The sequence below is a fragment of the Bradyrhizobium uaiense genome, from assembly GCF_010811875.1.
Classification (GTDB): domain Bacteria; phylum Pseudomonadota; class Alphaproteobacteria; order Rhizobiales; family Xanthobacteraceae; genus Bradyrhizobium; species Bradyrhizobium uaiense.
In genome coordinates this window covers 1-52892 of record NZ_VKHP01000009.1, presented here as the reverse complement: position 1 = coordinate 52892, position 52892 = coordinate 1, and the positions used below count along the sequence as shown (strand labels likewise).

Genomic DNA, 52892 nt, shown 5'->3' with positions numbered 1-52892 from the left:
AACCCTGTCGTCAGCCTGCTTGGTCGATCGCACATCGTGGCTGCGTTCCGGGATCAACGCATGATGGCGCAGGAAATATTGCACCGTCAGATGGGGCACCGTGTCGGTCCACACCGGGACAGGGCCGACCAGGATGATACGGGCGTCGCCGGCCTGTCTGAGGGCGGCAATCGTTGGGCGGAGATCGTCGGCGGTGGGTTCTCTGCTCCACAACATGTGCAGGAGCACGACATCGGGGTGCGAGCGGGCAACCGCAGCAACGATGTGGCGGTTGGTCTGAACACAAAACGGAATGGTCTCGGCCTGCGTGGTGAAGAGCGGCGGGCAGGAATTGACGGTGAACTGGGCCAACCCGAATTGATCGCCCTGGACTTGCCGCAGCCCGGCGGCGAGCATGCCGGCGGTCGAATCGCCCCATACGAAAACAAGCGGACGCTTGCTGGCGTCGACGCAACTCGGTTCAAACGCGGGATCGGCGGAAGCGGAGATATGGCATTCGCCGTATCTCAGGAAGTCCCTGGATACGGTCATGGCGCCGGCTTCGCGAACGATCGCCGGAAGCCGAAAGGCAAAGCCGTCGACGATCGCCAAAGCTCCCACCGATGCAACGGCCATCAACGATGCCGCAAGGACCGGCGCCACCCGCCACTGCCCGAACCTGATTGGGCGCTCGACGTAGCGAAAGGTTGCCCAGGCCAGAATGAAGCTGGCCCCAACGGCCAGCCCGTTCTCGGCCAAAGTCAGGGGACGACCTTTGAAGCTCGCCGCAAAAACCAGGATCGGCCAATGCCAGAGGTAGAGCGGATAGCTGATCAGCCCGATCGCGACCGCGGTACGGGTCGAGAGAAATCGATTGCGACCTGACATGATGAGGGCCGCGGCTGCGGCGACCGGCGCCACCGCTGCGATCCCGGGGTAGGTCATGGAGGGCGAATAGAATGCGGTTACCGCCGCGATCACTGCGAGCGCGGACCATCCGAGAAGGTCGCGCGCGGCGGAGAATCCGTTGGGCAGGCAGACGGCCACCAATGCTCCGGCCGCGAGCTCCCACGCCCGCGTGAACGGCTGGTAGAATGCGGCTTCAGGGTTGGTTCGAACGACCAGGATATTTGCGACAAGCGATGCGATGAAGATCAGGGCAAGGGGGGCGGCGGCGGCGATCCGCCATCGCATCAGCGCCCACAGCAGCAAAGGCCAGACAAGATAGAACTGTTCCTCGATGCCGAGCGACCAGAGATGGAGCAGCGGCTTCGTTTGCGCGGCCGCGTCGAAATAGCCACCCTCCGAATAGAATAGCAGGTTTGCCGAGAAACCCGCGCCTGCCGCAATCTCCTTTCCAAGGGCCACCAACTCGCTCGGCATCAGAAGTTGCCATCCGGCGATGAAGGCGGCGATCAAGACGACGATCAGGGCGGGAAAAATCCTGCGAATGCGACGCGCATAGAACGTCACAAGGCTGAAGCTCCCGTTCTGAATGTCACCATAGATGATCCCGGTGATCAGGTAGCCGGAAATGACGAAGAAGATGTCGACCCCGACGAAACCCCCGGGAACATATTGCGGGAACGCGTGGCCGAGCACGACCAACGAGACGGCAACGGCCCGTAGGCCATCGATATCCGGCCGATAATTCTTGTAGTTGTGCCCCATCGTCCTCTCGCGCCTAGTCTGTGTCCCTCCCTGAACCCGCCGAGGTTATTTTGCAAGGGGATCGGAGCCGGACGGGGCGCTAGCTTTGACCGGGCGCGGACGGAAAGCCCTCGGCGGCGGTCCGCATCCGGTTGCGGCCGAGGAAGTAAACGGCGGTGGTCGCGATCAGGAGCGCAAGTCCGATCAGGATCGAGGTGAAGCCGATCGGAACCAGGATGAAGGACGCATTGCGCTCGGGATTGACGTACCAGTGATGCAGCGAGGTCAACAGGAAGGAGACACCGGCAAAACCAGTCCCGCCGCCGATCAGCAGCAGCGCCCACATCCGCCGCAACTGGCTGAGCCGCTCGCGGGCAACGTCGGTGCGCGGCGCATGATGTTTGCCGAGGCGGCGCACCAGTCGGACTGCAAAACCGATCGAGGAGAAGCCGATCAGCACGCTCGCCGAGCCGAGCAGCAGGTGCGTGTTCGAGCTGAGATTGGGGATACGCTGCAGCGCGAGCAGCGGAAAGTCGAACGCCGCGTGCAGCAGGACCGGCGCCACCAGCACCAGCGACCAGTTCGTGATGCGGGCCCAGTCGCGGTGGCCCCGGTAGGCGCCGAGCGCGCCGCCGGAGCGCGCGATCGCAAGGTAGGCGCCGGCGATGATACCGAGCGCGCCGTGAAACGGCACGGTCAGCACGCTGCGCAACGCCGCGAGCGCGCGCCACATGTCCTTGTGCTGGACGAGATAGGCGAGGTTCTCGTAAGCCGCAAATCCGAGCCCGGCAGCCGCGCCATAGACCACCGTATCCATCGGATCGGCGAAGGCACGGCGGCGCGTCGAGATGACGACGATGACGAGAACCTTGACGATCTCCTCCGGCGCCGCGACGCCGAACAGAGCGCGCATCGCCTGCGTCGCCCAGGGATTGTCGGGGATGGCGAGTAGCGCATTGAACGGAAGTCGCGCCAGCCCTAGCAGCGAGATGCTGGCTGCGCCGAGCACGAAGGCCAGCCACACCTGCACCGGCGGTCCGGGGCGCTCGTCAGCGGCGATGACGAGCCACAATACCAGCAACGCGGGAGCAATGGCGGCGGCGCCGATTACCGTTGGAAGCGACTCAAGCAACAACATGAGCCGGACGGGCCCCTTTGATGGCACCAAAGCGATGCGTGCCAGAGAAATGGCAGCAAGTTCAGCGGATTGCAAATCGGGCGGTGAGGGGAATCGGGTCGGCTGACACGGTTCTCGTGTCCAATATACCACGGTGCCTGCGAAAGCGCGCCGGAAACCCGTCATTTCGGGTCTCAATCAACTCGAAGCCGTGGCGAGGTTCCTGTCGGCGGAATGCCACAGGCGGCATGCCAGGCGAAGGAGCTTCAGTGCCCGAATTTGTGATGAGGTGGTGGCCTGTCGGGTCAACCGGTTTGTCTTGATGTCGCGAGCCGCGCCGACAAGTTAGACCTCGCCATCACGACAACACCGATCCGAAGATCGCGGCGAACGTCACGGCGCAGCGCCATAGCGCTGCGTGGTGGCGATGTGCCGTGACGGCGAGGGCGGTGCCTTGCGACGGCCCACGGCCGCAAGTTTCGACACCGCGTTCCCTTCCATGGGCTATAATATCGCGGGCAAAGCGACTGATCCGGTAAAAGCCAAAGATGACGTCAATTGATTCTGCTGTGATCGTTCTTGCCGTGATCGCTCTGTTTGCGGCCTTTGTGAACGGTGCGCTGGGTTACGGGTTTTCCTCGCTCACCGTGCCGGTCGCGCTTGTCTTCTACACCAACCGAGTCCTCAACCCTGCCGTCGTCATCGTCGAAGTCGTCGTCAATCTGTATGTTCTGTGCATCAACCTGAGCGGCGTTCCGGCGGTGTGGAGGCGTGTGCTGCCTATTCTGATCGGCCTGGTGCCGGGCATCGCGGTCGGAGCCTTTACGCTGACGTCGTTGCAGCCGAGCTGGACCAAATTCGCCACATACTCGATCATCCTGCCGCTGATCCTGCTGCAGGCAGCCGGTTGGCGGAGGCCGATCCAATCGAAATGGCTGGTCGGTTTGCCTTTTGGAACGACGCTCGGAGTCCTGTACTCGGTCACGACCATCTCGGGACCGCCGCTGGCGATCCTTTTCAACAATCAGGGTCTCGTCAAAGATGAGTTCCGGGCCGGTCTCGCACTGGTTCGGGTGACCGAGTCCAGCCTGACTGCGATCGCGTACTACAAGCTCGGCCTGTTCATCGAAGAGAGCCGGAGCATCCTGTTCGTGCTCGTTCCCTGTGTTGTCGTCGGCATCCCGCTCGGAGCCTGGTTGATCCGGCGGCTGGATGCCGAGACGTTTCGCCGGATCTGCATGAGCTTCGATGCGTGGGTCGTGGGCTTCGGCCTGTCGCGCGTGCTGATGGAAGTGAAGCTGATCGAAAGCCCATGGGCCTACAGCGTCATGGCCGCCACGATGCTGATCGACGTCTGCTTGCTGTACGTCTTCTTCACCGCGCGGAGAGGCGGCGTGCAGAGCTCGCACGCGATGGCTTCGCTGAAATCGGGCAACCGGAGCGGTCCGAACTGACGGCGGACCATGCCGCGCGGTCGCGTCCGCAACCTGGCTAGCCTGCCAGCAGGCGCCGGCAGGTTTCGACAAACACCTCGGCTCCCGTGACGATGTCGGCGTCGGCGGTATTCTCGCTCCAGTGATGGCTGATGCCGCCGATCGACGGCACGAACAGCATCGCCGCCGGCATGATGGTGGCGAGGACCTGGGCGTCGTGGCCGGCGCCGCTCGGCATCCGGATTGATTTGCCGCCGGCGCAGGCCGCGCTCGCGGCCTCGATCGTATCCTGGAACGCGGGCGTCATTATCGCGGGCACGCCGGTGCGGATGCGCTCAACCTTCACGCTGCAGCGGCCTTGCGCGGTGACGTCGGCCGCCATCCGGTGCAAGTGCTCCTCGAGGCGGGCAATCACCTCGGGATTGTCGTCACGGATCTGGAACAGCATCTCGGCGCTGCCCGGGATCACGCTCGGCGCCCCCGGATCCAGCGTGATACGGCCGGTGGTCCATACCGTGCGTGGTCCGCACAGGGCAGGGAAGCTGTCGTCGATCGCGACGCAGAACCGCGCCAATGCCAGGCCCGCATCCTTGCGCACCGCCATCCGCGTGGTGCCGGCATGGTTCTGCTCGCCGGTGAACGTGATGCGGTACTGCCAGATGCCGACGATCGACGTGACGATACCGATGTTGAGCCCGCTGCCCTCCAGCGTGTCGCCTTGCTCGATATGGGCTTCGAGATATCCGATATGGCGACGAGGTTCGGCGTTGAGGCGCGGCCGGCCGGCGAAGCCCGCATCGTGCAACGCCTGTCGCATGGTGCGATCGCTGGAGCGGTCGCGCGCGGCATCGATGTCGGCTTCGGTGACGGTCCCGGCGAAGGAACGGCTGCCGAGGAAGCTGCCGAAATGTCCTTCCTCGTCGCACCACGCGGCGACCTCGACCGCGCCGCGAATGTCCGGATCGGGATTGATGACGCGCGCGGCCTCGAGCGCATAGATCACGCCGAGCGGTCCATCGAGCCAGCCCGCATGGTTCTGGCTTTCCAGATGCGAGCCGGCGAGCAGTTTCGGTCCGGCCTTCGCGCTAAAGCCGAGCACGTTGCCGATGCCGTCGATCGTTGCAGTGAGACCTGCGTCGGGCAGATGTCCGGCGAGCCAATCGAGCGAGCGCAAATGCGGTTCCGAGAATGTCGGCTTGTGCACGCCGGTCTTGTAGGCGCCGATCGCACGCAGCGCGTTGAGATCGGCGAGCACGCGCTTGCCGTCGAAGCGACCGTTGATGCCTGGCATAAGTGGACTCCGGATTAGCGTTTTGATTGGCGTGTTCGCGCCTCAATCCCGTCTTGATGCCGTCGCGGTTGGGTGCGACGGAATAAATCAGGGCAAACGAATTGTTAGCGGTTCTGCTCTTAGGTCGCAGTACTGATGTCGCGGTACGAATAGCGTGTGAGTGTGATCATGTCTGCATTCCGGAACTGGGCTCGCAAGGCCGCTGTGCTGTTTCTTCCGATCGCGCTCGGCGCCTGTGCGCAATATTCGCAACAATACAGCATGACGACCCCGCCGTCGGGAACAGGTCCGCTGGCCTGGGACGGTGCCGGACAGGATCCCAATCAGCCGCAGCCGCGCCGCCATGCGCGCAATGCGTCGCCGGCGGCAGCAGAGACGCAACTCTCGGAAGAGGACGCGGACGATCGGTTGGCGCGCAAGCTCGTGATCTGCAGCACCTGCATCAAGAAGGCACCGGCGGTGGCAGCGGCGCAGCCGACGAATCGTCAGGACGTCGCCAGCAATCACTAGCGGCCGGCGCGGAACATGCCGCCGTTCGGCGCGCAGGCCTTAGTTAGGCCACGTTGTCGTTCGATGCGCAGCCCCATGTCGTTCCGAAGAGCCTTTGTTCCCGCCATCGTCGTCGCACTCGCGGCCGCCATCCTGATTCACGTGGGTGGTTCGCGGGCGCACGCCCATGTGCCGCCGCATTGCGGCTTCTGGACCTCGATCGAGGCCGGGTTGTCCTGCAAGTGATCTGCGGCAGGTGACGCGGGAAAAGCGTTCTGAACGCTTGCCCGCCCGGCCAATCGCCACTATACGTTCGCCCGTCGCGGCCGTTGACGGCTGTGGCCAGTCCGGCGCATCTCACGTCTAACGTATTGATTTGCCGGGGGTTTTGCTCCCTTCGTCTATCGGTTAGGACGCCACCCTTTCACGGTGGAGAGAGCGGTTCGATTCCGCTAGGGAGCGCCATCGCGTACGGGCGCCGAAAAAACACCTGATATTCCAAATGGTTGAGCTCCGGCTCTCACGCGTGTTGGACGTTTTGTTGGACGTGGGTAATGTTTCTTGCGTTCTCATTTTGTTCCTCCATTCCGAGGTTGGGAAACTGTGGGTGAAGGGCTAAATGAGCCCTTCAACTTACAACCTCAGGTACTGTGGCCTCGGTGGCTGAACCGATTCAGCCTGAGGACGAAGCTATGACCGCGGTTAACCTGGACGCGCTGATCCCGCGCGAAGACTTTGAGGTGCGAACGGAGTTCGGGAGAGCTTTTCCGAAGTCGCAAACTCTAAAGATCAACGATCTTGAGCCCAACGCCTTCCTCTATGACGCGTTGAGAAAGCCGGATTTTCAGCGCGAGACTGCAAATTGGGACTCTACCAAGATCGTCGAGTTCGTTCGCACTTTCTTGGACGGTGATCTGATCCCGGCGGTCATCCTCTGGCAATCCGGCCGATACACCTTCGTTATCGACGGAGCCCATCGATTGAGCGCACTTGCTGCGTGGGTGCACGACGACTATGGCGACAAGGAAATATCCCGAAAATTCTTTCAGAATGAGATCCCAGTCGAACAGCAACGGGCTGCGGATCGCACGAGGAAAGAAATTGACGCGACGATCGGAAGCTATATCGAGCATAAGAAGGCGATCGAATTCCCTCAGAACTCGAAACCGGAAATAGTCGAGCGCGCCCGACGCCTAGGCTCTTTGGCTCTCCAGTTGCAGTGGGTGCCTGACAGCGACGCTAAGAAGGCCGAAGATTCATTCTTTAAGATCAACCAAGAAGCTGTGGGGATCGATCGAACAGAACTACGAATATTGAAGGCGCGCACTTCGCCCAATGCAATTGCCGCGCGGGTGATCGTGAGAAACGCGACCGGGCATAAATACTGGTCTGGATTTTCCAACGATCTGGGCGCAGCCATGGAAACGATCGGCAGGGAGATATTCTCTATTTTGTTTTATCCTCCCTTAGAGACGCCGGTTAAAACCCTTAACCTACCCGTCGCGGGAAAGAGCGGGCAGGCGCTTCCGCTGATATTTGATCTCGTGAACCTCGCCAACGGCGTCCCTGTAGTGGACGTGAAAAAGGGTTCCCATCAACCAGGGTTCACGCCAGACCTAACTGGTGAAGAAACGTATCGATATTTGAAGAATACGCGCGATCTAGCGCAACGGCTCTCCGGTACACAGCCATCGTCGCTCGGCTTCGATCCTGCAGTATACGTTTATAGCGCGTCGGGAAAGCATCAGCCTACCTCCTTTTTGGCTATCGTGAGCCTCACGCGAAAGCTCGTGGAGCAGGACAAGCTAAAAAAGTTCACGCTTATTCGAAGAGAGTTCGAAGAATTCCTCATAACAAACAAGGAATTCATAAATCAGGTTGTCACCAAGCGGGGAAGCGGCGCAAAGGGATACGACTGGGTAGAGGATCTTTTCGAAAAAATCCTAGGCGGTCTTGGCAGCGGCATGGATTCGGCTGCAATTTTGGAGGGGCTGAAGAGGGATCAGAAGTTTAGCTTTCTGACGAAGTATCAGCCCGCTGATGAGGAGGATGCTCCCAAAGGAAAGAAGTTCAGTAGGAACGTGAAATCTGCGGCGTACATCAGGGAAGCGTTGCAAACGTCGATGCGTTGTAAGCTTTGCGGATGCAGGATGCAGTCCAAGTCCATTTCCGTAGACCATGCAGTCGATAGAAAATACGGCGGAACTGCTCACATAGATAACGCGCAACTGACGCATCCATATTGCAACAGTATAAAAGATTGGCTGATGGCGAATGGCAAACAAGCAGCAGAATGACCGATGCAGACAGGGCTGATTTGACCGCCGTCTGTATCCGACTCGTTGTGAGTCTGAGAACAGCGCGAGCCGAAAGCTATTAAGGGCGGGATGCTGCTAAGGCATTGCGGGGCCCGATGACTCGTCGCCCCGATCCGTGCTGTGCAAGATGGCGCTGAGCGCGGCTAACGGGGCTCTCGTAGCGCTTGATCGCCTCGAGCTCTTGCTCCAGACGATCAAGCAGTGGTGCATATTTCTCCCCATGCAAGATAATCACCTCGGAAACGAGCGCAATTGCGTCTTGCAAGCGTTTCTCGGTGATCTGTGCGGTCATGCACGAGTCTCTGGCTTCGCTAGCTGTAGTTTGTCGCCCACGATTTTCGCGCGACCGCCGGCGATCAGGCGGTCGGCCATCTCCCTCGTGATCTTCCTGGCACCAAACCGCCAGCCGCCGCGCGGATGCCGCTCGAAAGGGCTGTATTCGAGCAGCGCCAGAGCAATGTAGTGGTTACGTTGCATGCGCTTCACCGGGGAAGGGCTATCCCTCACAAGCTTGGCCCGGCGAGCTGCTGCGCCAAAGCTCGAGCATCCGCTGCGTGAGCCTTGATCTGCGAGCGGGTGAAGCCGAGCCGCTCGAGATCGTCTTCGGTAATTCCGCCTTCGCGGTACGAGGCGGCGCGCATGTCGTCGGCCATGCGCTTGACCGTCTCGCTCGGCGAGAGCGGTGCGCGCGGCTTTACGAGCGCGGTATCGATGTAGTCAGGGACGGTTGCTGGCGCGGCGAGTGTGCGGTTGGCGGCCGGAAGGCGATTGCAGTATGTACGTCGCATGGGAGTTCCCCGTTTGTTTCACGGAAAACATTTTCCAACACCATTATGGTGTGGCGTCAACACCAAATTGGTGTAGGTAGCGAGTTGCCTCTATTTTTTGCCGTCGATCTGCGCTTTTCCCGCAGTCAGGTCATCCGCGCAGAGAAGACGTTCACAAGAAGCGCCGCGCCTAGCCCTACCGAGGCACCTATAATCGCATAGAGGGGCGGCAGGACCATTGACTGGAAAAATCCGCCCGCTGTTATCCAGCCAGTGACGGCCCCTGCGATTGAGCAGGCGCTCATCCCAACGATCAGATTGCGATCGTTGTGAGCTTCTCGACGGAATGCGCGTTTCTCGCGACGGCTCATTTGGTAGGGCCCAGCTGGTTCTTCCGAACCGCAGTGCGGGCAGGATTGAGCGCTGAACGAGACTTGGCCACTGCAGTCGTGGCAAATAATTAATTCCATCGCCAGACTAGCTCAGTTCATGAATTACCCTTCCCACGCGCCCGACGACGACAGTTTCCCCACTCATGTGGATCGTTTCGTGATCTGGATTTGTGGAATAGGGCTGCAATCTCGGCGGATTGCCTCCGCGATAGCGTTTGAATGTAGCTTCGCCCTCAGGGGTGCCGAAGACATAAAATTTGTCGTTGATGACGCGTTGGTCGGAGAGGTTGACGCAGATGTAGGCGCCGTCAGGAGCAATCCGGTCCATCGAATCTCCCTGGACCTCGAGAACAATCCAATCGCCTTTCGGTAGATCGGCAAGATAGACGTATTTGCGGACATCCGAACGTTTTACGCCCTCCTGGTGAGCCAGGCGGCCGGCGCTGACCCATGAGAGGAGCGGTGCCCGGAAGGTCTTAAGACCCGGAAAAACCAGCTTTTCGGGAGATGTCCGCAAGAAGGGCGCGAGCTTTTCCGCCCAGAGCGCTGTCATCTCGCGCTCGCCATGCACGAGTTTGCTGATCTGTTGCTGGGTGGTGCCGATAGCCTTGGCGAGCGCGCCTTGGCTGATCGCGCGGCGCTCCATCGCTTCGAATAGTCCGTTCGGAAATTTCCCTTTCATGAACGCAGGGGGCACCAAATTGGTGTGACCCGCAAACACCATTTTGGTGTATGCGACTTGCGAATCAACACCAAATTGGTGTGGGATGCTCCTCATGCACTTCTCGGAATGGATGAGCAGGAACGGTGAGACCAACCCTGGCTTCGGTAAGAAGGCGGGTTGGTCGGGTGAGACGGTTCGGAGGTACCGAGCCGGCGAGCGTGAGCCTGATCACGCGGCGATGGCGACCATCTACGCGCTGACGTCCGGCTGCGTGACGCCGAACGATTGGGTCGGGGTCGGCCCGCGCAACGTCGATCAGAAAGCAGAGCAGCTGAGCACATGACCCGCATCGTAAGATCTGCGCGGGGACAGTCAAACTCTGCTCCCGCACCAAAGTGCAGTCGAATCCGTACCAAAGTGCAGTCGATTCATCCGGCCATCGCTGCCTTTAAGCGGATTTTCCCACAGTCGACTGCGGCGCGCCTTCACCTACAGACCGGAGCCAGTTTGAGCTTTTGCGACAAGGTGTTGTCGGGTGCCAAGCAGCCCGGCGCGCCCATGCTCGAGGCGCTACTGCGCTCCGACGTCGGAAAGGATGTCCTGATCGCGGTGATGGGCGCGGCGAAGCCCGCCTGGTGGGTGGGCTACCGGCGGCATCTTGAACTCTCCGAACTAGTCAAGGCCGAAAGCCACTTGCGCAAGCAGATCGAGGCCATGCAGCGCGACATCGCGGATTAGCTGGGGCATCCATGGGGCACGAAACTCTCGCCGGCGTCGACGTCAACGATCTCAGCTTTCTCGTCATGATGGGCTGCGTCCTGCTGGTCGCCGCGTTCGCCGCGATCGGCGCCGCGTTGCAGCCCTTCCTCGATCGCCGCCGCGATGCCGGCGCCGGTTTCCGCTGGGTGCGCCGATGACCAGGAAGCCGGCCACGGAAACCCGCGCGACGACGATCGCCAGGGACCAGCTGAAATCGATCATCGAGCGCGTCGAGCGGCTGACCGAGGAGAAAAAGACGATCGCCGACGACATCCGCGACGTGTTCGCCGAGGCCAAGGGTAACGGTTTCGACGTCAAGGCGCTGCGCGCGATCATCAGGATTCGCCAGCAGGACCCGATTGATCGCGAGGCCGAGGAGGCGATCCTCGAGACCTACATGCAGGCGCTGGGGATGCTGTGATGCACGGCTCTTTCGCCAGTGTCCGGCCGAGCGAGGTCGCCTCGATCGAGCGACTGCTCGACTCCGGGCTGACGCCCTGGCGCCGCATCATTCTCTCGGCGCGCGATAACGTCTGGTCGCTGGTCGACGCCTGCGATTACGAATGGCTGTCGAAAAATACCTGGAACGTGTCTTGGGGCTCGCGCACGCCCTGGCAGCTCTACGCTAAACGCAACGTCGGGCCGGAGCGTGCGACGTTGCGGCAACATCGCGAGATCAAGATCGTCCGCGATCCGCGCTCCGAGCGGTTCATGCGGACGCATCACGTCGACCACGGCAACGGTCAGACGCTCGACAACCGCGACGACAATCTCGCGTGGTGTACCCACAAACAGAACATGAAAAACCGCCGGCCGCGCGCGGCGATCCCTTCGCTCGAGCAGATCGTCCTCGAGCTGATGCGCGTTCACGACATCCCGTTTCCGCAGGAGGTTCCGTTTTGACCGACGTTCCCGCATCCGATGGCATGGGGCTGACGGCCCGCATGGTCGACGCCTTGAAAGCGATTACCGAGTTTGTCGGCCGTCACGGTGCGATGCCGTCGCGCAGCGCGCTGGCCGGCGTGATGGGCTGCAGTAAGAACAACGCAAACCGGCTGATGGATAGCCTGGTCGAGCGGGGCGAGCTGACGGCCGTGAAGCGGCGCGGTTGGGTCGCGGTCGCCGGCTTTGGCGGCGATGGCGTCATGATCTCGGTCCGGTCGCATACCGCAGCGCGGCTCGCCGCATATTGCGCGGCGAACAGCGAGAAGCTGACGGCCGTCGCTGATGACGCGATCGCGCTGCACCTCGACCAGCTCGAGGGCGACGTCGCTACTGTCATTCCATGCGGCGACGGCGTCGCCATTCTCGTCGATGACGAGGAGGGCGCCGCGTCGTGACCGAGCTCGTCCGATACGAGGCAGCCTGCCGCGCGCTGGCCGAAGCTGTTGCGGCCGATGAGGTCATGACGATACGCGACCAGGCCGAGGCGATGCGGCTCGCGAGCAGGGTCGCGAAAAACGTCGATCTCGAGGTCCAGGCTTCAAAGATCCGGTTTCGCGCCGAGCGGCGCCTCGGCGAGCTCGTCAAGCTGCAAAAGGAAACGGTCGGTCTCAACCGCGGCCGGGCCGGCGCCGGTCGACCGCGTTTAGGCAGTTCTGAGCCGGAACAGCCTAAATCCGACGATCGGCCGACGCTGGCCGAGGCTGGAATCGATCGCAAACTCTCGTCCAAGGCGCAGCGCCTGGCCGCTATGGATGCAGCCGAATTCGAGGCGGCGCTCGGTCGGCATGAGCAGGAGATGCGCGCCGGTGCCGGCCGCGTCGCGATGGACCTGACCAAGGTCGCCGCCGAGGAAAAGGGCAGGGAGCATCGCCGCGGCCTGGCGCAGGCGCTCTCTGACGCCTCGGCGCTGCAGCCGACCGGCCGCAAGTATCCGATCGTATATGCAGATCCGCCCTGGCATCGAAACCAGGGCGTGACCAGCCGGTCTTACGAAAATCACTATCCGACCATGGCCTGGTCCGAGATCTGCGATCTGCCGGTTAAGGATATGGTCCTGCCGGACGCCTGGCTGTTTCTCTGGATTCCGCGCGCGCATCTGCTCGCCTGGCATGAGGCCGAGATCGAGGCGACGGATCTGCGGACCGGCGAGGTCATTAAGGTCCGCTGCCAGATGCCGCTCGCCTCGGCTGTCGCGCTGGCGTGGGGCTTTAAGTCCTACTCAACGGCCTTCGTCTGGACGAAAAACGACGACGAGCATCCGGACGAGGCCGGCGGCGCCGTCCTGGTGCGCGACCAGGACGAGCTGCTGCTGCTGTTCAAGCGCGGCAAGGGGCTGCCGAAGCCGGCGAGCGGCGAAAAGTTCGGCTCCAACCATCGCGAGCGGTCGCGGCCGCTCGGTCACTCGCGAAAGCCGGAGCATTACCGGCGCATGATTGCGGCGATGGCCGGCGGCGTGCCGGCGCTCGAGCTGTTCGCCCGCGTCGACGCCGAGCATCCATTGCCGACCGGCTGGGATGCGTGGGGCAACCAGGCCGCGGCGCCGGCAGACGAGCCGAGCGGTTCGCGCTGGATGACGCGCGATGAGGTCATCGCGGCTGACATCGCCGCAATAGAGAGATTCGATTCCCAAGCGATCGCGGGCGCGAGCTCGACGCCTGACGGGGCGTCAGCGGGTATAGAACCGCCGCGCGATCGGACTGCCGATGGTCGGTCATCGGACGAGGCCGCAACGGGTAGCCATAGCGCTGCGGCCTCACAGTTAGCGGACGCCGGAGCTCACGCCGGCGATCGTCCAGCCCTGTCGGACGCTGTTGCCGCGTCTCCGATCGGGGAAGTCGTTTCGAGCGTCGCCGTCACTGGCCGCGCCGATACAGCCGAGCCGCCGGCGAACCGACCTGGACGCGAAATTCCCGACGACGACGGCCTCGACATCCCGGCGTTTCTGCGCCGCTCGCCCAAGCCGGCGCCGGAGCTCGTCGTCGCGCAAAGCGAGATGGATCTCGCGCGCATCGATCGCGCGCCGGTCGAGGTCGTCGACGATCGCCTGCAAACGCGGCTGCCGTTGACCGAGGACGAGCTCGACATGCAAGCCGCGCTGCTCGCGATCGACGCCGGCGAGAAGATCGACGGCGACATGGTGCGGCATCTGGTCGGTGCCGGCTTCGCGCATTGCTCGACGTCCAGCGTCAAGGTCAGCGACGCCGGCCGCAAATTCCTGGCGCAGCTGGTCGCGTCGCCGGCGCCGCTCGACGCCGGCCGTGCATCGCAGATCGGAGGGTGAGCCGATGGACGTTGGACCTCACGGCGGCGGCTGCCTGATCTGGGCCTATCTGATTTGGCTGGTCCTCGCTGTGGCCGCGATCGTTTGCTTTGGCGGTGGGCTGTGACTGACAAAGTCGCTCTATTCCGGCAGATCGCTGCGGTCGAGGCCGAGATCAAGGATCGCAGCGCCGGCGCGCGTTCGAGGCTCGATCGGTCGGCGTCGCAACGCCAATGCGACGGCCTCGAGGCTGGTGCGAAAACGCTGCGCTGGCTGCTGCAGAACGAGGCTCGCATCGCTGCGGCGGCGCCGCTGCCGGCCGGCGCAATTTCGATGACGAGGCAGGCCACTGCCGTCGAGACCGAGCTCAAGGATCGCCGCAGCGGCGCGCGCGGCAAGTTGAGCTCGGCTGCGGCGATCTATCAACGCGACGGCCTCGAGGCCGCCGCGAATACGCTGCGCTGGTTGCAGCAGAACGAGGCGAGCATCAAAGGGGCAATGCGGCAATGAAGCAAACGAAACTGGCATCACTCGCGGAGAGCGCGATCAACGTCTTAGTTGGCTTCGTCATAAGCCTTGCGGCGCAGGTCTATTTCCTGCCGCTGCTCGGCGTCACGGTCTCGATCGGCCAGAACGTTGCGTTTGCGCTAATCATGACCGCGATCTCGATCTGCAGGTCGTATCTGCTGCGCCGGCTATTCGAGGCCCTGAATATCCGCCGGCCGCTGTCGCCGTTCATGCAGGCCGTTATCGCCGAGCGATTCCGCCAGATCGAGCGCGAGGGTTGGTCGACCGAGCATGATGACGGATACGATCGCGGCACGCTGGGCCGGGCTGGCGCTGCGTTCATACTGCACGCCGGCACGGAATCGCCTGCTGTCCCGCACGAATGGCCTTGGACGCGCGAATGGTGGAAGCCGGCGGGCTATCGGCGCGACCTGGTCCGCGGCGTCGCATTGGCGATCGCTGAGGGCGAGCGGTTCGACCGCAACCGGAATCCGACCGGAGTGCCGGCGCGTTTGAGGCGACCGCTTGCGGCGCAGGAGCAGCGGCAATGACGCAGCTCGAGATCGCAGCGTTCGCCGTCGGCGCGTTCGGCCTGTTCATGTTCGGCTGTTCCCTCGGTTGGATGCATTGTGGGCAGCGCCTGCGGATTTCGTTTGATCGCGACGGCGAGTGCCTTCGCATGAATCGAGCCTTGTCGCGCGCCGAGGTCGACGACATACGCCGCGTCTGGCGTGAGGCGGCGGCGGAAGGGCGCGAGCTGCAATGGCACGCATGAGCTCGACGCGGCACAAGTGGGGCGACAAGGTCCGGTTTCCGCTCAAGACCGAGCAGCAATGCGTCCGGTGCGACATGGTCAAGGTTGGTCGCCGCCAGGGCGGTCCTGCTGGCTATTGGGATGAGTTTTGGCGCGACGAGGAGCGCATCCATTGCACGGCGACGCCGCCCTGCGACGCGCGATGCGAGGCGGCTGCAGCATGACCAGCGCCGCGATCGCGCGCTGCCTGGCCGCCGAAGGGCCGGAGGCGATGACTCTCGCCGAGGTCATCTGCCAGCTGGTCGTCAAGGGCGCCGAGCTCGGCGAGCTCGAGGAATACGAGATCCCGGATCGCGACGCGATCGCCGCCGGCGTCGTCGATCCGCCGCGGCTCAAACGTCGCGGTTTCCGCCGCGAGTGGCTCGAGCGGCTCGGCGTCGCGATCGAGCTCGAGGCGATCTCTGCGCTGTCGGCGGACAAGATCGTCGAGCGCCTGCTGCAGCCGCGGTCTTGAATTTCTAGTGTTTCGTTGCGTCAGCGTTTTCCCGAATTCTCTGATTAGGAAGTTATGATGACCGCGAAAAAGCGGGCGCGATTGCGCATCGGCTCGGACGTGGCGACCGGATGGGCGCGCAATCTCGAGCTGGGCAACCCTTACGCAAAAAGCGTGCTGCGCGCGCTCGGCGAGTATGTCGACGGCGAAGGCATGTGCTGGGTCGGCATCCCGCAGCTGGCAATGGACTGCGATCTGTCGCAGGACACGGTCCGGCGGCGGCTCGCCTGGCTCGAGGACATCGGTGCGATAGGCAGGACCGGGCAATGGGTCGACGAGAATGGTCGTCGCAACGGCGAGGGCCGCGGCAAGCGCACGACGGATCTCGTCCGTCTGCTGGTCGACGCCGATACCGACGCGATCGAGGCGCGGGCTGCCGGTCGCGTCGTCGACGAAACGCCAGTGAATTCAACGGCGATTAGCCCTAGCTGGCAGCAAGGGCTAAATTCGGGTGCCGAAGTGGTTAGGACTCCGCCAGCCCTCGGCCAGCCCTCGCAGTTGTGCGACCAGCTAATCTCTGAACCTGAACCGGAGAATCCCCCTAAGTCCCCCTCCGGGGGCTTTCCGGAGGATCGCAAAACGATCGAGGAAGGCGAGCCGACCGAGTTCGCGGCGGCATTCGAGAGCTATGTCGGGCATGAGGTCATGCGGCGCGACCTGGCGCTCGAGGAGTTCCGCCTCCTGACGCCGGACGATCGCGCCTGGTGCGTCCATGCCGTGCCGCTCTACATGGCGAAGCTGCGCGAGCTCAAACAGCGCCGTCCGATGAATTTCCATCTCTGGTCGCGGACTCGCGGATTTCGAGAATTCGCCGCGCCTGGTGTTGCGTCGGCAAAGCCTGCAGCTCCACAACGGCGGTTTGTGCAGGGCGACGAGCTCAAGGGCTTAGCAGTGGCGACGCAGATCGCCGAGCGGCGCGAGCCGCGCGTTATCCGCGAGCTGGATCTCGGCGAGGGCGTCTGGACGCAGCTGCCGCCGCAGGTTGATCTCACGGCGATGGCAGCGTTTGCCGGCGTCGATCGCGAGGCCTGGCAGGTCGTCGACCTCGGGACGCCGCAGTTTGCCGCCTGGCGTGATCGCCTGGCGCTCTGGATCGGCGCCGAGCCGCAGGCCGAGCGGATTTTCCTCGAGCCGTATGACCAGAACGTTCATGGCGTCTCGTCGTCAAATCCGAATTTCCGCTTGAGGAAGTCAAAGCAGGGCTTTCGCGTGCCGGCGCCGTGGCCGCCGCGCCGCGATGGGACGTGGCAAGTCGCAGGGGAGGGCGAATGAACATGCAATACCGCAAAGGGCAGATCGTCGGTTATGTCGAGGCCGGCGGTCGTTTGGCGGTCCCGGCGATGCCGGAGAGCTGGCGCGTGCTGCAGGTCATGCCTGGTCGCGATGCCAAGGTCATCAAGGCTTTCGGCGAGCGCTGCATTAGCGGTTGGTCGCCGACCGTTGTGCATTTCGTCCAACGTGGCGGCGGCCAGCCGGCGCGGCGTCCGCATCTCGGCCGCCGGATCGAAAAGCCGTTTCTGCCTGGTCTGATCTTCCTGCCTGATTTCGAGCTTGCGCGTCTCGCCGAGATCCGCAGCATTCCAGACGTCGACAACCTGCTCGAGTTCGGCGAGCTGCGGTCGTGGCTCAATGCGACCGAAATGCAGTTGCTGCGCGATATCGTCAAGATCGAGAACATGCTGCCGTCGCGTCGCCGATGGGCGTTGGCGCAGCTGTTCCTGCGCTATGGCTTCATCAGCGTCGCCGAGGTCAAAGAGGAAACCGAAATGAGAGTAGGACGTCAGATCCGTGTCGCTGACGGCCTGTTCTCTGGCTTTCGCGCGTTGATCGAGCGAATTGACTCAAAAGGCCGACTCAGCGTCTTAGTCGGCGACGGAAAGCACGGCGTCAAGGTAAGCGGTTTGACCGAGGCGCAGATCGAGCTGATCGACTAATTCGCGGTGCGGTGCATGCGCGGCAGTTCGACTAAAAGTGCAGAGCCTGATTCAGGCGAACGCGCGCAGCGTGCCCCTACCGCAATGAAAAAGGCCGCCAACTAGGCGGCCTTTTTCGATTGCGCTCCCAGCTTGATTGCGGCAGCCGGTGAGCCGTCGGTGCTGGTTAGTCGCAACGGCGGACCTGGCGGACCGAACCGTCATCGCGCTCGATCGTAACGGTGCGGCAACCGCGATAGCCGCGATCATAATTGTAGGCGCGATAAGCGCGTCGATCATAATCTCGGTCGTAATATCGGTGTTGCGGGCCAACCACGACGCCGCCGACCGGAGTATCAATGGCGAATTGAGCCGACGCAGGTGCAATCGAGAACGGGGTGACGACAGCGAAGCCCGCGATCGCCAGCACAGCAGCCAGTGACAGAGTTCTCATGATGTCCTCCTCGGTTTGTTCCTTTGCTCTTCAACGTCACAGGTAGGGCAAGGTTCCTGCAAGATTTGAACGTCTGGTCCTGGATCCGAGGCCGATCATCGCAAGGTGGTCGGCCCTTTCCTTTTTTTGGATGCCGCAGCCGCCCTGGAAAGCCTGGTACAAGCTCGCGCGCTGGCGTGCGCTGCGTCTGCGCATCTTCCTGCGCGATCTCTATACATGCCAACGCAAGGCATGCGGCAGGGTCGAGCCTGATACGTCGCTGCTCGTCTGCGACCATGTCATCCCGCATCGTGGCGATGAGCGCCTGTTCTGGGATGAGGGCAACCTGCAGACGCTCTGCAAGGCTTGTCACGATCGAGACAAGCAGCGCGAGGAGCAGGCGAGCCTGCACATGCGCGGCGTCTGGGACTGATTGAGGGGTAGGGGGTGGGCATTTCCTTGGCGGGTGCCTCTCCACGGACCGGCCTATCTCACACTGACAGGTTTTTTTTCATCATGGCCGAAGTTTTCGACCTATTCGGCGATCCCGTGCCGGCCAACTGGGGCGGGCGTGGTCGGCCGGAGCATGTCGCTAACCAGCAAAACCGGAATCGCGTCAGCCTGTTAGTCGCGCTCGGTTGGAGCAATGCGCGGATCGCGTCGGCGCTTTTCATCACGCAGCCGACGCTGCGGAAGCATTATTTTTCAGAGCTCAAGTTTAAGGACGTCGCGCGCGATCGGCTGGTCGCGCAGGTCGGCGTCAAACTGATGGACGGCGTCAACGCCGGAAACGTCTCGGCGATCCGAGAATTCCAGAAGTATCTCGAACGCAACGATCTGATGCTGTACGGCCAGACGCAGCAGCCGGCGAAGGCCGCGCCGGCCGAGAGGGCGGCGCCGACCGAGAAGATCGGCAAGAAAGCCGCCGCGCTCGCCGCCGCGCATCAGCCCGACGCCGGCACGCCGCTCGGCGAGCTCATGATGCGCCGCCAACAGGCCGGGACCTCGCACTGATGCAGACTTCGATCGAGGCCGCCGCGGCGCCTGGCATCGTGCCGTGGGATCTGTCCCGCGTCGATTGGCAGGAGCGCATCCGCGACGGCCGCTCGCTGATGCCGGATATGCCGCTGTTCGCCGGCGAGGCGGACATGGCGCAGGCGTTCTATGACGAGATCCAGCTGCCTGACGTGCCGGGCAAGCCAAAGATGCGGACCGCATCCGGCCCATGGTTCCGCGAGCTGGTGCGCGCGGCATTCGGCAGCTGGGATGCGGTCAACCAGGTCCGGTACATCCGCGACATTCTCGCGATGGTGCCGAAGGGCTCGTCAAAGACGACAAACTCGGCCGCGCTGCTGATCGTCGCCATGCTGATGAACTATCGGCCGCGCGGTAAAGCGTTGTTTGTCGGTCCGACGCAGGCGATCTCGACGCGCGCCTATGACCAGGCGGTCGGCATGATCGAGGAGTCGCCGGATTTAAAGCGGCGTTTTCGCACGCACGATCATGAGATGATGATCGAGGACTTGGTCACCAAGGCCGAGGCGCAGGTCAAGACCTTCGACGTCAACATCCTGACCGGCGCGATGGGCCTGTTTTTCGTGCTGCTCGACGAGATCCACCTGCTCGGCTTCAACGCGAAGGGCGCGAAAGTGCTGCGCCAGATCCGCGGCGGCCTCGACAAGACGCCGGAGGGACTGCTCGTCATGACGACGACGCAGAGCGACGACGTTCCGGCCGGAATTTTCAAGTCCGAGCTGAAATTCGCGCGCAACGTTCGCGACGGCAATTATCGCGGCAAGGTCATCCGGCCGATGCTGCCGCTGTTGTATGAATTTCCGCCGGACATCGCGACGCTGACGCGCGAGGAGCGGAAAAAGGGCGTCGAGCCGCGCTGGATGGACCCGGCAAATTGGTCGATGGTGATGCCGAACCTCGGCCGCTCCGGTCCGTCGCTGGCCGAGCTCGCCGCCGATTGGGAGGGCGAGCGCGACAAGGGCGAGGAAGCAATCCGGATCTGGGCCTCGCAACATCTCAATATCGAGATCGGCCAGGGCATCAATAACGAGGGTTGGGGCGGCGCGGATCTCTGGGATGCGCAGGCGATCGCAGGGCTCGATCTCGACGCGATCCTGACGCGCTGCGAGGTCGTCACGATCGGAATCGACTCCGGCGGCCGTGACGACCTGCTCGGCCTGGCGGTGATCGGCCGCGAACGCGGTACGCGGCATTGGCTGTCCTGGTCATATGCATGGGCAGATCCGATCGTCCTGGAACGTCGAAAGGACATCGCGAGCCAACTGCAGGATTTCGTCGAGGAAGGCTCGCTGACGATCGTCGATATGGCTGACGCGATCGCGGATCTCGGCGCCCTGGTCGCTCGCATCGTCGCGAGCGGCCTGCTGCCGCAGAAAAACGGCGTCGGTATCGATCCGAACCAGGCGGCGGCGATTATCGAGGCTTTGACCGCCGTCGGCGTGACCGACGATATGCTGCGGCGCCTGCTGCAGGGCTCGGCGCTCGCGCCGGCCGTCTATGGGCTGGATTTCAAGCTCGCCGATGCGACGTTCTGGCATGCCGGGCAAGGCCTCATGTCTTGGGTGGTCGGCAACGCCAAGACCGAACGCCGGGGCAATTCCGACATGGTGACCAAACAGGTCGCCGGCTCGGCGAAAATCGACCCGTTCATCGCGCTGCTCGAGGCCGCGATCCTCATGAGCTGGAATCCAACGGCCGGGCTGCTCGTGACCGGCGCTGATATCCTGACGGTGGTCTGATGGGAATTTTTCGGAGCGGGCTGGGGTCGGCGTTTCGTGTGGTTGCGGATGCGTTTGATCCTGGCAAGCCGCGCGACATGAGCGACCCGCAATATTGGGCGGATTTCGGCGGTCGCATGTCGCTCGCCGGCGTCGAGGTCACTGACAGCAACGTCAGCCAGCTCGGCGCCGTCCAGGCCGTCCGTCATGGCCTCTCGTCGGCGATGAAATCGCTGCCGGCGTCGGTCTATCGGCGCGGTGCGAACGGCGCGCGCGAGGCGTTGCCGGATCATCCGGTCACCAGGCTGTTTGCGGCCAACCCGAACGCTCGCCAGACGCCGGCCGAGCTCGTCGGCGAGCTCGCCTGGAACGTTTCGTACTATCGAAATTCATATTGCGCGATCCTGCCGCCTGGCGATCCGCGCGCATCGGAATATTACGCGGTCGGCGGCCTCGAATGGCTGCATCCGCGGCGCCTGGCGATGGTCGAGCGCGGGATCGACGGGCGCCTGTATTACACGTTCAATCCGCCGACGACCGTCGTCCAGGGCGCGCAGCTCAAACAGACGACCTATCGCGACGACGAGCTCTGGCATATCCGCTCGAATCCGTTGCGCGAGGATGGCCTGCTCGGCGAGCCGATTTTCCATAGCGCCAAACACGTTTTCGCGCGCGCGATCGCCGTTCATGAATACGGCGACATCTGGTTTAAGAACAACGGCCAGTCCGGCGGCACGCTCGAGCATCCCGGCGTGTTCAAAGACAAGGAAGATCGAAACCAGTTTCTCGAAAACTGGCGGGCAGCCGGGACCGGGATGAACCGGCACAAGGATCGGCTGCTGACGCATGGCGTCAAATATAATCCGATCAAGGTGACGAATTCCGAGGCGCAGCTGCTCGAGACCGAGGACGCCGCCGACACTGCGGTTTTCGGCCTTTGGAGCTATCCGCTGCATCGCGCATCGCGCCTTAAACGCGCGACAAATAACAACGTCGAGCAGCAGTCGCTCGATTTTGTCGTCGGATGTGTGGCGCCGCTCGCGATCGAGATCGAGCAGGGCGTCGAGCGGGATCTGCTGCTCGACAACGAAAACGGCGATCTGTTTTTCGAGTTCAACTTTTTCGGCCTGCTGCGCGGCGATCTGCTGAATCGCTATCGGGCGTATCTGATCGGCCGTCAGGGCGAATGGTTGTCTGCAAACGACATCCTGCGATTTGAGAACATGTCGCCGCGGACTGATCCCGGCGGCAATGACTACAAAAACCCGCTGACAAAGGACTCCGCCGGCGGGCAGGGCGTCGACGACAATGCCGGCGCCGGCGGCGGCTCGAGCTCTCCAAAAGAGGACGGCAACAATGATTAAGATCGAATCCGCTGCGCCGGATCTACGCCAGGTGCTGACGCAGATCACGTCGATCGACGCCCTGGTCGCGCTCGAGGTCTCAGCGCTCGCTGATTGCCTGGCGCGCGCCGAGCAGCGGCAGGCGCTCCTCGCGGCAGCTACCGCGCAGGCCTCGAGCTCGGCAAGCAAGATCGCCCTGGTCTCGATTGCCGGCGGCTTGACGCCGCGCGGCAGTTGGTTCGGCTCGAGCCTTTCCGGGATCGCGGCGCAGGTCACGCGCGCTGCGGATGACCAGGACGTCGCCGGCCTGGTCCTCGACGTCGACAGTCCTGGCGGTACGGTCTCCGGCACGGTCGAGGCGGCCGCGGCTGTCGCGGCGGCTGCAGCGAAAAAGCCGGTTATCGCGATCGCAAACACGCTGGCGGCGTCGGCGGCCTATTGGATCGCCTCGCAGGCGAGCGAGCTGGTGATGACGCCGTCTGCAGACGTCGGCTCGATCGGCGCGATGATTATGCACCAGGATATTTCCGGCTGGCTCGACCAGGTCGGGGTCAAGATGACGATCGTCCGCTCGGAGCAATCGCCGCTGAAAAACGAGGCGCATCCGTTCGCGCCGCTGTCGGATGAGGCCAAGGCCTATCTGCAGGGCCGCGCAAACGAGGCCGGGGCCGATTTCGTCAAGGCCGTCGCCGGCGGCCGGCGCGTGACGCAGACCAAGGTCCGCGAGGAGTTCGGCCAGGGCCGTATGCTCGGCGCGCGCGAGGCGGTTGCGCGCGGCATGGCGGACCGGATCGCAACGCTCGACCAGGTCATCGGCGGCATGCTGCAGCAGCGCTCGCCGCGGCCGAGCTCGCGCCGGCGATCGGCGCTGGCGTTCGATTAGGGCGCAGCGAGATCAACTGGAATGCGTGGAGATCGATCGGCGCAACCTTGGAAGCGAGTTCGCGCTGTGGCCGGCGTACAACACTGTCCACTAAATCCGTCAGCCCGCTCCTTCCTGCTCTACGCCATTGCCCCCTGGGCTCGACGGTGGCTCTTCCCTGCGCTAGCCTTTGCGCAGGTGGACCGATGCGCCAACGGCTGAAGAGTTTTCTACCTATAGTCCTGGTTGCCCTGTTGGTGCAGATCTTTGCACCGATCGGTGCGTGCTGGGCGGCGAGCCTTGCGACCTCCGATCCGCTTGCGGGTGCGATCATCTGCCATGGCAGTGTGGCACAAGGGGCCGCGCAGGACGATCAGACCGGCCACCGCGCGGACAATGACTGCTGTGGCGTCTGCAGCGTGCTGCAGACCGGCGCCCCGATCGGCACCCCGCAGACACCAGTCGCGATCGTGGTCGATCGGGTGACGAGCCAGGCCACTTGGCAGGATTTCGCGCCGGGTCTGTCCGGTTCGCGCACCACTTCAGAGGCCCAAGCGCGCGCTCCGCCGTTTCTGTCGTAAAGCCACGCGGCCTCCGGCCGCTGAGACCTTTGCACATCAACGCCCGCGGAGATTCCCATGCTTATCCGTCATGCGCGCGCAGCCTTACCAGGGCTCGCCCTCGCGCTCGTTCCCCTTTCTGGAAGTACCGCCCACGAGATCGTCGGCAACCGCTTTTTTCCGGCTACGCTCGGCATCGACGATCCCGGTGTGAATGACGAGCTTTCACTGCCAACCGTGTCAAGTTTCAACACCGGCGACGATCCGTCATTTCGACAGCGTGACTTCTCCGGCGAATTTTCCAAGCGGATTACCGAAGCGTTCGCGATCTCGATCGGCTCGACCTACAGCGTCTTCAGTCCGCCGGGCGGCCCCACCGGGATCGGCGCTCACGGATTTCAGAATCTCGATACGACTTTCAAGTATCGGGTCTTCAAGAACCCGGAGCATGAATTCGTTATGTCGCTCGGGCTGAGCGTCGAATGGGGCGGCACCGGCGCCGATAGCGTCGGATCCGATCCGTTCAACACCTACACGCCGACCGTCTATTTCGGCAAAGGTTTTGGCGACCTGCCCGACACCCTGTCCTGGCTGCGTCCCGTCGCGGTCACCGGACAGGTGGGCTACGCCATCCCTGGCAGGCGTTCCACCACGACCTTCGGCGTCGATCCCGACACTGGCGAAATGACCGCCGATACCCAGTTTCATCCACGGGTGCTGAACTGGGGTGGCACGATCCAGTACAGCATGCCTTATCTAAAGTCTGCGGTCGTCGATCTCGGGCTGCCGGATGTCGTCAATCATCTGATCCCGCTGGTCGAGGCCACGATGCAGACGCCAGTCGCCAATACGCTAACATCGGGCACGATGACGACCGGGACGATCAACCCCGGCGTTCTCTGGGTCGGAAACACCTATCAGCTCGGTGTCGAGGCGCTCATCCCAATCAATCGGCAAAGCGGGACCCGTGTCGGCGTGATCGCCCAGCTCCATCTATATCTCGACGATATCGATCCCCACGGCATCGGCAGACCGATCTTTGGCGGGCCTGTGCAGCCCGCGCGTCCTTTTGCGGGGAATTGATCATGCGACGCTCATCTCTCATCTGGATCATCACACTGCTGCTGTCGTTTGCGACGGGCAAGGCAGACGCCCACGCCTTTCTGGATCGTGCCGAGCCGCGGGTCGGCAACAAGGTGCCGAGTCCGCCGCGCGAAGTGACGCTCTACTTCACCCAAAAGCTGGAGCCGGCGTTTAGTTCGGTAACGGTCACCGGTCCTTCTGGCCAGCGCGTCGATGCCGGAAAGGCGCGGGTCAACGGCAATCAGATGTCGGTCCCGTTGAAGGGCGGCGGTGTCGGGACCTACCACGTCAATTGGCACGTGTTGTCCGTGGACACCCATACGACCGACGGGAACTTCACCTTCCAGGTCGGTCCATAGAGCACTGTTGCGATGGATTGGTTCGCAGCAGGAACGCCCATGATCGCGACGCGCGCCGTACACTTCACGGCGACAGCGGTAACGGCTGGAAGCGTTATCTTCGGCGTGCTCATCGCGACGCCTGTCCTACAGCACCACACCCCGGCGGCAACTTCGTTCCGAAGTCGAGCGCGGTGGGGGATATGGGCCGGGCTTGTCGTCGCGATGATCTCCGGGGCGATGTGGCTGTTGCTGCAGGCAGCGTCGATGAGCGGAATGCCGCTGCACGAAGCACTGACTGGGGAGGTGCTATCGACGGTCGTCAACGAAACCCAGTTCGGTGAGGTGACCACCATTCGCGCAGGTCTTGCGATCTGCCTCGCAGCCAGCCTGGCCTATGAGCGCGCGGCGGCCACACGATGGCTGGGGCTTGCGGTTGCGATCGGGCTTGCCGGCAGTCTTGCCTGGACCGGCCACGCCGGCTCGACCATTGGTGCGTCCGGCTATCTGCACCTGACGGCGGATGCGCTGCATGCAATGGCCGCGGCAGCCTGGATCGGCGGCCTCGTGTCGCTGATCATTTTTCTGGCGACAGCCCAGATACGCGAAAACATGTCGCTCGTCCGCGATGCTATCGAGCGGTTTTCGACGATGGGCATCGTCAGCGTGGCAACCATCGTGCTTAGCGGCGGCGTCAATGCTGCCATTCTGGTCGGTTCGCTGCGTGGGTTCGTCGGCACCGAATATGGGCGAGTGCTATTGCTCAAACTGGCAATCTTCGCAGTGATGCTCGCCTTCGCTGCAATCAACCGTTTTCACTTGACACCGCAGCTCGCGACCATTGCAAGCAACCAATCGTCTATCGCGCTTCGTCGACTGATCCGTAACAGTGCGATTGAGGCAACACTCGGACTGGGTATCTTCATCATTGTCGGGGTGCTCGGAACCTTGCATCCGGCCGTCCACCTGATCGACCTTGCGACCCCCTGGTGACCAGCGACCTTCGGAAATTATCCTTCGCGCTGCAAAGATAGAAGTCCGTTTCGTACCCAGAAGCGAACCTTGGCAAGACTTCCGCTCCTGGGCCCTTAGCCGAAGGGCGCTCTGACCTTCGGACCGTCGGCTTATCGGAGAAGACCGGACGCCTGTCCGGCTAACCTACCATCAGCCTCTGATCATTTGTAGTCGGCCGTCGAGGCCGTTTTTCACCTTTTCAGTTCCTGAGTTGCTCGACCCGCGCCGTCGCCTGGACAGCGGGAACGCGGGCTCTTTCTCCGTCCAGGCAAACCACCTAACCAACCAGGAGTCACTGATCCATGCGAGTGGACATCAAGCAGCTGCGCCAGGCCCGCGCCAATAAGGCAAAGGACGGCAAAACCGCGCTCGAGCAGCTCAATACGCTGCAGGGCAAGGCAACCCTGACTGACGCCGAGACCGCGCAGGTCGGCGAGCTCGAGACCAAGGTCGACGCGCTCGAGGCCGAGGTCGCGGATCTCGACAAGCAGATCGCCGCCGAGGAAAAGAAGCTACGCCGCACGGCGCTGTTTGGCTCCTCGACCGCGCTCGGCGGCCCGGCGTTGGCGACCGTCGTCAACGATATCAATCCGGAGCGGACCGGCGGTTTCCGCAGCGTCGCGGAATTCGCCGTCTCGGTTCGCAACGCCATGACCGTCGGCGGCCTCGATCCGCGTCTCGGCGCTGCGCCGACCAATTTCCAGCAGAACCAGGGCGGCAGCGGCGAGGGCTTCCTGGTGCCGACCGAGTATCGCGAGCAGATCTGGGCGCTCGTCTTCGACGACCAGAACCTCCTCGGCTTCTGCAACCCGGAGCCGACGCAGGGCAACTCGATCGCGATCGCAAAGGACGAGACCACGCCTTGGGGTGCGTCCGGCGTCCAGGCCGCCTGGCGCTCCGAGGGTACGCAGCTGATCGCGACCAAGGCTGCGATGACTGGCGAGATCATCCAGCTGCACGAGCTCTACGCTTTCGTGCTGGCCTCGCAGGAGGTGCTCGACGATGCGCCGCGGTTGCAGAATCGCATCTTCAACCAGGCCGCAAACGCGATCCGCTGGAAGGCGTTTGAGGCTGTCATGACCGGCGACGGCAAGGGTAAGCCGCTCGGTTTCATGAACGCGCCGTCGCTGGTGACCGTCTCGAAGGAAGCGGGCCAGGCGGCCAGCACGATCAACGTCGCGAACGTCCTCAAGATGTACTCGCGGCTGCTGCGGATGGGCGGCCGGCCCATGTGGCTCGGCAATTCTGACATCCTGCCGCAGCTCGGCCAGCTGACGATCGGCAACGTGCCGGCCTGGCTGCCGCTGAATCAGCCTCTTGCCGGCGCGCCGGACGGCGGCGTTTTCCTGGGCCGTCCGCTGATCTTCAACGAGCATAGTGCGACGCTCGGAGCTCTCGGCGACCTGACCTGCGTCGACCTCTCGGGTTATGCGCTCGCGACCAAGGCCGGCGGGGGCGTCGATTTCGCCGCATCGATCCATCTGTTTTTTGACTACAACCTGGCGGCCTTCCGCTGGATCTTCCGGATGGGCGGTCAGCCTTACCTGTCGGCGCCGGTCCAGCCGGCCAAGGGCAACAACACCAAGTCGCATTTCGTCGCGCTCGAGGCCCGCTGATCGAACGCGAGCTCGGACACTAACGGCGCGCCGGCCTGACCTGGCCGGCGCGAGTAACAGCCGCGTTTTTCTTCCCGAAACCATGAGGAGTGCAGATGCACACCAATCTCAAACCGTCGCAGCGCGTCAGCGTTGTCGATTCGATCAACCCGCAATCGGCCGCTGCCGCGGTTACCACCGGCTGGATCGATGCCGGCAAGTTCCACAACTATATGGCCGTCATCTCGCTCGGCGTTCTCGGCGCGGCTGCGACCGTCGACGCCAAGATCCAGCAGGCGACCTCGGCTGCCGGCGCGGGCGCGAAGGACATCGCCGGGAAGGCGATCACGCAGCGCACGAAAGCCGGTGCCGACGATAACAAGCAGGTCATGATTAACCTCAAGCAGGAAGATCTCGACATCAACAACGGCTTTGGATTTTTCCAGGTGTCGGTAACGCCGGCCGTGGCGGCCTGCCTGGTCGGCTGTTCCGTGCTCGGTTTCGATGCGCGGTACGGCTTCGCAACGGACAGCGATGCGGCGACCGTCGCCGAGGTCGTCGGCTGATCCAGCCTCGCGCCTCGGCCGTCCTGGCCGAGGCGCGCCTCTTTCCCTTTCCGGCAGGGCTTCCCGACATGCTCCGCATCTCTCAGCGTCCGGCGGGCTATCCCGTCTCACTCGACGAGGCCAAGGCGCAGCTGCGCGTCTCGAGCACGAAAAACGACGCTTTGATTTCCGGCCTGATCGGCGCGGCAACGGGGCATTGCGAGGCGCTTGTCCAGCGCGCATTTGTCCCGCGGACGTTTCAATGGGTGCTGCCGTGCTGGCGGCCAGTGATCGAGATCCCGATCGCGCCGGTCACCTATGACGCGGTCCACTCGATCAAGTTTGTCGATTGGGCGACCGAGACGCAGCAGACGCTCGATCCTTCGAGCTATGTCGTGCAAACCGCGGGCGATAGCGTCCGCATCTTTCCGAAGTTCGGCACCCATTGGCCGCTCGCGTTCTCGCATGCGCCGGAGCCGATCGTCATTGAATTCGACGCTGGTTACGAGGATCTCGACGATCTGCCGGCCGTCGTCAAAACCTGCATCATGCTGCAGATCCGGCATCTCTACAGCATCGGCGAGACAAATCCCGCGCTGGTGCGCGATCTCGTCATCGGCGTCAGCGACAAGGCTTGGCAGCTCTCGCCGGACGTCAAGACATTGATCCCTGACGCCGTGACGCTGCTCATGTTGTCGGAGGTTTGGTGATGGCCGATCGCATCCTCAAGGCGCCGCGCAATGCTCGGACGCTGCTGTTCTGGCCTGCCAAAGCTCCGGAGGAGATCGTCGAGCGCGGTTTCGATTGGTCGGACGTCCTGCTGACGCCGGCCGAGGCCGCCAGGCGCGCTGCCGGCGAGGACGTGGCGCCGGCGGGCGGCATCAAGTCCTCGAGCTACGTGCTGCCGCAGGGCATCATCGCGAGCGCCTCGAGCAGCTCGTCGACGGTTGCCCTGGTGACGTTGACCGGCGGCGAGCTCGGGCGCGTCTACAGCATCACAAACCGGATCGAGACCGTGACCGGGCAGCAGCTCGAGCGCGTCGTCAAACTGCGCATTCGCGCGAAATGAGCGCGCGATGGACCGCGTCACGGCGCTGGTCGCGATCGCGCATCTGAAATTGCGGCTCGAGCTCCTCGAGCGGCATCCGCAGATCCTGGAGGGAATCGACATGATCTCTATCAAACGGCCGATCGAGCTCGCCGGCATGCGAGCGCGCCTGGCACGGGCGCAAAGGCAGGAGGCTGACCTCGCCGTCACGGGCCAGCGTTACGACGCAGTCCAGGACGCGATCGACGAGCAGCATGCAGCGCTGAAAGGCCATGTCGGCTCGCTCGAGGACAACAAAGCGCAGCTCGACCAGATCCTCGGCAGGATGGTCGCGGGGGACAATGGCGGCCCAAACGATGGCGACGCCGGCTCGAGCGGCTCCGAGGTCGGCCAGGTCATCACTAGCAAGGTTGACGGCCAGTGACGCCGGACGAGTCCCTCGACCAGCATATCCGCGCGCTTGAGGAAAACGGCGAGACCGTGCTGGTCCGCCGTTATGCCGGCATCGGGCCGGCACGGGCCGTCACGAAAGAGGCGGCCGTCCTGGCGAAGGTGAAGGGCTATCAGCCGGCTGAGCTCGTCGGCGAGATCCGGCAGGGCGATCGGCATGTCATCCTGTTGAATGATCCCTCGGCGCCGGTGCCGGCGGGCAAGGTGGCGTTGTCGGACATGCTGCCGCTGACGGATCGCGATTTCCTGGTGATCGCCGGCGCCGAGGCCAGCATCAAGGGCGTCGACGACGCGACCAGGCGCATGCAGGGGCAGGTCATCGCATTCGAGCTGCAGGTCCGCGGCTGATGGGCAGGGTGTTTGACGAGGCGGATTACGAGCGCCGGCTCGACGCCGCGCGGAACGGCATCTCAACCGCCGAGGAAGCGAAATTCATCATAACCGGCGACCTGGCCGGCTTGAACGCGCGCAAGGCGTTCCAGGATGCGAAAGAGCTCGCCCTGCGGAAGGCGCGAAAAAAGATGCTCGACCGCATCCACCAGGAGGAGGCGGACCATTCCTTGAACGACATCATTCCGACCGAGGTCGAGGAGGTCCTCAACGGTCCGCATGATGAGATCGTTTCGGTCGATGACTGATGCGGATCATTTTTCGATATCTGGCGATGCAGGACGTCGTCGACTTCGCGATCGCGACGCTGCGCGAGCGCTCGCCGGTCGGTTCAGTCGACGATCCGCATCCTGGTCTCTACCGGGACAGTCACACGGTTTTTCTAAATGGTCGCGTCGTCACTGACGTTTCAGGCTTTCGGCGCGGCGACCAGATCAACATTTCCAATCCGGTCCCTTACGCGCGCAAGATCGAGATCGGCCGGATGAAAATGAAGGTCGCGCCGAAAATCTACCAAGAGACGGCGCTGATCGTCGCCGGGCGCTACGGCAACCGCGCCGCCGTCAAGTTCACGTTCATGCCGGTCCGGTTCGGCGATATCGCGGCCTATGCCGCATTTTCCAGGCAGATCAAGGCCGGTCGGCGCCGCATGTCCGACAAGGCTCGGCAGGCCTGGCTGGTGCGTCAGCCGGCCCTCGAGATCCGCGCACGCTAGAGGTTAATCACCATGGCTGACTATGCCGGCGCCGTCGCAGCGATGCGCGCGCGCTATGAAGATGGTTTCAAGGCAGCGCCGAGCTCATTCCAGAATGAAGATCCGCCGCAGCTGCCCTGGCCGCCGCAGGGGCAGCCCTGGTGCTATTTCGAGGTGATCGAGACGCTGCGGCGAAAGCGCGGCGTCGGCACGCCTGGCGACCAGACCTGGCTGATTACCGGCAACATCTTCGTGCATGTGTTTGTGCCGAAGGGGTACGGATTCGCCGCGCATCTCGCGCTCGCCGGCCAGGCCGGCGACCTGTTCAAGGATGCGACGTTCTACAACGCCGAGCCTGGCGCATGCGTGCGCTGCTGGGGCGAGAACGGCGAGGGGCCGACCGTCCAGGGCGGCGATAGCGCATCGGACGACGGCAACTGGTTCGGCGCCGTCGTCGTGATTCCGTTCCAGTTCTTTTTCATCGGCTGATCCCAAACAGGAGACTGATCGTATGGTCTATCAAAGCAATTCCGCCGGCCGCGTCGCCTACAAGGCGCAGGCCGGCCTCGGCCAGGTGGCGGCGGCCGGCGCCGGCGCAACGCAGCTGCGGATCTCCGGCGGTCCCGGCGCGAAACTCTCCAAGGCGGCGACCGAGTCGCAGGAGGTCCGTAACGACGGCATGTCGACGCGCGGCCGGCACGGCACGCAGAAAACGTCGTCAAACTACAACGCGGAAATGTCGCTCGGTTCGCATGACGCGATCCTCGAGGCGATCGTGCGCGGCACTTGGGACGCGACGCCGTTTAGCAAGACACAGGCCGATTTCACGTCACTGACGACGGTCGCGGACGGCATCGTGTTCGGCGCGGGTTCGCCGATCGACGAGGGTTTCAAGGTCGGCGATATCATCCGTGCGTCGGGCCTGCCGGACGCCGGCAACAATGGTCGCAACCTGCGGATCTCGGCGCTGTCCGCGAACAAGATCACGGTGCCGGAGACGCTGATCGTCAACGCAGCGCCCGATACGAATTGCACGATCACGCGACCGGGCAAACGGTTGACCAACCCGGCGGCGCTGGTCCGGCGCTATTTCGGGATCGAGGAATTCGAGAGCGACATCGGCAAGTCGACCGTCCTGGACGATTTCGTCTGGGGCACGGGCAAGATTTCGATGGCGCCGAACGGGATCATCATGTTCGATCCCGGCGGCATCGGGACCGGCAAGATCCGGCCGCTGGATGCCGGTGTGCCTTATTTCACCAATCCGGCCGTGACGACCCGCACGCCGTTTGCTGTCGTCGACGCAACCATCCGCCTCAACGGCGTTGACCTGGTCGAGCTGACCGCGTTCGATCTGTCGCTCGATATCCAGCCGACCGCGCCGGATGCGTTTGGCTCCGGCAACATCAAATATTCGCCGGACGTGTTCACGGGGCCGCTGCGGATTTCGATCAACCTGACCATGTTGCGCAAGGATCTGCAGCTGCTCGCCGACTTCGTCGGCGAAACGCAGTATTCGCTCAACGTCCTGGCCGTCGATCTGTCCGCCGAGCCGAAAGACTTCATGTCGATCACGGTGCCGAATTTCACGCTCGGCGGCGTCGATCCCTCGGCGCTGTCCAAGCAGGGCGGCGGTCGCACGCAGACGATCACGATCCCGCCGGCGCTGGTCGGGGTCGATACCTCGGCGACCGGCAATAACAGCATGATCTCGTTCCAGACCACTGCAGCGTAGCGTTTGAGTGATCGGCGCCGACCATAGGCCGATGGAATGTTCTCGCGAGAACCGGCCGCAGGGTTGTCGGACCCTGCGGCTAACCTTTCCGACAAAAGGCAACCGACAATGACTGAAACATCTGCAATCCTCGATCTCTCCGCACATTTGCCCGTCGACACGTTCCAGCTGCAGATCCGCAAGCCCGGCACGGATACGCCGATCGGCTGGGTGATCGAGCTCGCCGGTCCAGCGCATCCGCAGACGATCGCGCTCAACAATGAATCGACCCGCGACGCGATCGATAAGGAAAAGGCGATCGAGTTCGCGCAGGTCAACGGCCGGAAGTGGAAAACCGAGGATGAGACCGTCGCCGATCGGCGCCGGCAGAACGTGACCAAGGTCTGCCGGCGCATTATCGGCTGGTCGCCAAATCCGACTTTCACGATCGTTTCGCTGGAACCAATCCCGTTCACGCTCGAGAACGCCGTCGACCTGTTCCTGCGGCCGCAGCTCGGCAGCTTCTTCGTCCAGGTGACCGACTACCTGACGAGCGAGCGGGCTTTTACGAGGCCCTCAAGTCAGACTTGAGGGCATTTGCCGAGCGCAGCTTTCTGCTGTCCTCGAGGGCCGGCGATGCCGGCGAGACCTATCGTCAGGTCCTCGAGGGCCTCGTCCTCCGGACGCGAGATCCGCAACGCAAGGCGGCGCGGGAAGCGATCCTAACGGTCCCGCCTATCCCGAAGGCGCTGACGTATCTCTGGCGCATCTATGACCGGCTGCGCCGGCGCAAGGGCGGCAACGGTTTCGCGCTGTCGCCGATCGAATGGCAGGATATCGACGCTTTCCTGCGCCGGACGCAAACCGACCTTGCTCCGTGGGAGCTCGAGATCCTCGAAATGCTCGATGATCTCTATCTGGTCGATTACTCGAAACTGCAAACGGAGGAGTGATGGCCGACCAGGTCGTGACCGAGCTCGTCATTGATGCGAACACGCAAGGCGCATCGGATTATGAGCGGGCAATGGACGGCGCCGCCGGCGCCGCGCAGCGCGGTACGGACGCGGCAACCGGCTTTAGCGCCGGCCTGGTCGCGCTCGGCGCCGGCGCCGTCGCCGCGGCTGCCACGGTCAATAAGGCGCTGGATTATATCGTCGGCTTTAACAAGTCGCTGGCCGACCTGTCCTCGCTCGCCGATCGCGTCGGTCTTTCGCTCAAGGATCTGCAGGGTATCCAGTTCGGCGGCCAGATCGCCGGGTTGACCGAAAGCCAGATCAATGCGGGGCTGGAAAAGTCGGCGCAGCTACTCAACGATGCGCAGCGCAATGCTAACTCGCTGTCGAAAGAGTTCGAGGCCAACGGCATCAGCCTGCGCAATGCGAACGGGCAGTTAATCAGCCAAAACCAGCTGCTGCAGATCTCGGCCGACCTGGTCAGCCGCGCGCGCAGTCCGCAGGACGCAATCGCGATCGCGCAGATGCTCGGCTTTACCAAGGAATGGGTGCCGCTGCTGCAACAGGGCGCCAGCGCGATGGGGGATCTCGGCAACCAGGCGCACGCCGCCGGCGCCGTTATTGACGACGAGACGATCAAGCGTGCGTCCGATTTCGATGCGGAATGGCGCAAGAGCTCGGTGCAATGGTCGCTCTACATGAAGGCGGCCTTTGCCGATGTGCTGCCGATCCTGGATGACTTGATCGAGCGGGCCGCCAAATTCTTCAAGTCGTTCGACCGGGACGCGGTCGAGAAGGCCGCAAACGAGCAGCTCGACGCGTTGTCTGGTGCTGTCGGCGGCCCTGGCGCAAACCAGACGGTCGGCATCAAGATCGGGATCACGCCGGAAACCGAGCGCGCGCTGTCCGATTTCAAAAATGCGTCGGTTTTCACGCTCGATTTCTGGGAATCGGCCGGCCGTGTCCTGAGCTCGTCGGTCCAGCGCATCCGTCCGGAGGATATCAAGTGGTACGCCGGGACCGGGACCTCGATCTCCGACACAAGCGGCGCGCAGAACGAGTTCGCGTGGCAGGGGCAGGCCTCGCAGCTCAAGTCAATGCAAGCGGGCCTGACCGGCCTGCAGTTCGGTCGGCCGTCCAATGTTGCGACGAGGGGTGACACGGCCGCAGATCCCGTCGATCGCGCGATCAACTCGCTGCGCAAGCATACCGAGGTCCAGGAGGCTGATACCAGGGCGGTCGGGCTCGGCGATGCCGCGCTCGCCGCTTTCCGCGCAACGGCCGCCGAGACCTCGGCCGTCCAGGCCAATGGCGGCAAGGAAACGGCCGCGCAGGCAAGGCAGTTCGCCGAGCTGCGCGATCGCGCGGCTGCTGCTGCCGACGCCCTGGCGCGGGCAAAGGTGAGCTCGCAGATCGATTTCAACAGCAAGACGGCGTTCCTGTCGTCCGACGACGTCGCGATCGCCTCGCAGCTCAAGGGCATCTATGGGAACGATGTTCCGGCCGCGCTCGATAGCACCTATGCGGCCGCGATCCGCACCAACAATGCCTTTAAGGGGATCTCGTCCTCGATCGAGAGCGACCTGGTCAACGGCCTGACCGATATCACGACCGGCGCCAAGTCGGCCGGGCAGGGCTTTACCGACATGTCGAACGCGATCGTCAAGGCGATCGAGCAGATGATTATCAAGATCACGATCGTCGAGCCGCTGATGAGGTCGCTGCAGATGGCGTCGTCTGGCCTCGGCGGGTTCTCGTTCGGCGGCATCGGCGGGGGCGCAACGTCGTCGACGGGCTTTACCGGGGGGCTCGGCGGCCTCTACCACACGGGCGGCATCATCGGCTCGGAGCCGACGTCAATGCGTTACGTCCATGGCGCCTATTTCGACGGCGCGCCGCGTTTCCACACGGGCGGAATCGCCGGCAATGAGGTCCCGATCATCGCGCAGCGCGGCGAGGGTGTCTTTACGCCGGGGCAGATGGCGGCGCTCGGCGCCGGCGCCGGCGGCGGGCGATCGCCGCAGGTCACCATCAACAATTTCACGGATGCGTCGCCGGCGGTCGAGCAGGCGCCGAACGGCGACATCACGGTGACGCTGCGCAAGATGGTCGACGGCGCGGTCGGGGATTCGTTGTCGACCGGGAGCGGCCGGCGCGTCCTCGGCGGCCAATACGGCCTGAAACCGTTCACGGGGCAGTAAGCAATGGCTTTGCCGGCATTCCCAATTGCAAACGCCGTCATCCTCAAAGAGGGTTTCGGCCTGCAGCGCATGCGCGATCCGATCGCGACCGATATGGAGCAGGGCAACACGCGGCAACGGCCGCGACCTGGCGACAATGTCGGCACGGTGACGCAGACGGTTCGCTTTTATGCGGCCGACTACGACACGTTTGTCGAGTGGGTAAAGACCACGCTCAACCTCGGAACGGCGCGTTTCACCATTGATGTTTGGCTCGGGACGTCGATGGCGAACAAGGTCTGCCAATTCATCAAGCCGGGAACGGCCCTGGTCGCGAGCTGGCCCAATCCGGAGCAGGTCGACGTCCGCATGACGCTCCGGGTTTACGACGTCTAGCCATGCCGACGCACAATGAAGCGCTGCTAGAGGCCTATGCCTCGTGTCCGCCGAGCGCGCGGATCTATTACACGCTCGAGCTCTGGCAGTCGTCATTCGACCAGCCGGCGCGGGTTGTCGCCAATGTCGGCGACGATATGACGTTTGGGCTCGAGGCGAGCGCGCCGCGCAACGCCGGCGAGACCGTGACCTTCATCGCGTGTCCTTTCGAGGCCGGCTATCCGGAGCAGAAGGAAGGGCAGCCACCGTCGACCACGATCAAGATCGACAACGTGAACCGCGAGCTGGTGCCGAAGATCCGGGCTGCGCAGGGTACGCGGGAATATATCCAGGTGCTTTATCGCGAGTACCTCGGCAGCGACCTGACCGAGCCGGCCTACGGGCCGATCGAGTTCGAGCTGCGCAGCGTCCAGATGGTTGCGGCATCGCTGACCGGAACGGTCATGGTCAAAAACCTGCAGAACAAGCGGTTTCCGCGGCTGACGCGGAATTACGACTATATCCAGTTTCCGAGCCTGCTGCCGTGATGCGGTCCGATTTTCTCTCGCCGCTGATCGGCGAGCCGTGGGCCTGGCAGTCGCGCAACTGCTGGGATTTCGCCTGCCATGTCCAGCGCGAGCTGTTCGGCCGCGAGCTGCCACAAATCGCGGTGCCGGCCGATTTCAGCCGGCGTTGGGTGCTCGAGGAATTCGCCGGCCATCCGGAGCGCACGCGCTGGCGCCAGGTGCCGGACGGTCCTGGCGGCCTGGTGATGGCTGCTGACGGCGCGCTGGTCCTGATGGCCCATGCCCGGTTTCCCGCGCATATCGGCGTCTGGCTGCGCCAGGAGGGCCGGGTGATCCACTGCGATAGCCACGCGGGCGTTGCCTGCGAAACCGTCCTGGCGCTGCGCCAGGTGGGTTGGAAAAACCTCATGTTCTTTGAGCCGGTGACATGCACGGATCTGTGAAGCGATTGCCCAAGCCGCCGGCGAGCTCACCCGAGCGTCCGCGAGCTCGTCGCGCGCGGCGCAGCGACGCCGCGCGTCAGCCGGTGCTGCATCTGGTGATGCCGGGCCTCGAGGTCGATCGCGCCGAGCCGCGGCCGAGGGAAACCGTCACGGCCTTTCTGCGGCGAACAGGCTGGGCAAAGCGCGATCGGGATTTCGGCTGGCAGTTCAAGAAGGGCCTGCCGACCGTGCTCGAGATCAACGGCGAGGCGGTGCTGCGCCGGGATTGGCGGTCGCGCCGCATCGGGCCGGCCGACGCCGTCCGCTTCATGTCCTATCCGCTCGGCGGCCAGGGCGGCGGCAACGCGGCCAAGCAGATCATCGGCCTGGTCGCGTTGGTCGCGGTCTCGGCCTTCGCGATCTGGGCCGGTCCCGCGCTGTTCGGCGCCGGCACGTTCGGCGCGCTCGCGACGACGGCGGCGATCGGCATCGGCGGCTCGCTGCTCGTCAACGCCCTGGTCGCGCCAAAGGCCGGCGCGACCAATACGCCGACCGCAACGCAGGATCAGATTTATTCAGTCGCGGCGCAGGGCAACGTCGCCAAGCTCGGCCAGCCTTTGCCGGTCTGGTATGGCCGCGTAAAGGACTATCCGGATTTCGCCGCGACGCCCTGGGGCGAATTCGTCGCCAACGATCAATACCTCAACGTCCTGCTGTCGCCGACCATGGGCAGCATGCAATACGAGGCCGTCTATATCGACGATACCGTGTTCTGGGACGCGACCAACGGGATCGCGGCGGCATTCAGCAACGCGCAGATCGCGTTCTATGAGCCTGGCAGCCCGGTCACGTTGTTTCCGACCAACGTCGACCAGTCCGCCGAGGTCAGTGGCCAGCAGCTTCCCTCTGGATCTGGAACGTCGGGCGGCCAATACGATTCAAACGGCCTGCCGTTTGGCGCCTCGGCGCGCACGCCTGGCGCGTGGATCGGGCCGTTTGCGGCCAACCCGGCGGGAACGCTGGCGCAATCGCTCGCCGTCGATTTTGTCTTTGCGGCCGGGTGCTACACGGTCAACGGAAAGGATGGCTCTATCGGCTATTCAAACGTCGGCCTTACAGCGGAATATGCGACCTGCGACAACGCCGGCGCGCAGACCGGGCCGTTTAATCCGCTGTTCTCGATCGTGCGGCAGTACGCCTCGCAGGCGCCAGTCCGTGACAGCGTCAAGGTCGACGTTGCGCCTGGCCGCTACCTGGTCCGCTTTCGCCGCGAGGATGCCGAGCTCGCCGGAACCGCCGGCAGTAACTCCGTGCTCTGGGCTGGCCTGCGGTCGTTCCTGAAGGGCAATAATTCGTTTCCGGACGTCTCGACGATCGCGATCCGGTTGAAGGCGTCACAGTCGACGCAGGGCTCCTATAAATTCGGCGTCCTCGGGACGCGCAAGGTCCCGGTTTGGAACGGCGCGGCGTTCGTGACGCAGGCAACCCGTAACCCGGCTTGGGCTTTCCTCGACGCGGTCACCAGCGGGCAATATGGCTCGGGCCTGTCGATCGCCAAGGTCGATTTCAATGCCGTTGTAAATCACGCCGCCGGCTGCGATGCGCGCGGCGACACGTTCGATTATCGCTTTACGACGGCCGTCGCCGTGCCTGACGCGCTAAACAAGATCCTGGCGCCGTCGCGCGCGCAGCATTTTTGGCTCGGCGATACCGTGTCGATCGTCCGCGACGAGTGGCGCGACGTGCCGACCATGCTCCTGACCGATCGCGAGATCGTGCGGGATTCGATGCAGGTCAGTTTCACCATGCTCGGCGAGGAAGATCCCGACGCCGTCGTGGTCGAGTATGTCGACGAGCAGACCTGGCGGCCGGCGCAGGTGCAATATCCGCCGGACAGCGACGCTTTCACGTCGGTCAATGCCGAGACCAAGCGTGTCGACGGCATCGTCAACCGTGACCAGGCGTTCCGGGAATGCGCGTTCTATTACCTGCAGTCGATCTATCGGCGCGAAAATGTGGCGCTCGGCTCGGAATACGAGGGCAGGGCGATCACGCGCGGATCTGTGGTGCGGGTTCAATCCGACCTGCCGGAGACGTATGGCTATGGCGGCGCCGTCGTCGGCGTCGCCGGCGCGACGCTGCAGCTCAATCCGGCGCCGGTCTGGGATGAGGGGCCGTTCTATATCCGCCTGCGGAAGCCGAACGGAAAATTCTTTGGCCCGGTGCTCTGCAGCCGCGGCGTCGATGCTGCGCATGCCGTCCTCGACGCTGCGAGCCTGGCGGCAGCTCAGACGGCGCAGGCGACCACGCTGGCGGCCGTCCTGGCGCGCGAGGATGGCGCCGAGTATCCGTCATTTGACCTTGGCACGGGCGCTAGCCAGTCGAGGCTGTGCGTCGTCCTGGATGGCTCGCCGAACGGCGGCCAGTTCACGCTCAACATGGTTGTGGATGACCAACGGGTTCATGCGACGGATCTCGGCAACCCGCCGGTGCTACCGAGCGCGCAGTATCCGTCAAACGACAAGGTCCCGCTGGTGTTCGGCCTCAATGCCTACATCAGCCAGGGCACGGCCGAGCCGAGGCTGTTCGCCAGCTGGTTTCCGACCGCGGGCGCGATCTACTACGTCGCCGGCGTCTCCTATGACGAGGGCAAGAATTGGACGCAGGTCTATGAGGCGGCCGAAAACCAGTTCGATACGGTCGTCAGCCTGGCCGCGGTGCGTCTCCGCGTCCAGGCGGTCAATGCGACGATGCGCGGCGCCTATTCGTTCGTCGACCTCGAGGCTCCGACCGTCAAGCTCTCGCCGGGAATGGTCACGCTCGAGTCGTTTAACGCGGCCCTGAAAAAGCAGGTGACCGAGGTCGCCGATCAAAATAACGACGAGATCAATACCGCGCTGCAGACGATCGCGGCCGGCGTTGCCAACCAGGACGCGCGCAACTGGCTCGACATGAAGTCCATCCGGTCGGAAATGTCAGCCCGTGTCGGGGCGGCGTTCGCGCAGATCGCAACGGTCCAGACGGTCGCCGTCAACGCGCAGCAGGCCGTTGCGGATCTCAGCACGTCGGTTACAGCCGAGTTCGGCGACGTCAATGCCTCGATCACTCAGCAGTCGACGGCGATCGCGCAGCTCAACGGATACGCTGCTGCGGCCTGGTCGCTGACGCTCAACGTCAGCGGCTATGTGACCGGAATTCAGCTGGTCAACGGCGGACCGGGCGTGTCGGCGTTCACGGTCGTCGCCGACAAGTTCCAGATCCAGCTGCCTGGCTATAACGGCAATGTGCCGAAAGCCGTGTTTTCCGTTGGCACGATCGGCGGCGTCGCCTCGATCGGGATCACGGCGAATATGTATCTCGACGGCGTCCTGACCGCGCGGATGATGAATATCGGCGTGCTGAGCGCGATCACGGCCAACGTCGGCACTTTGACGGCGGGTGTCATTCAGAGCACGTCGGGCCTGATGGTCATAAACCTGACCGGCGGCACCATCACGATCTCAGACTCGTGACCAAGCGCATCTATATCGCTGCGGACCGCGTCACGGTTTCAAAGCCGGGCTATGACGCCGAGAATCCGCCGGCCGTCGACTACAAATATTTGTCACTGGATTCGCGCTTGAACCAGGGGCGGCCGCTCGAGGTCGGCCTGTTTCCGAGCACCGTTTTCGGCAACGGCAAGGTCTTCTATTCGACGACTTATCCGCATCCGCCGGCGATCGACATCGTCGCTTACAGCATCCCGTCAGCTGGTGTTGCGCTGTACTCGAAAGCGATGGTTTGCCGGGATGCGAATTCGAGCATTGCTTACCAGCGCTCGAGCTGGGTGCCGATCCTCTACAAAGACGGGTTTTTGATCTCGGACGATTGGCGATACAGGCGCTCGCGCGTCATGGGAACGGGCGTCAACCTCTATTACATCGCCTGGCAGGTCTGGTGAGATGACGCGGCGCTTTCACGCGGGCTACAACTCGTTTCTGGGTGCCTATGGCGCTTGGCTGTCGCGGCCTGGCGTCGACGTCCTCGCGACCTCGAGCAATGCAGACTTTCTGCTGCGGTCTGAAACCAAGAATGACCAGATCGTCATGTCGGGATCGATCTATCTGCCGATCGGCAGCGGCGACCAGAACATTCCCTATCCGGCGACGTTCACCAGAACGCCCTATGTTTGGTTCGAGGCCTATATCGACGGCGGCGTGGTTGCCTACCCCTACAATCTCGGCATGGCAGCGCGCGAGGGCACGGTCAGCGGCGTCTTCACTTACGAAGTTGGCATGGGCCTGGTGTTCTGGAACAACAAGATCACGCTGAACAACACCAGCGAGGACTACAATTTCTATGTGGATTACATGATCTTCCACCGCAGCCTTGGTCTCTGATGGTTAGGCGCGTCTTGATCCAGTCCGGCGCCGGCGCGGCAATGAGCGTAAGCCTGCCGGGGGTCGACGTGACCACTGCGAATATCGACCAGATGGTGTTCGATTCACGTTGGTCGGGGCATCAGTTCTTTGCGTCGGGGATACTCGATAGCTCGCAGGACTCTGTCGCGACGTTTTTCTTCCCGTCGACGCTTGATGCTGTCCCGTTCCTGGCGGCCTACACGGACACAAACATCACACTCGCGCCTGGGAGCCAGTATCTGGGCTTTACCAACTTTCGGGGCAACAGCTCCGACTATTGGGTTTACGCGCAGGTCACGACCTCGTCGCTGCAGTTCCGGTTCAAATTCGGCAACCAGGTCGGCCGGCTGTACTACGCGCTTTTCAGGAGGATCGCAGGATGACGGGGGTAACGCTCGACGCGGCATGGGCTGTCGCCGGCTACATGCCGGCTGGTGGTGACGGGCAGGCGGCCTTGGTCGGCACGGCGCCGGAGACGGTCGAGGAGCCGGCCGCGGCCAGCAAGCCGAAAGTCATCGTCCGGCATGACGACAACGGCATGATTACGGCGGTCACGCTGCAGGTCGAGATCGGAATGGACGTGCTGTCGGAGCGATATGCAGAGATGGGCATCCCGCACATTCTCTATGACGGCGAGGTCGATATCGCCGACGCCTGGGTGAAGGACGGCCAGGTGGTGCCGAAACTCGACGTCGAGATCTCCGGCGAGGTCAGGTCGGTCAAGGCGGACGGCGAGGATCTGCTCGAGCTCGCGGTCGCGCCGGCGGAGTTCGATGCGACCGTCGTGCTCGACGGCGCGATGGTTCACTCCGAGCATGTGACCGATGGAAAGCTCGAGTTCTCGGTCGATCATCCGGGTAGCTACGCGATTTTCGTCGTGCCGGCGCATCCCTATCGCGTGAGGCGGCTGGACGTCGAGGCGATCGCGCCATGAGGGTGAGCGTCGTCGAGGTCAAGCGGAAGCGCGTCGAGGCGCGCGTCAATGAGCGTTACATGGTCGACGGCCATGACGTCGCGCACGATCGCAAGCGCACGCTGGCCGCGTCTGTTGCCGCCGGCGCCGAGCCATCAGCCGAATTCGCCGAGGCGGCAGCCGTCGAGGGCGTCACGCCGCAGGCGCTGGCGCTGACGATCCTGGCAAAGCCGGACGAGCTCATGACCAAGGAAAACAAGCGGCGATCGATGGTCGTTCGCACGCGGGCGGCAAAAACCGTCGCCGAGCTCGAGGCGATCGAGGCCGAGGCCGACGCGACCGCGGCGCCGCGGACGTCGCGCATCTTTATGCAGGAAGGACCGTAGCCAATGACGGCGCTCACAAGCTATTCAACCGGGACGATCTCCGTCGCCGCGAACGGAACGGCCGTCACTGGCGTCGGGACCATCTGGTCCGGGACCAACGTTCGGCCTGGCGACATCCTGCAGATCGGCAATTTTCAGACGATGATCACGGACGTCACTGATCCGACGCATCTCGTCATTCCGCCATGGGGTGGCGGCGCGCAGGCCGGCGTCGCCTATGTCGTCTGGAGAGTGTCGCAGCAGCGTATCGCCGGCGCGCAAGCGATGGCCGATGTTTCGACGCTTGTCGCGGCGCTGAATACGACGGGCTTCTTTTGGTTTGTCGACGTGTCGCTCGCCGCGCCTGATCCGTCGCTCGGCTCGGACGGCCAATATGCGCTGCAGCCGTCGACCGGGAAAATGTGGGTTCATGCCGCCGGCGTCTGGACCTATCTCGGCATCTACAAGGGTTTCAGCTTTCGCGGGGCCTACGACAACGCGGCCGTCTATTCGGTTGGGGACGTGCAGACGACGGCCGGCACGTCCTATGTCTGGATCAACCCGGCGCCGGGGTCGGGACATCCCGCGCCCGACGCGACTTACTGGCAGGTCCTGGCGGCCAAGGGCGACAAGGGCGACACTGGCCCTGTGCCGTGGAGCAATACGACGACTTGGGCAACCGCGACGAATTACGTTGTCGGGCCGCCGGCGTCGGTCGTCGTGCATCCGCTCAACAAAAATATCTATCTGTGCATCGTCCCGCATCTGTCAGGAGCGTTCGCAACCGACCTGGCCGCCGGCAAATGGCTGCTCATTGGTCAAAGCGCGACGGAGGCGACCAGCGGGACCGCGCTCGCGATCGGCGTCGGATCGAAAGTGTTCTCGGCCGTCACAGGCTTTTCATACCAGAACGGCGTTCGCCTACGCGCATCGTCGAATGGCTCGCCGACCAATTGGATGGAAGGCGTTTGTCTGTACGATCCCGCGGCGCAGATCATCACGATGACGGTCGACAGGACCGCCGGTGCCGGCACCTTTGCAGACTGGAATTTCAACCGTGTCGGGCAGCCCGGCGCGGGCGATCTCTCGTCGGTGAACAATCTTTCCGACGTTTCCAACAAGCCGGCCGCTATCAAAAATCTTGGCGTGCCGGGCGTGATACGCGGTTATTGGTATGGGCTTGGCATGTCGACGCCGGGCTCCTCGCCTTTGCTCACCGTCGCAGCCGGTGTCGCCACGGACAGCACCGCGTCGGACATGATCGTGTTGGCCGCACCGATTGCGAAAACGATCGGCGCGAATTGGTCCGCCGGCAACAATGGCGGAATTCTCGATACCGGAGCAGCCGCGGCCGGCTTCTATCATATTCATCTAATCAAAAATCCGACAACGAGCGCGGTCGATGTTCTCGCGTCGCTCAGTGCCACCGCTCCGACGTTGCCTAGCGGGTATACGCTATTTCGTCGCATCGGTTCGCAATGGTATGGCGGCGGCGTATGGACACCCACCCTGCAACGAGGGCAGGAATTCTGGTGGACCGGCGTTTCGGTCGACGTCAACATTGCTAATCTTTCTACTGCGCTGCAAACGTTCACACTCGCAAGCGTTCCGCCCGGCGTCCAAGTGCAAGCGATCCTTACGGTTGTAGGTTGGAACACCGCTTATAACACGGTGTGGTGGGTCCATGACGTCGCTATGTTCGACAATGCGCCAAGCTACAATACCGGCGGCACAAGCGTTGAAGCATCGTCAACTACAAGCGGCAACATGGCCGAAATTCGCGTTTGGACGAACCTAGCGCAACAGGTGTGTGCGCGTTCAACGACTGCAAATACGGCATTGAAAATCTTTACTCGCGGTTGGTTCGATCCGTTCGGGAAGGTGTAACTATGGGTCATATTGCACGCGATGATGCGGGCGAAATCGTCGGCTGGTTTGCTTGTGAGCAGCCCGGAATTATCACGACGGAAATAGCTGATGATGATCCCGCGGTGGTCGCGTTTCTCAATCCGCCGTCGCTGGTGCCGAGCTCTTGCACCAAGCTCGGACTGAAACGGGCTTACGACGAGCTCGGCAATTGGGCGATCGTCAAGGCCGCGATCGCGGCTGACCAATCCGTCCAGGAGGAATGGGATCTCGCGACCGAGCTCCGGCGCGCAGATCCTCTGGTGCAACGCATGATCGCGGCCCTCGGCCTCTCTGACGCGCAAGTCGACCAGCTCCTGATCCGCGCAAACGCCCTGGTCTGACTAGTTGATCCAAGTCAACGTTGTCAGGGCTCAACCGGTCAGCTTGCTGCTATGAAGGCCGGGAGAGATTGGATCGCAATCATTGGATGCACCGTCATCGTCGCGACGGTGCTCGTGGTCATTCTCGTTTTCGCACTCTAGTCACCTTCAACATCCCCCAAAGGACTATCACGATGACCAACGCAGCGATTTCTGCGAGCGCTCTCGATTTGCATGGAATCTCCCGCGCTGCCTTCGACCTGATCGTCAGCGCCGAGGTCACCAGCCAGGCGTTTTATAACAAGCGCTATCGGACCGTCCTCGAGCATCCGAGCGACAACTCGGGGCCGACCGGCGCGATCGGCTACGATTTCGGGACGCAGACCGCAGCGCAGATCCGCGCCGATTGGCGCGGGCGCGTGAGTGACGCGATGCTTAAGGTGCTGGTCGGCGGCGCCGGCCTGCGCGGCGACAAGGCTGCTGCCTATTGCCGCAAGACGCGGGGATTGATCGATATCCCTTGGGACGTCGCGCTCGAGGTGTTCTCGAGCCATGACATCCCGCGCTACCTGTCGATCTGCCGGCGGCTGTTGCCTGGTCTCGACGAGCTCTCGCCGGATTGCATCGGCGTCATCCTCTCGATCGCGTTTAACCGCGACGCCGGCGGCTTCAACAAGCCGGGACCGCGCTGGTCGGAGATGCGCCAGATCAAGGCGGCGATCGGCAGCGGCGAGCTCGCCAAGATCCCTGGCCTGATCCGATCGATGAAACGGCTCTGGCCTGACAGCAAGGGCGTTCGCATCCGCCGCGACGACGAGGCGGCGCTTTTCGAGCATGGCCTCGCCACGTCGCATCCGCATGAGCATGCGAAGCTCGCGACGACGCCGGCGCCGGTCGATCCGGACGCCGTCGCCTATGTCCAGCGGCGGCTGCGCGAGCTCGGCTATTACGACGTCGGTCAGGTCGACGGCGAACAATCGCCGCAGGGTCGGACCGAGGGAATGATCCTGGCCTATCGCAACGCGCGCGGCCTGCCGCTGACGCCTGACATCGACGACCAGCTGATCGCCGAGCTCGGCAAGCCGCAGACGCCGCGCCAGGTGGCCGAGACGCGCGCCAGCGCGACGGTCGAGGATCTCCGCGACGAGGGCTCGCAGACCATTGCGCTGACCGATTGGGCCAAGCGCTGGGCCGGCAAAATCTTCGGCGGCGCATCAGGCCTCGGCGGCGCCGGCGTGCTGACCTGGATCACTGACAAGGCGACGCAGGTCTCGGCCGCAAAGGACGCTGTCGGCGGCCTCGGCCTGTCGTCGACGGCGATCGACGCGATCGTGATCGGCGCCGTTGCGCTCGCCGTCATCGCCGGCGCCGGCGTCCTGGTCTGGATTGTCGCCGACAAGCTCGAGCAGCGCCGCGTGGCTGACTATCGCGTGGGGAAACACGCATGAGCTGGATCGTCGCAATCGTCCTGCGCCTGGCGGGCGTCGCCGGCGTCAGCCTCTCGCCATTCGCTGCCGGCGCGCTGTTTGCCGGCGGCCTGGCGCTGCTCGCCGGCGGCGGCGCGATCGCCGGCGCCGTGCATCTCTACAACGCAGGATATCGCTCGGCCGACGACAAGTGCGAGGCGGCGCAGACCGCCGCGCAGAACGCTCAATTGCAGGCGCGCCTCGAGGAGAAGGATCGCCAGCTCGTTTTCGCCAACGCCCTGCAGCAGCGCGATGCCACGCGCGCTGCGGCGGCCGAGGAGCAGCTCAAATCCAACCAGGGGGCAATCGATGCAACGCCGGCTAATCCTAACAAGTGTTTTACTCGCGACATGTCTCGCCGGGTGCGTGGGGTCCGGTAGCCTCGACAAGCTGCAGGCGCCGCCTCCGGACGCGCCGAACATTCCGGCGCTGCCGGCGGACGTCGCGGCCTGCGAGCGCGCGCCGGTCGATACGCCGGACCGCGAGCTCGACGCCGGCGAGATCGAGCGGCTCTGGAAAATCGACCGCGCCGCGCTGGCAAAGGTCAATGCCTGCCTGCGACGCGCCGTCTGCCAATACCAGGACGTCCGCGAGGGCATCGGCCGCGTCGACGGCTTGGCCTGCGAGAGCATCGCGCCGGCGGAAAAGCCGGCGCCGCGCCTCGGCCTCTTCAAGCGAAAGAAGGCGAAATGAGCGGCGACGAAATGGCGAGCGTGAATGCCGCCTTGCTGCAGATGGCCGCCAAGATCGGCGGCCTCGAGTCGACGGTCTCGACGCTGCTACAGACCTGGCAACGGATGGAGGAGAAAGCCTCCGAGGGGCGGAAGGATCTGCATCAGAAAGTCGAGGCGCTGCGGGCCGAGGTCACGACCATGGGCGCGCAGATCTCGACGGCGACGAAAGAGATCGCCGACATGAAGCCGACCGTCCAGGCCGTCCAGAATGTGCGCGTCCAGGCTGACGGCGTCAGAAACGTCAGCCGCTGGCTCTATTGGGTCGCGGTCGGTTTGAGCGGCGGCGTTGTCTGGGTCGTGACCAACTTCGTCGACATTCACGTCAAGCATTACTGAGTTTGGGCGCGCGGCCACGCCTGGCTAGCGCCCGGCTTGGCTCGGGATAGCGTGACGGGTTTCGGCGCTGGCCAAAACGCAACTGATAGGGATCCTCGGCCGGTTTGGCGAATCGGTTCCCCTGTCAGGCGAGCTTGTTCCGGACGACATAGGCGCGGCCCTTTGGCGTGACCGACCAATACTGATCCCCGGTATCCATACTGAACCCTCCGAGGATGGCGAACTCTCGATCACTGAGCTGATCGAGATGATATTTTACGTAGCTGCGATCGATTCCCAGATGCCCGGAAATGTAGCGTGAATCTGAGTGGTCTGAGTTCGGAAGTTTGAAAAGATAGACCAGCACCTTGAGGGTGTCGTCATCAAGGTCCACCGGAGGTGGCGGTGGGTCCGCAAATTGGTGTTGGTGAACCGGCTGGCCTTCGGCGCGCAAGGCTTCGCTGATCGATTTATCGAGCTCGGTACAAGCCTCGAACAACGCCTCAGCGGTCGGCACGCTCTTAAACCCCGTCACGATGTAACGGGCGTCCATCGCAACGTCTTCTTCTTTGATGTGGCTGAGCAGCTCCCTTGTCTCCGCTGAGAGCACGAGGCCGTTTTGTTCGCTCTCTTCGCCTAGACGGCTGATGTTGTGCCCGATGCCCTTCAGCTTCGCCAGATTGTAGTTCTTCAAGCGCAGTAGGCTCTTTAGGTAGAGCTCGATGCCGTGACAAAAGAGGAAGGTTACGGGCGCACTTGGGTGCGTCACCTTCAACTGGAGCTGCTGCAGCCCCACGGCGGACCGCCAATACGAGCGCGCAGTGTTGAACAGGCCTAAGGCCGACGTTCGATCCATTTCCATCAGTGTGTCCTGCGAGCAATTCGCTTATTGATTTTATTACGATTCTATGTCGTCCCTGCGAGGGAAAGGGGCTAGCGCTTATCCTGGCAGTTGGGCAAGTCGTTCTAGTTGCTTTTTGCTCAGCAGTGTCGAATCCGCCTTGTTTGGAAGTGTGTAAACCGGGCGGAGAAATTCGGTCAGCTCCTCGCCCCTGGCCTCGATCACAAAGGAGTGCTTGAGTAGAGCTGACAGAGCTTCGAAATTGGTCGTGATAAGCAATATTTTCTGATCATCGAGACCTTCCTTGCCCTCCCACTGGCTAAGCTCCTTGATATGCCAATTGAGCTGGTCGCCAGAGCGGTTCGGATGCATCACGCCATGCGCCAGACGATTGCGAGCTCCACAATAACTGTCAGCACGTTCCCTCGCTTCGGAAATGAACTCCCGCGCCACATCATCCAATTTTGTCGTCTGGAGCGCGCTGAGCAGTAGTCGCGACCGAGAGGAAAAACCGGCTCGGCTGGAAAAAAACAAGTTCTCGGCGGTCTTGAATCCAAGTCCGGTGCAGTGGCTAAACCAAAGTGCGAGCCCGTGTTCAATGTGAGCCCAAGCGGCCATCGCCTTGCCGTACAGCAGATAAAACCGGTCAGTCTCGGAGAGCTGGCTTGTGGTCTCGGTTTCGCTCAAGCGATTTCCCTCCTTAAGGACAGCCGTTAACCCGTTGCCGCCACCAGCTCCAGCGGAGCGGCAACCTGCATCCCCGGCGCGAGCGCGATCAGTTGAATATACTTCCGCTTCAGATCAAGCCCGTGACCGTCGCCGTACTTTGGCTTCTTGGTGTCATGGCCCATCAGCTCGTCCTTGAGCTCGTCGGGTGTCTCGACACTGCGCAGGCGATCCTTGAAGCCGTGCCGTAGCGAATAGAGCGTGTGGGCTTCGGTCTCGCGCAATCCGTGGTCGGAGAAATACGCGTTCACCGCGGCCGAGAGAGTGTCGCCTTTGTCGCGGTAGTGCGGGAAGCCGTCCGGGAATTGCCGCATGGCCTCGAGCGAGACGCCGACCAGGGGGATGTCTCGGTCGGAGAACGCGGTTTTCAGGACGCGATCGTCGGGCCGCACGCGGATGAACGGAATGGGCCCGTCGAGGACAATGTGCTTGCGGCGAAGATTGATCACCTCGCTCGGCCGGGCGCCGGTGTTGATCATCACCATGACGACGGCGCGCTCTTCGTCGTTCATGGTCTCCAGCGCGCCGGCCGCCAAGATACGGTTGACGATCCACCAGGGCGAGAAGGGCGGCCGCGGCCTCGATTTGTCGCCCTCGAGGCGGGCGCCGGCGAACACGCGATCGAGGTTCAGCCGGTGACGCTTAGAGACAGCGGATAGCATGCCGGTGATATGCGTCAGGTTTCGATTAGCGGTCGCTGCCAGGACCTCGCCATCGACAACGCGTTCGGTCCAGTGGTCGGTGTATTTCAGGGCGTCGTCGCGGGTCAGTCGCGTGATGGCCTTGTCGCCGATGACTGTGACGAGCAGCTCGATCGCGCGCTTCTTGCCGTTCTTCCATTTCTTGAACTGGCCCGGCGACATCTTGGCGATCGTGGTTTTCTTGGCGATCTCGAATTCATCGAACAGGCCGGACAGCATGATCTCTGGCAGCTCGACGCCGCCGAGGGTAGCCGCGGCGGTGGCGGGGTCGTGCCGCCGATCGCCGACCGCAAGCGCGTCGATCCGCCGAAGGATCTCCGCAAGGGCCTCTTTCGCGACGTCGTCGACCGGCCGGTAGGTCAGCTGCAGGGCCTGCGCCCGCTGCCGGGCCTCCTCGAGCGCGACAATGGAATCCCGCGTTCCCTGGCCCGCGGCGGCTCTCCACGACGCCTCCAGGTCGATATTGAGCTGGTCAGCGATCCGGCCCGCGCGGATGCCAGACCGATCGTCGGCGACGCGGATCTTGGTCGATTGCTTGACGATCCCGCGCGGGTCTACCGAGGCGAATTCGGGCGGCACGCGCCGCACGAAATGCCAGTATCCCTTTCTCTTGGTCAGACGTTCTGGCATCGGCCCCTGTTGGACGTTTTGTTGCACGCCAACATCCAGGGAGTTACCGCCAAAAGTCAATAAATTTGGGATTTTTCTGAGATTTCAACAGGTTCGCGGATGAGGTCCGCCGCTCCGCTAGGGAGCGCCATTTCAGCGCCATTCCATAGCTTTGTCCGAAGCGGCTCCGTCCCGGGAGCGTAATCTTGCGCGGGCTGTTTTGCGCTCCGTATAATCCCCGCCCCAATCAAGCGGGCAGACGCCCCTCATTTCCGCTATCATTGCGGCCATGACGATCGGGATTACCGGACCCGAACGGAAGGCACCACGACAAAGTGGCGTGGTCGGGCTGATCCTTGCGACCATTGCCATTGTGATCTGGTTGATCCTGCTCGCGCTCGCGAGCGATTTCCTGGTCGACTGGCTGTGGTTTTCGTCGGTCGGCTATTTGCAAATCTTCTGGACAACCATCGGCGCCAAGGCTGCCACCTTTGCTGCGGTCTGGACGGGAACGGCTCTCATCCTCGGGGTGAACGGGTGTCTCGCGCTGCGTTTAGCCGGCAAGCGGTCGACACAGGTTGCCGCGGCGTCCGTCTGGCAGGTCGCGGGCAGCGCGCCGCTGGATCCGTTTGCGCGGTTGTTAGATCGACTGCCGTGGCCGGCGATCGTCGCAGGCGGGGCAGCGTTGCTCGCGCTGCTCGTCGCGGCGGCCGAAGTCGGCTATTGGGGCATCTTCCTGAGGTATCTCTATCAGGCGCCCTATGGCGCAGACGAGCCGCTCTTCAACAAGGACCTCGGCTTCTACCTGTTCTCGCTGCCCGCCTATGTCCTGATCAAGAACTGGTTCCTGCTCACCCTGGTCCTGAGCGCGCTGTTCGCCGCAACGATCTATTGGGCTCGCGGCGATATCGAATACGACGTTCATCGCCGGTCGATGTCGCCCATGGCGATCGCCCACGGTTCGGCATTGCTCGGCCTTCTCTTCGCGGTGAAGGCCTGGTCCTACGCTCTCGACCGCTATCTGCTGCTCTACGGCGACAACGGCGTTGTCGTCGGCGCAAGCTACACCGATGTGCATGTGGGGTTGCCGGCCCTGTGGCTCATGATCGCCCTCTCGATCACCGCGGCGCTCGTCGCGTGGGCAAACCTGCGGGTGCGCGGCTACCGGCTTCCGGCGGTAGCGGTCATGCTCGTCGCCGTCGGCGCCCTGGCTTTGTCCGGCGTCGTCCCCGCGCTGTTCCGGCAATTCTTCGTCAAGCCAAGCGAGCTGGAGCTGGAGAAGCCCTACATCGAACGCAATATCGCGCTCACCCGGCAGGCATACGATCTCGACAAGATCGTAGCCAAGCCCTTTGCCGCCGAACAGAAGCTTACCCTCAAGACGCTCGACGCCAACAAGGCGACAATCGATAATATCAGGCTGTGGGACTGGCTGCCCTTGTCGGATACCTACGCGCAGTTGCAGGAGATCCGCACCTACTACAGATTCCATGATCTCGACGTTGACCGCTACTGGCTCGACGATTCCTACCAGAGTGTGATGCTCTCGGCGCGTGAGCTGCGCTCCTCGCTCCTGCCGCCAAATGCACAGACATGGGTCAATCGCCACGTGCTGTTCACCCACGGCAATGGCGCGGTGATGAGCCCGGTCACCCGCAAGAGCACCGAGGGTCTGCCGCTGTTCTATTTGCGGGACATTCCGCCGGTAGCGGACGGAGGCCCCAGGATCGTCGAGCCGCGCATTTATTTCGGCGAGGAGAGCGACGACTACGTCATCGTCAAGGGAAGTGCGCCGGAGTTTGATTATCCGAAAGGCAAAGACAACGTCTATGCGGAGTATGAGGGCGCTGGCGGCATTCCGATCGGCTCAGTGGCGTGGCGAACGCTGTTCGCGTACTACCTCAACGACCCGAACCTTTTGCTCTCGAACTACATCACGCCGGAGAGCCGGATCATGATCTGGCGCAATATTCGGGAGCGGGTAGCCGCGATCGCGCCGTTCCTCATGCTCGATCATGATCCCTATCTGGTTATCAGCGGCGGGCGGATGTTCTGGATACAGGACGCGTATACGACGAGTTCCTATTTTCCGTCGGCGCCGCCTGCGCAGGATTTCGATCTCAACTACATCAGGAATTCGGTGAAGGTCATCATCGATGCCTATCACGGGACCGTCGATTTCTATTTGATGGATGCTACGGACCCGATTGCGGCGACCTACGCACGCATCTTTCCGCACTTGTTCAAGCAGTTCGCGGCGATGCCTGCGGACTTGCAGAAGCACATTCGATATCCGGAGGACCTGTTCCTGATTCAGGCGCGGCTGTTCCAGACCTACCACATGGAGGCCGCCGAAGTGTTCTACAATCGCGAGGATCTCTGGCAATTCCCGCGCCAGCCGGGCAGCGGCGGCGGCACCTCGGTGATGAATCCTTACTACATCATCATGCGGCTGCCCGGCGAGGCGCGGGCCGAGTTCTTCCTCATGGTTCCCATGGTGCCGAGCCGCCGCGACAACATGATC

At 63.1% G+C, this 52892-nt stretch carries 67 protein-coding genes and 1 tRNA gene (1 of these 68 running past the window's edge); 57 read left to right on the top strand and 11 right to left on the bottom strand.

Annotated elements, in window-relative coordinates:
• Window positions 1–1650, bottom strand: the 5' portion of a protein-coding gene (locus tag FNJ47_RS04355) for an acyltransferase family protein (protein WP_163150976.1). 210 nt of this gene lie to the left of the window's left edge; the window shows 1650 of its 1860 coding nt (coding positions 1–1650); its start codon is at window positions 1648–1650; its stop codon lies off the left edge, out of view.
• A gap of 79 nt (window positions 1651–1729) precedes the next feature.
• On the bottom strand, window positions 1730–2767 hold the full coding sequence (locus FNJ47_RS04350; protein ID WP_163150974.1) for a PrsW family glutamic-type intramembrane protease: 1038 nt from the start codon (window positions 2765–2767) through the stop codon (window positions 1730–1732).
• A 527-nt stretch (window positions 2768–3294) separates the two neighbouring features.
• Between FNJ47_RS04350 and FNJ47_RS04345 the strand changes: the two genes are divergently transcribed.
• A complete protein-coding gene (locus FNJ47_RS04345; RefSeq protein WP_163150972.1) occupies window positions 3295–4200 on the top strand; it encodes a sulfite exporter TauE/SafE family protein in 906 nt (301 codons plus the stop codon).
• A gap of 37 nt (window positions 4201–4237) precedes the next feature.
• Here FNJ47_RS04345 and FNJ47_RS04340 read toward each other — a convergent pair whose 3' ends face one another.
• Window positions 4238–5470, bottom strand: coding sequence for a Zn-dependent hydrolase (locus FNJ47_RS04340; protein WP_163150970.1), 1233 nt, complete (start codon window positions 5468–5470; stop codon window positions 4238–4240).
• 168 nt (window positions 5471–5638) lie between these two features.
• Here FNJ47_RS04340 and FNJ47_RS04335 point away from each other — a divergent pair, with 168 nt between their 5' ends.
• The 4 genes from FNJ47_RS04335 to FNJ47_RS04325 all read left to right on the top strand — a co-directional run bounded on the left by FNJ47_RS04335 (window position 5639) and on the right by FNJ47_RS04325 (window position 8256).
• Window positions 5639–5980 (top strand): hypothetical protein, encoded by a 342-nt coding sequence (locus FNJ47_RS04335; protein ID WP_163150968.1) that lies wholly within the window; start codon window positions 5639–5641, stop codon window positions 5978–5980.
• 75 nt (window positions 5981–6055) lie between these two features.
• Entirely contained in the window at window positions 6056–6205 is a 150-nt protein-coding gene (locus FNJ47_RS49775) for a hypothetical protein (protein WP_165445521.1), read from the top strand.
• Window positions 6206–6349: 144 nt separating this feature from the next.
• Window positions 6350–6424, top strand: a tRNA-Glu gene (locus FNJ47_RS04330).
• 194 nt (window positions 6425–6618) lie between these two features.
• A complete protein-coding gene (locus tag FNJ47_RS04325) occupies window positions 6619–8256 on the top strand; it encodes a GmrSD restriction endonuclease domain-containing protein (RefSeq protein ID WP_163150966.1) in 1638 nt (545 codons plus the stop codon).
• Window positions 8257–8335: 79 nt separating this feature from the next.
• Here the strand turns inward: FNJ47_RS04325 and FNJ47_RS04320 are convergent, their stop codons facing one another.
• From FNJ47_RS04320 to FNJ47_RS04305, 4 genes are all read right to left on the bottom strand, one after another.
• Complete coding sequence (locus FNJ47_RS04320) at window positions 8336–8569, bottom strand: hypothetical protein (protein ID WP_163150853.1); 234 nt, start codon at window positions 8567–8569, stop codon at window positions 8336–8338.
• Window positions 8566–8754 carry a hypothetical protein gene (locus tag FNJ47_RS04315; protein ID WP_163150851.1) on the bottom strand — a complete coding sequence of 63 codons (189 nt, stop codon included), beginning with the start codon at window positions 8752–8754 and terminating at the stop codon, window positions 8566–8568. The genes FNJ47_RS04320 and FNJ47_RS04315 overlap by 4 nt, the downstream gene beginning before the upstream one ends.
• 26 nt (window positions 8755–8780) lie before the next feature.
• The gene (locus FNJ47_RS04310) at window positions 8781–9065 is read right to left on the bottom strand and encodes a hypothetical protein (protein ID WP_163150964.1); all 285 of its coding nucleotides are present in this window, start codon (window positions 9063–9065) and stop codon (window positions 8781–8783) included.
• A 456-nt stretch (window positions 9066–9521) separates the two neighbouring features.
• Window positions 9522–10214 (bottom strand): LexA family protein, encoded by a 693-nt coding sequence (locus tag FNJ47_RS04305; protein ID WP_163150962.1) that lies wholly within the window; start codon window positions 10212–10214, stop codon window positions 9522–9524.
• Here FNJ47_RS04305 and FNJ47_RS04300 point away from each other — a divergent pair.
• From FNJ47_RS04300 to nusG, 14 genes are all read left to right on the top strand, one after another.
• Complete coding sequence (locus tag FNJ47_RS04300) at window positions 10213–10443, top strand: XRE family transcriptional regulator (RefSeq protein WP_163150960.1); 231 nt, start codon at window positions 10213–10215, stop codon at window positions 10441–10443. The genes FNJ47_RS04305 and FNJ47_RS04300 overlap by 2 nt on opposite strands.
• Window positions 10444–10517: 74 nt before the next feature.
• The gene (locus tag FNJ47_RS04295) at window positions 10518–10838 is read left to right on the top strand and encodes a hypothetical protein (RefSeq protein ID WP_163150958.1); all 321 of its coding nucleotides are present in this window, start codon (window positions 10518–10520) and stop codon (window positions 10836–10838) included.
• 11 nt (window positions 10839–10849) lie between these two features.
• Window positions 10850–11017, top strand: coding sequence for a hypothetical protein (locus FNJ47_RS04290; RefSeq protein ID WP_163150956.1), 168 nt, complete (start codon window positions 10850–10852; stop codon window positions 11015–11017).
• Window positions 11014–11280: a DUF2312 domain-containing protein gene (locus FNJ47_RS04285; RefSeq protein WP_163150954.1), complete on the top strand. Its 267-nt coding sequence runs from the start codon at window positions 11014–11016 to the stop codon at window positions 11278–11280. Before FNJ47_RS04290 ends, FNJ47_RS04285 begins: the two co-directional genes overlap by 4 nt.
• Complete coding sequence (locus tag FNJ47_RS04280; RefSeq protein ID WP_163150952.1) at window positions 11280–11762, top strand: HNH endonuclease; 483 nt, start codon at window positions 11280–11282, stop codon at window positions 11760–11762. Before FNJ47_RS04285 ends, FNJ47_RS04280 begins: the two co-directional genes overlap by 1 nt.
• Window positions 11759–12199, top strand: coding sequence for a LexA family transcriptional regulator (locus tag FNJ47_RS04275; protein WP_235999443.1), 441 nt, complete (start codon window positions 11759–11761; stop codon window positions 12197–12199). Before FNJ47_RS04280 ends, FNJ47_RS04275 begins: the two co-directional genes overlap by 4 nt.
• Window positions 12196–14085 carry a hypothetical protein gene (locus FNJ47_RS04270; RefSeq protein WP_163150950.1) on the top strand — a complete coding sequence of 630 codons (1890 nt, stop codon included), beginning with the start codon at window positions 12196–12198 and terminating at the stop codon, window positions 14083–14085. Before FNJ47_RS04275 ends, FNJ47_RS04270 begins: the two co-directional genes overlap by 4 nt.
• Window positions 14086–14187: 102 nt before the next feature.
• Entirely contained in the window at window positions 14188–14574 is a 387-nt protein-coding gene (locus FNJ47_RS04265) for a hypothetical protein (protein ID WP_163150948.1), read from the top strand.
• Window positions 14571–15122 (top strand): DUF7220 family protein, encoded by a 552-nt coding sequence (locus FNJ47_RS04260; protein ID WP_163150946.1) that lies wholly within the window; start codon window positions 14571–14573, stop codon window positions 15120–15122. Before FNJ47_RS04265 ends, FNJ47_RS04260 begins: the two co-directional genes overlap by 4 nt.
• Entirely contained in the window at window positions 15119–15346 is a 228-nt protein-coding gene (locus tag FNJ47_RS04255; RefSeq protein ID WP_163150944.1) for a hypothetical protein, read from the top strand. Before FNJ47_RS04260 ends, FNJ47_RS04255 begins: the two co-directional genes overlap by 4 nt.
• Entirely contained in the window at window positions 15334–15549 is a 216-nt protein-coding gene (locus tag FNJ47_RS04250; protein WP_163150942.1) for a hypothetical protein, read from the top strand. Before FNJ47_RS04255 ends, FNJ47_RS04250 begins: the two co-directional genes overlap by 13 nt.
• A complete protein-coding gene (locus tag FNJ47_RS04245; RefSeq protein ID WP_163150940.1) occupies window positions 15546–15839 on the top strand; it encodes a hypothetical protein in 294 nt (97 codons plus the stop codon). Before FNJ47_RS04250 ends, FNJ47_RS04245 begins: the two co-directional genes overlap by 4 nt.
• Before the next feature lie 57 nt (window positions 15840–15896).
• A complete protein-coding gene (locus FNJ47_RS04240; protein ID WP_235999441.1) occupies window positions 15897–17150 on the top strand; it encodes a helix-turn-helix domain-containing protein in 1254 nt (417 codons plus the stop codon).
• Window positions 17099–17812: a transcription termination/antitermination protein NusG gene (gene nusG, locus FNJ47_RS04235; RefSeq protein ID WP_163150936.1), complete on the top strand. Its 714-nt coding sequence runs from the start codon at window positions 17099–17101 to the stop codon at window positions 17810–17812. Before FNJ47_RS04240 ends, nusG begins: the two co-directional genes overlap by 52 nt.
• 166 nt (window positions 17813–17978) lie before the next feature.
• Here nusG and FNJ47_RS04230 read toward each other — a convergent pair whose 3' ends face one another.
• On the bottom strand, window positions 17979–18245 hold the full coding sequence (locus tag FNJ47_RS04230) for a hypothetical protein (protein ID WP_163150934.1): 267 nt from the start codon (window positions 18243–18245) through the stop codon (window positions 17979–17981).
• A 130-nt stretch (window positions 18246–18375) separates the two neighbouring features.
• Here FNJ47_RS04230 and FNJ47_RS04225 point away from each other — a divergent pair, with 130 nt between their 5' ends.
• The 37 genes from FNJ47_RS04225 (at window position 18376) to FNJ47_RS04045 (ending at window position 47512) form a co-directional block, all read left to right on the top strand.
• Entirely contained in the window at window positions 18376–18657 is a 282-nt protein-coding gene (locus tag FNJ47_RS04225) for an HNH endonuclease (RefSeq protein WP_163150932.1), read from the top strand.
• A gap of 83 nt (window positions 18658–18740) precedes the next feature.
• The gene (locus FNJ47_RS04220; RefSeq protein WP_163150930.1) at window positions 18741–19238 is read left to right on the top strand and encodes a hypothetical protein; all 498 of its coding nucleotides are present in this window, start codon (window positions 18741–18743) and stop codon (window positions 19236–19238) included.
• On the top strand, window positions 19238–20998 hold the full coding sequence (locus FNJ47_RS04215) for a terminase TerL endonuclease subunit (protein ID WP_163150928.1): 1761 nt from the start codon (window positions 19238–19240) through the stop codon (window positions 20996–20998). The genes FNJ47_RS04220 and FNJ47_RS04215 overlap by 1 nt, the downstream gene beginning before the upstream one ends.
• Window positions 20998–22341, top strand: a complete 1344-nt coding sequence (locus FNJ47_RS04210; protein WP_163150926.1) for a phage portal protein — start codon at window positions 20998–21000, stop codon at window positions 22339–22341. Before FNJ47_RS04215 ends, FNJ47_RS04210 begins: the two co-directional genes overlap by 1 nt.
• Entirely contained in the window at window positions 22334–23203 is an 870-nt protein-coding gene (locus FNJ47_RS04205) for a S49 family peptidase (protein WP_163150924.1), read from the top strand. The genes FNJ47_RS04210 and FNJ47_RS04205 overlap by 8 nt, the downstream gene beginning before the upstream one ends.
• 185 nt (window positions 23204–23388) lie before the next feature.
• Window positions 23389–23763 (top strand): DUF2946 domain-containing protein, encoded by a 375-nt coding sequence (locus FNJ47_RS04200; protein ID WP_163150922.1) that lies wholly within the window; start codon window positions 23389–23391, stop codon window positions 23761–23763.
• A 57-nt stretch (window positions 23764–23820) separates the two neighbouring features.
• Complete coding sequence (locus tag FNJ47_RS04195) at window positions 23821–24825, top strand: hypothetical protein (protein ID WP_163150920.1); 1005 nt, start codon at window positions 23821–23823, stop codon at window positions 24823–24825.
• Between the two features lie 2 nt (window positions 24826–24827).
• Window positions 24828–25184 carry a copper resistance CopC family protein gene (locus tag FNJ47_RS04190; protein ID WP_163150918.1) on the top strand — a complete coding sequence of 119 codons (357 nt, stop codon included), beginning with the start codon at window positions 24828–24830 and terminating at the stop codon, window positions 25182–25184.
• Between the two features lie 39 nt (window positions 25185–25223).
• On the top strand, window positions 25224–26156 hold the full coding sequence (copD, locus tag FNJ47_RS04185) for a copper homeostasis membrane protein CopD (protein ID WP_235999440.1): 933 nt from the start codon (window positions 25224–25226) through the stop codon (window positions 26154–26156).
• A 323-nt stretch (window positions 26157–26479) separates the two neighbouring features.
• The gene (locus FNJ47_RS04180; protein WP_163150914.1) at window positions 26480–27793 is read left to right on the top strand and encodes a phage major capsid protein; all 1314 of its coding nucleotides are present in this window, start codon (window positions 26480–26482) and stop codon (window positions 27791–27793) included.
• A 95-nt stretch (window positions 27794–27888) separates the two neighbouring features.
• Window positions 27889–28338 carry a hypothetical protein gene (locus FNJ47_RS04175; RefSeq protein WP_163150912.1) on the top strand — a complete coding sequence of 150 codons (450 nt, stop codon included), beginning with the start codon at window positions 27889–27891 and terminating at the stop codon, window positions 28336–28338.
• A gap of 68 nt (window positions 28339–28406) precedes the next feature.
• Window positions 28407–29027: a head-tail connector protein gene (locus tag FNJ47_RS04170; RefSeq protein WP_163150910.1), complete on the top strand. Its 621-nt coding sequence runs from the start codon at window positions 28407–28409 to the stop codon at window positions 29025–29027.
• The gene (locus tag FNJ47_RS04165; protein WP_163150908.1) at window positions 29027–29386 is read left to right on the top strand and encodes a phage fiber-tail adaptor protein; all 360 of its coding nucleotides are present in this window, start codon (window positions 29027–29029) and stop codon (window positions 29384–29386) included. Before FNJ47_RS04170 ends, FNJ47_RS04165 begins: the two co-directional genes overlap by 1 nt.
• A 7-nt stretch (window positions 29387–29393) precedes the next feature.
• Window positions 29394–29789, top strand: coding sequence for a hypothetical protein (locus FNJ47_RS04160; protein WP_163150906.1), 396 nt, complete (start codon window positions 29394–29396; stop codon window positions 29787–29789).
• Window positions 29786–30163, top strand: a complete 378-nt coding sequence (locus FNJ47_RS04155; protein ID WP_163150904.1) for a hypothetical protein — start codon at window positions 29786–29788, stop codon at window positions 30161–30163. Before FNJ47_RS04160 ends, FNJ47_RS04155 begins: the two co-directional genes overlap by 4 nt.
• Complete coding sequence (locus FNJ47_RS04150; protein ID WP_163150902.1) at window positions 30163–30453, top strand: hypothetical protein; 291 nt, start codon at window positions 30163–30165, stop codon at window positions 30451–30453. Before FNJ47_RS04155 ends, FNJ47_RS04150 begins: the two co-directional genes overlap by 1 nt.
• Window positions 30453–30920 (top strand): hypothetical protein, encoded by a 468-nt coding sequence (locus FNJ47_RS04145; RefSeq protein WP_163150900.1) that lies wholly within the window; start codon window positions 30453–30455, stop codon window positions 30918–30920. Before FNJ47_RS04150 ends, FNJ47_RS04145 begins: the two co-directional genes overlap by 1 nt.
• A 12-nt stretch (window positions 30921–30932) precedes the next feature.
• Window positions 30933–31388 carry a hypothetical protein gene (locus FNJ47_RS04140; protein ID WP_163150898.1) on the top strand — a complete coding sequence of 152 codons (456 nt, stop codon included), beginning with the start codon at window positions 30933–30935 and terminating at the stop codon, window positions 31386–31388.
• Window positions 31389–31410: 22 nt separating this feature from the next.
• Window positions 31411–32634: a phage tail tube protein gene (locus FNJ47_RS04135; protein ID WP_163150896.1), complete on the top strand. Its 1224-nt coding sequence runs from the start codon at window positions 31411–31413 to the stop codon at window positions 32632–32634.
• A gap of 108 nt (window positions 32635–32742) precedes the next feature.
• Window positions 32743–33204 (top strand): hypothetical protein, encoded by a 462-nt coding sequence (locus FNJ47_RS04130; protein ID WP_163150894.1) that lies wholly within the window; start codon window positions 32743–32745, stop codon window positions 33202–33204.
• Window positions 33201–33566 (top strand): phage tail assembly chaperone, encoded by a 366-nt coding sequence (locus FNJ47_RS04125; protein WP_163150892.1) that lies wholly within the window; start codon window positions 33201–33203, stop codon window positions 33564–33566. The genes FNJ47_RS04130 and FNJ47_RS04125 overlap by 4 nt, the downstream gene beginning before the upstream one ends.
• Window positions 33566–35767, top strand: coding sequence for a hypothetical protein (locus FNJ47_RS04120; protein ID WP_163150890.1), 2202 nt, complete (start codon window positions 33566–33568; stop codon window positions 35765–35767). Before FNJ47_RS04125 ends, FNJ47_RS04120 begins: the two co-directional genes overlap by 1 nt.
• Before the next feature lie 3 nt (window positions 35768–35770).
• Window positions 35771–36142 carry a hypothetical protein gene (locus FNJ47_RS04115; protein WP_163150888.1) on the top strand — a complete coding sequence of 124 codons (372 nt, stop codon included), beginning with the start codon at window positions 35771–35773 and terminating at the stop codon, window positions 36140–36142.
• A 2-nt stretch (window positions 36143–36144) separates the two neighbouring features.
• The gene (locus FNJ47_RS04110) at window positions 36145–36669 is read left to right on the top strand and encodes a DUF1833 family protein (protein WP_163150886.1); all 525 of its coding nucleotides are present in this window, start codon (window positions 36145–36147) and stop codon (window positions 36667–36669) included.
• Window positions 36666–37091 carry a hypothetical protein gene (locus tag FNJ47_RS04105; protein WP_206685290.1) on the top strand — a complete coding sequence of 142 codons (426 nt, stop codon included), beginning with the start codon at window positions 36666–36668 and terminating at the stop codon, window positions 37089–37091. The genes FNJ47_RS04110 and FNJ47_RS04105 overlap by 4 nt, the downstream gene beginning before the upstream one ends.
• Complete coding sequence (locus FNJ47_RS04100; protein ID WP_163150884.1) at window positions 37076–40582, top strand: host specificity factor TipJ family phage tail protein; 3507 nt, start codon at window positions 37076–37078, stop codon at window positions 40580–40582. Before FNJ47_RS04105 ends, FNJ47_RS04100 begins: the two co-directional genes overlap by 16 nt.
• Window positions 40579–41010: a hypothetical protein gene (locus FNJ47_RS04095; RefSeq protein WP_163150882.1), complete on the top strand. Its 432-nt coding sequence runs from the start codon at window positions 40579–40581 to the stop codon at window positions 41008–41010. Before FNJ47_RS04100 ends, FNJ47_RS04095 begins: the two co-directional genes overlap by 4 nt.
• 1 nt (window position 41011) lies before the next feature.
• The gene (locus FNJ47_RS04090) at window positions 41012–41449 is read left to right on the top strand and encodes a hypothetical protein (protein ID WP_163150880.1); all 438 of its coding nucleotides are present in this window, start codon (window positions 41012–41014) and stop codon (window positions 41447–41449) included.
• 14 nt (window positions 41450–41463) lie between these two features.
• Entirely contained in the window at window positions 41464–41853 is a 390-nt protein-coding gene (locus FNJ47_RS04085) for a hypothetical protein (protein WP_163150878.1), read from the top strand.
• Complete coding sequence (locus FNJ47_RS04080; RefSeq protein ID WP_163150876.1) at window positions 41850–42404, top strand: hypothetical protein; 555 nt, start codon at window positions 41850–41852, stop codon at window positions 42402–42404. Before FNJ47_RS04085 ends, FNJ47_RS04080 begins: the two co-directional genes overlap by 4 nt.
• Complete coding sequence (locus FNJ47_RS04075; protein WP_163150873.1) at window positions 42401–42769, top strand: hypothetical protein; 369 nt, start codon at window positions 42401–42403, stop codon at window positions 42767–42769. Before FNJ47_RS04080 ends, FNJ47_RS04075 begins: the two co-directional genes overlap by 4 nt.
• A gap of 141 nt (window positions 42770–42910) precedes the next feature.
• Window positions 42911–44635, top strand: coding sequence for a hypothetical protein (locus FNJ47_RS04070; RefSeq protein WP_163150871.1), 1725 nt, complete (start codon window positions 42911–42913; stop codon window positions 44633–44635).
• Window positions 44636–44637: 2 nt separating this feature from the next.
• A complete protein-coding gene (locus FNJ47_RS04065; protein ID WP_163150869.1) occupies window positions 44638–44997 on the top strand; it encodes a hypothetical protein in 360 nt (119 codons plus the stop codon).
• A gap of 173 nt (window positions 44998–45170) precedes the next feature.
• Window positions 45171–46424 (top strand): peptidoglycan-binding protein, encoded by a 1254-nt coding sequence (locus FNJ47_RS04060; RefSeq protein WP_163150867.1) that lies wholly within the window; start codon window positions 45171–45173, stop codon window positions 46422–46424.
• Complete coding sequence (locus tag FNJ47_RS04055) at window positions 46421–46822, top strand: hypothetical protein (protein WP_163150865.1); 402 nt, start codon at window positions 46421–46423, stop codon at window positions 46820–46822. Before FNJ47_RS04060 ends, FNJ47_RS04055 begins: the two co-directional genes overlap by 4 nt.
• Complete coding sequence (locus FNJ47_RS04050; protein WP_163150863.1) at window positions 46809–47135, top strand: hypothetical protein; 327 nt, start codon at window positions 46809–46811, stop codon at window positions 47133–47135. Before FNJ47_RS04055 ends, FNJ47_RS04050 begins: the two co-directional genes overlap by 14 nt.
• The gene (locus tag FNJ47_RS04045) at window positions 47132–47512 is read left to right on the top strand and encodes a DUF1515 family protein (RefSeq protein WP_163150861.1); all 381 of its coding nucleotides are present in this window, start codon (window positions 47132–47134) and stop codon (window positions 47510–47512) included. The genes FNJ47_RS04050 and FNJ47_RS04045 overlap by 4 nt, the downstream gene beginning before the upstream one ends.
• A 124-nt stretch (window positions 47513–47636) precedes the next feature.
• On the opposite strand, the gene FNJ47_RS04040 is transcribed toward FNJ47_RS04045, so the two are convergent.
• From FNJ47_RS04040 to FNJ47_RS04030, 3 genes are all read right to left on the bottom strand, one after another.
• Window positions 47637–48353 carry a hypothetical protein gene (locus FNJ47_RS04040; RefSeq protein ID WP_163150858.1) on the bottom strand — a complete coding sequence of 239 codons (717 nt, stop codon included), beginning with the start codon at window positions 48351–48353 and terminating at the stop codon, window positions 47637–47639.
• 78 nt (window positions 48354–48431) lie between these two features.
• Entirely contained in the window at window positions 48432–49019 is a 588-nt protein-coding gene (locus tag FNJ47_RS04035; RefSeq protein WP_163150856.1) for a hypothetical protein, read from the bottom strand.
• A 26-nt stretch (window positions 49020–49045) separates the two neighbouring features.
• Window positions 49046–50389 carry a site-specific integrase gene (locus FNJ47_RS04030; RefSeq protein ID WP_163150855.1) on the bottom strand — a complete coding sequence of 448 codons (1344 nt, stop codon included), beginning with the start codon at window positions 50387–50389 and terminating at the stop codon, window positions 49046–49048.
• A gap of 268 nt (window positions 50390–50657) precedes the next feature.
• On the opposite strand from FNJ47_RS04030, the gene FNJ47_RS04025 reads away from it, so the two are divergent.
• The coding region (locus FNJ47_RS04025) for a UPF0182 family protein (RefSeq protein WP_165445520.1) at window positions 50658–52892 on the top strand (2235 nt) is incomplete at its 3' end.

What these genes read in the sequence shown, in the direction of transcription:
- FNJ47_RS04075 (WP_163150873.1), top strand. Translation starts at nt 42,401, where the DNA reads ATGAGGGTGAGCGTCGTCGAGGTCAAGCGGAAGCGCGTCGAGGCGCGC.
- FNJ47_RS04240 (WP_235999441.1), top strand. Translation starts at nt 15,897, where the DNA reads ATGACCGCGAAAAAGCGGGCGCGATTGCGCATCGGCTCGGACGTGGCG.
- FNJ47_RS04320 (WP_163150853.1), bottom strand. Translation starts at nt 8,569, where the DNA reads ATGACCGCACAGATCACCGAGAAACGCTTGCAAGACGCAATTGCGCTC.
- FNJ47_RS04230 (WP_163150934.1), bottom strand. Translation starts at nt 18,245, where the DNA reads ATGAGAACTCTGTCACTGGCTGCTGTGCTGGCGATCGCGGGCTTCGCT.
- FNJ47_RS04130 (WP_163150894.1), top strand. Translation starts at nt 32,743, where the DNA reads ATGACTGAAACATCTGCAATCCTCGATCTCTCCGCACATTTGCCCGTC.
- FNJ47_RS04120 (WP_163150890.1), top strand. Translation starts at nt 33,566, where the DNA reads ATGGCCGACCAGGTCGTGACCGAGCTCGTCATTGATGCGAACACGCAA.
- FNJ47_RS04205 (WP_163150924.1), top strand. Translation starts at nt 22,334, where the DNA reads ATGATTAAGATCGAATCCGCTGCGCCGGATCTACGCCAGGTGCTGACG.
- FNJ47_RS49775 (WP_165445521.1), top strand. Translation starts at nt 6,056, where the DNA reads ATGTCGTTCCGAAGAGCCTTTGTTCCCGCCATCGTCGTCGCACTCGCG.
- FNJ47_RS04140 (WP_163150898.1), top strand. Translation starts at nt 30,933, where the DNA reads ATGGCTGACTATGCCGGCGCCGTCGCAGCGATGCGCGCGCGCTATGAA.
- FNJ47_RS04300 (WP_163150960.1), top strand. Translation starts at nt 10,213, where the DNA reads ATGCACTTCTCGGAATGGATGAGCAGGAACGGTGAGACCAACCCTGGC.
- FNJ47_RS04060 (WP_163150867.1), top strand. Translation starts at nt 45,171, where the DNA reads ATGACCAACGCAGCGATTTCTGCGAGCGCTCTCGATTTGCATGGAATC.
- FNJ47_RS04190 (WP_163150918.1), top strand. Translation starts at nt 24,828, where the DNA reads ATGCGACGCTCATCTCTCATCTGGATCATCACACTGCTGCTGTCGTTT.
- FNJ47_RS04110 (WP_163150886.1), top strand. Translation starts at nt 36,145, where the DNA reads ATGCCGACGCACAATGAAGCGCTGCTAGAGGCCTATGCCTCGTGTCCG.
- FNJ47_RS04290 (WP_163150956.1), top strand. Translation starts at nt 10,850, where the DNA reads ATGGGGCACGAAACTCTCGCCGGCGTCGACGTCAACGATCTCAGCTTT.
- FNJ47_RS04090 (WP_163150880.1), top strand. Translation starts at nt 41,012, where the DNA reads ATGACGCGGCGCTTTCACGCGGGCTACAACTCGTTTCTGGGTGCCTAT.
- FNJ47_RS04335 (WP_163150968.1), top strand. Translation starts at nt 5,639, where the DNA reads ATGTCTGCATTCCGGAACTGGGCTCGCAAGGCCGCTGTGCTGTTTCTT.
- FNJ47_RS04080 (WP_163150876.1), top strand. Translation starts at nt 41,850, where the DNA reads ATGACGGGGGTAACGCTCGACGCGGCATGGGCTGTCGCCGGCTACATG.
- FNJ47_RS04245 (WP_163150940.1), top strand. Translation starts at nt 15,546, where the DNA reads ATGACCAGCGCCGCGATCGCGCGCTGCCTGGCCGCCGAAGGGCCGGAG.
- FNJ47_RS04160 (WP_163150906.1), top strand. Translation starts at nt 29,394, where the DNA reads ATGGACCGCGTCACGGCGCTGGTCGCGATCGCGCATCTGAAATTGCGG.
- FNJ47_RS04350 (WP_163150974.1), bottom strand. Translation starts at nt 2,767, where the DNA reads ATGTTGTTGCTTGAGTCGCTTCCAACGGTAATCGGCGCCGCCGCCATT.
- FNJ47_RS04165 (WP_163150908.1), top strand. Translation starts at nt 29,027, where the DNA reads ATGGCCGATCGCATCCTCAAGGCGCCGCGCAATGCTCGGACGCTGCTG.
- copD (WP_235999440.1), top strand. Translation starts at nt 25,224, where the DNA reads ATGATCGCGACGCGCGCCGTACACTTCACGGCGACAGCGGTAACGGCT.
- FNJ47_RS04045 (WP_163150861.1), top strand. Translation starts at nt 47,132, where the DNA reads ATGAGCGGCGACGAAATGGCGAGCGTGAATGCCGCCTTGCTGCAGATG.
- FNJ47_RS04170 (WP_163150910.1), top strand. Translation starts at nt 28,407, where the DNA reads ATGCTCCGCATCTCTCAGCGTCCGGCGGGCTATCCCGTCTCACTCGAC.
- FNJ47_RS04305 (WP_163150962.1), bottom strand. Translation starts at nt 10,214, where the DNA reads ATGAGGAGCATCCCACACCAATTTGGTGTTGATTCGCAAGTCGCATAC.
- FNJ47_RS04175 (WP_163150912.1), top strand. Translation starts at nt 27,889, where the DNA reads ATGCACACCAATCTCAAACCGTCGCAGCGCGTCAGCGTTGTCGATTCG.
- FNJ47_RS04070 (WP_163150871.1), top strand. Translation starts at nt 42,911, where the DNA reads ATGATCACGGACGTCACTGATCCGACGCATCTCGTCATTCCGCCATGG.
- FNJ47_RS04065 (WP_163150869.1), top strand. Translation starts at nt 44,638, where the DNA reads ATGGGTCATATTGCACGCGATGATGCGGGCGAAATCGTCGGCTGGTTT.
- FNJ47_RS04210 (WP_163150926.1), top strand. Translation starts at nt 20,998, where the DNA reads ATGGGAATTTTTCGGAGCGGGCTGGGGTCGGCGTTTCGTGTGGTTGCG.
- FNJ47_RS04135 (WP_163150896.1), top strand. Translation starts at nt 31,411, where the DNA reads ATGGTCTATCAAAGCAATTCCGCCGGCCGCGTCGCCTACAAGGCGCAG.
- FNJ47_RS04150 (WP_163150902.1), top strand. Translation starts at nt 30,163, where the DNA reads ATGGGCAGGGTGTTTGACGAGGCGGATTACGAGCGCCGGCTCGACGCC.
- FNJ47_RS04225 (WP_163150932.1), top strand. Translation starts at nt 18,376, where the DNA reads ATGCCGCAGCCGCCCTGGAAAGCCTGGTACAAGCTCGCGCGCTGGCGT.
- FNJ47_RS04220 (WP_163150930.1), top strand. Translation starts at nt 18,741, where the DNA reads ATGGCCGAAGTTTTCGACCTATTCGGCGATCCCGTGCCGGCCAACTGG.
- FNJ47_RS04100 (WP_163150884.1), top strand. Translation starts at nt 37,076, where the DNA reads ATGCACGGATCTGTGAAGCGATTGCCCAAGCCGCCGGCGAGCTCACCC.
- FNJ47_RS04055 (WP_163150865.1), top strand. Translation starts at nt 46,421, where the DNA reads ATGAGCTGGATCGTCGCAATCGTCCTGCGCCTGGCGGGCGTCGCCGGC.
- FNJ47_RS04285 (WP_163150954.1), top strand. Translation starts at nt 11,014, where the DNA reads ATGACCAGGAAGCCGGCCACGGAAACCCGCGCGACGACGATCGCCAGG.
- FNJ47_RS04195 (WP_163150920.1), top strand. Translation starts at nt 23,821, where the DNA reads ATGCTTATCCGTCATGCGCGCGCAGCCTTACCAGGGCTCGCCCTCGCG.
- FNJ47_RS04310 (WP_163150964.1), bottom strand. Translation starts at nt 9,065, where the DNA reads ATGCGACGTACATACTGCAATCGCCTTCCGGCCGCCAACCGCACACTC.
- FNJ47_RS04260 (WP_163150946.1), top strand. Translation starts at nt 14,571, where the DNA reads ATGAAGCAAACGAAACTGGCATCACTCGCGGAGAGCGCGATCAACGTC.
- FNJ47_RS04145 (WP_163150900.1), top strand. Translation starts at nt 30,453, where the DNA reads ATGCGGATCATTTTTCGATATCTGGCGATGCAGGACGTCGTCGACTTC.
- FNJ47_RS04215 (WP_163150928.1), top strand. Translation starts at nt 19,238, where the DNA reads ATGCAGACTTCGATCGAGGCCGCCGCGGCGCCTGGCATCGTGCCGTGG.
- FNJ47_RS04315 (WP_163150851.1), bottom strand. Translation starts at nt 8,754, where the DNA reads ATGCAACGTAACCACTACATTGCTCTGGCGCTGCTCGAATACAGCCCT.
- FNJ47_RS04340 (WP_163150970.1), bottom strand. Translation starts at nt 5,470, where the DNA reads ATGCCAGGCATCAACGGTCGCTTCGACGGCAAGCGCGTGCTCGCCGAT.
- FNJ47_RS04180 (WP_163150914.1), top strand. Translation starts at nt 26,480, where the DNA reads ATGCGAGTGGACATCAAGCAGCTGCGCCAGGCCCGCGCCAATAAGGCA.
- FNJ47_RS04040 (WP_163150858.1), bottom strand. Translation starts at nt 48,353, where the DNA reads ATGGAAATGGATCGAACGTCGGCCTTAGGCCTGTTCAACACTGCGCGC.
- FNJ47_RS04250 (WP_163150942.1), top strand. Translation starts at nt 15,334, where the DNA reads ATGGCACGCATGAGCTCGACGCGGCACAAGTGGGGCGACAAGGTCCGG.
- FNJ47_RS04280 (WP_163150952.1), top strand. Translation starts at nt 11,280, where the DNA reads ATGCACGGCTCTTTCGCCAGTGTCCGGCCGAGCGAGGTCGCCTCGATC.
- FNJ47_RS04200 (WP_163150922.1), top strand. Translation starts at nt 23,389, where the DNA reads ATGCGCCAACGGCTGAAGAGTTTTCTACCTATAGTCCTGGTTGCCCTG.
- FNJ47_RS04255 (WP_163150944.1), top strand. Translation starts at nt 15,119, where the DNA reads ATGACGCAGCTCGAGATCGCAGCGTTCGCCGTCGGCGCGTTCGGCCTG.
- FNJ47_RS04030 (WP_163150855.1), bottom strand. Translation starts at nt 50,389, where the DNA reads ATGCCAGAACGTCTGACCAAGAGAAAGGGATACTGGCATTTCGTGCGG.
- FNJ47_RS04345 (WP_163150972.1), top strand. Translation starts at nt 3,295, where the DNA reads ATGACGTCAATTGATTCTGCTGTGATCGTTCTTGCCGTGATCGCTCTG.
- FNJ47_RS04115 (WP_163150888.1), top strand. Translation starts at nt 35,771, where the DNA reads ATGGCTTTGCCGGCATTCCCAATTGCAAACGCCGTCATCCTCAAAGAG.